Annotated in this window: 43 protein-coding genes, 2 tRNA genes and 2 rRNA genes; 46 read left to right on the forward strand and 1 reads right to left on the reverse strand. The window is 48.4% G+C overall.

What is annotated here, in order from left to right; all coding sequences use genetic code 11:
* Nucleotides 1–4: 4 nt before the first annotated feature.
* From rrf to rsmI, 10 genes are all read left to right on the forward strand, one after another.
* A 5S ribosomal RNA gene (gene rrf / locus ACZGCQ_RS16315) occupies nucleotides 5–120 on the forward strand.
* A gap of 69 nt (nucleotides 121–189) precedes the next feature.
* Nucleotides 190–1,608 carry an aminotransferase class I/II-fold pyridoxal phosphate-dependent enzyme gene (locus ACZGCQ_RS16320; protein ID WP_481266845.1) on the forward strand — a complete coding sequence of 473 codons (1,419 nt, stop codon included), beginning with the start codon at nucleotides 190–192 and terminating at the stop codon, nucleotides 1,606–1,608.
* Nucleotides 1,605–2,243: a dTMP kinase gene (tmk, locus tag ACZGCQ_RS16325; protein ID WP_481266846.1), complete on the forward strand. Its 639-nt coding sequence runs from the start codon at nucleotides 1,605–1,607 to the stop codon at nucleotides 2,241–2,243. The genes ACZGCQ_RS16320 and tmk overlap by 4 nt, the downstream gene beginning before the upstream one ends.
* Complete coding sequence (locus ACZGCQ_RS16330) at nucleotides 2,240–2,569, forward strand: cyclic-di-AMP receptor (RefSeq protein ID WP_023466519.1); 330 nt, start codon at nucleotides 2,240–2,242, stop codon at nucleotides 2,567–2,569. The genes tmk and ACZGCQ_RS16330 overlap by 4 nt, the downstream gene beginning before the upstream one ends.
* A complete protein-coding gene (locus ACZGCQ_RS16335; RefSeq protein ID WP_481266847.1) occupies nucleotides 2,569–3,561 on the forward strand; it encodes a DNA polymerase III subunit delta' in 993 nt (330 codons plus the stop codon). Before ACZGCQ_RS16330 ends, ACZGCQ_RS16335 begins: the two co-directional genes overlap by 1 nt.
* A gap of 6 nt (nucleotides 3,562–3,567) precedes the next feature.
* Nucleotides 3,568–4,398, forward strand: coding sequence for a PSP1 domain-containing protein (locus ACZGCQ_RS16340; protein WP_029343044.1), 831 nt, complete (start codon nucleotides 3,568–3,570; stop codon nucleotides 4,396–4,398).
* 8 nt (nucleotides 4,399–4,406) lie between these two features.
* Nucleotides 4,407–4,757 (forward strand): DNA replication initiation control protein YabA, encoded by a 351-nt coding sequence (gene yabA / locus ACZGCQ_RS16345; protein WP_119182633.1) that lies wholly within the window; start codon nucleotides 4,407–4,409, stop codon nucleotides 4,755–4,757.
* A 51-nt stretch (nucleotides 4,758–4,808) separates the two neighbouring features.
* On the forward strand, nucleotides 4,809–5,546 hold the full coding sequence (locus ACZGCQ_RS16350) for a tRNA1(Val) (adenine(37)-N6)-methyltransferase (protein WP_481266848.1): 738 nt from the start codon (nucleotides 4,809–4,811) through the stop codon (nucleotides 5,544–5,546).
* On the forward strand, nucleotides 5,539–5,793 hold the full coding sequence (locus tag ACZGCQ_RS16355; RefSeq protein WP_481266849.1) for a GIY-YIG nuclease family protein: 255 nt from the start codon (nucleotides 5,539–5,541) through the stop codon (nucleotides 5,791–5,793). Before ACZGCQ_RS16350 ends, ACZGCQ_RS16355 begins: the two co-directional genes overlap by 8 nt.
* Nucleotides 5,790–6,647: a 16S rRNA (cytidine(1402)-2'-O)-methyltransferase gene (gene rsmI, locus ACZGCQ_RS16360; RefSeq protein ID WP_029343048.1), complete on the forward strand. Its 858-nt coding sequence runs from the start codon at nucleotides 5,790–5,792 to the stop codon at nucleotides 6,645–6,647. Before ACZGCQ_RS16355 ends, rsmI begins: the two co-directional genes overlap by 4 nt.
* Nucleotides 6,648–6,682: 35 nt before the next feature.
* On the opposite strand, the gene ACZGCQ_RS16365 is transcribed toward rsmI, so the two are convergent.
* Nucleotides 6,683–6,979, reverse strand: coding sequence for an AbrB/MazE/SpoVT family DNA-binding domain-containing protein (locus ACZGCQ_RS16365; protein WP_023466531.1), 297 nt, complete (start codon nucleotides 6,977–6,979; stop codon nucleotides 6,683–6,685).
* Nucleotides 6,980–7,303: 324 nt separating this feature from the next.
* Between ACZGCQ_RS16365 and metG the strand changes: the two genes are divergently transcribed.
* The 36 genes from metG to ACZGCQ_RS16545 form a co-directional block, all read left to right on the forward strand.
* Nucleotides 7,304–9,283, forward strand: a complete 1,980-nt coding sequence (gene metG / locus ACZGCQ_RS16370) for a methionine--tRNA ligase (protein ID WP_481266850.1) — start codon at nucleotides 7,304–7,306, stop codon at nucleotides 9,281–9,283.
* 59 nt (nucleotides 9,284–9,342) lie between these two features.
* Nucleotides 9,343–10,110 carry a TatD family hydrolase gene (locus ACZGCQ_RS16375; protein ID WP_023466535.1) on the forward strand — a complete coding sequence of 256 codons (768 nt, stop codon included), beginning with the start codon at nucleotides 9,343–9,345 and terminating at the stop codon, nucleotides 10,108–10,110.
* Nucleotides 10,107–11,378 carry a ubiquitin-like domain-containing protein gene (locus ACZGCQ_RS16380; protein WP_481266851.1) on the forward strand — a complete coding sequence of 424 codons (1,272 nt, stop codon included), beginning with the start codon at nucleotides 10,107–10,109 and terminating at the stop codon, nucleotides 11,376–11,378. The genes ACZGCQ_RS16375 and ACZGCQ_RS16380 overlap by 4 nt, the downstream gene beginning before the upstream one ends.
* A 66-nt stretch (nucleotides 11,379–11,444) precedes the next feature.
* Nucleotides 11,445–12,002: a ribonuclease M5 gene (rnmV, locus tag ACZGCQ_RS16385; protein ID WP_481266852.1), complete on the forward strand. Its 558-nt coding sequence runs from the start codon at nucleotides 11,445–11,447 to the stop codon at nucleotides 12,000–12,002.
* A complete protein-coding gene (rsmA, locus tag ACZGCQ_RS16390) occupies nucleotides 11,999–12,877 on the forward strand; it encodes a 16S rRNA (adenine(1518)-N(6)/adenine(1519)-N(6))-dimethyltransferase RsmA (protein WP_023466540.1) in 879 nt (292 codons plus the stop codon). The genes rnmV and rsmA overlap by 4 nt, the downstream gene beginning before the upstream one ends.
* An 84-nt stretch (nucleotides 12,878–12,961) precedes the next feature.
* Nucleotides 12,962–13,201, forward strand: a complete 240-nt coding sequence (locus ACZGCQ_RS16395) for a Veg family protein (protein ID WP_012368950.1) — start codon at nucleotides 12,962–12,964, stop codon at nucleotides 13,199–13,201.
* A gap of 95 nt (nucleotides 13,202–13,296) precedes the next feature.
* Nucleotides 13,297–14,157 (forward strand): 4-(cytidine 5'-diphospho)-2-C-methyl-D-erythritol kinase, encoded by an 861-nt coding sequence (gene ispE / locus ACZGCQ_RS16400; RefSeq protein ID WP_440719066.1) that lies wholly within the window; start codon nucleotides 13,297–13,299, stop codon nucleotides 14,155–14,157.
* A 69-nt stretch (nucleotides 14,158–14,226) separates the two neighbouring features.
* Nucleotides 14,227–15,066 (forward strand): pur operon repressor, encoded by an 840-nt coding sequence (purR, locus tag ACZGCQ_RS16405; RefSeq protein WP_023466544.1) that lies wholly within the window; start codon nucleotides 14,227–14,229, stop codon nucleotides 15,064–15,066.
* Between the two features lie 158 nt (nucleotides 15,067–15,224).
* Entirely contained in the window at nucleotides 15,225–15,536 is a 312-nt protein-coding gene (spoVG, locus tag ACZGCQ_RS16410; RefSeq protein ID WP_029343053.1) for a septation regulator SpoVG, read from the forward strand.
* 167 nt (nucleotides 15,537–15,703) lie between these two features.
* A complete protein-coding gene (glmU, locus tag ACZGCQ_RS16415) occupies nucleotides 15,704–17,053 on the forward strand; it encodes a bifunctional UDP-N-acetylglucosamine diphosphorylase/glucosamine-1-phosphate N-acetyltransferase GlmU (RefSeq protein ID WP_214809544.1) in 1,350 nt (449 codons plus the stop codon).
* Between the two features lie 55 nt (nucleotides 17,054–17,108).
* Nucleotides 17,109–18,065, forward strand: a complete 957-nt coding sequence (locus ACZGCQ_RS16420; protein WP_012368955.1) for a ribose-phosphate diphosphokinase — start codon at nucleotides 17,109–17,111, stop codon at nucleotides 18,063–18,065.
* An 88-nt stretch (nucleotides 18,066–18,153) separates the two neighbouring features.
* Complete coding sequence (gene pth / locus ACZGCQ_RS16425; protein ID WP_029343055.1) at nucleotides 18,154–18,711, forward strand: aminoacyl-tRNA hydrolase; 558 nt, start codon at nucleotides 18,154–18,156, stop codon at nucleotides 18,709–18,711.
* 56 nt (nucleotides 18,712–18,767) lie between these two features.
* Nucleotides 18,768–22,283 carry a transcription-repair coupling factor gene (gene mfd, locus ACZGCQ_RS16430; protein WP_481266853.1) on the forward strand — a complete coding sequence of 1,172 codons (3,516 nt, stop codon included), beginning with the start codon at nucleotides 18,768–18,770 and terminating at the stop codon, nucleotides 22,281–22,283.
* A complete protein-coding gene (locus ACZGCQ_RS16435; protein WP_481266854.1) occupies nucleotides 22,280–23,827 on the forward strand; it encodes a putative polysaccharide biosynthesis protein in 1,548 nt (515 codons plus the stop codon). The genes mfd and ACZGCQ_RS16435 overlap by 4 nt, the downstream gene beginning before the upstream one ends.
* Nucleotides 23,824–25,254 carry a bifunctional methyltransferase/pyrophosphohydrolase YabN gene (gene yabN / locus ACZGCQ_RS16440; RefSeq protein ID WP_481266855.1) on the forward strand — a complete coding sequence of 477 codons (1,431 nt, stop codon included), beginning with the start codon at nucleotides 23,824–23,826 and terminating at the stop codon, nucleotides 25,252–25,254. Before ACZGCQ_RS16435 ends, yabN begins: the two co-directional genes overlap by 4 nt.
* Entirely contained in the window at nucleotides 25,251–25,523 is a 273-nt protein-coding gene (locus ACZGCQ_RS16445) for an RNA-binding S4 domain-containing protein (RefSeq protein ID WP_023466556.1), read from the forward strand. The genes yabN and ACZGCQ_RS16445 overlap by 4 nt, the downstream gene beginning before the upstream one ends.
* 66 nt (nucleotides 25,524–25,589) lie before the next feature.
* Complete coding sequence (locus tag ACZGCQ_RS16450; protein ID WP_023466557.1) at nucleotides 25,590–25,967, forward strand: FtsB family cell division protein; 378 nt, start codon at nucleotides 25,590–25,592, stop codon at nucleotides 25,965–25,967.
* 83 nt (nucleotides 25,968–26,050) lie between these two features.
* Nucleotides 26,051–26,566, forward strand: coding sequence for a S1 domain-containing RNA-binding protein (locus ACZGCQ_RS16455; protein ID WP_023466558.1), 516 nt, complete (start codon nucleotides 26,051–26,053; stop codon nucleotides 26,564–26,566).
* 153 nt (nucleotides 26,567–26,719) lie between these two features.
* Nucleotides 26,720–26,796, forward strand: a tRNA-Met gene (locus ACZGCQ_RS16460).
* A 9-nt stretch (nucleotides 26,797–26,805) separates the two neighbouring features.
* Nucleotides 26,806–26,877 (forward strand) — tRNA-Glu (locus ACZGCQ_RS16465).
* A 71-nt stretch (nucleotides 26,878–26,948) separates the two neighbouring features.
* Entirely contained in the window at nucleotides 26,949–28,181 is a 1,233-nt protein-coding gene (gene tilS, locus ACZGCQ_RS16470; RefSeq protein ID WP_047392680.1) for a tRNA lysidine(34) synthetase TilS, read from the forward strand.
* 33 nt (nucleotides 28,182–28,214) lie between these two features.
* The gene (hpt, locus tag ACZGCQ_RS16475; RefSeq protein ID WP_023466560.1) at nucleotides 28,215–28,760 is read left to right on the forward strand and encodes a hypoxanthine phosphoribosyltransferase; all 546 of its coding nucleotides are present in this window, start codon (nucleotides 28,215–28,217) and stop codon (nucleotides 28,758–28,760) included.
* Nucleotides 28,761–28,880: 120 nt separating this feature from the next.
* On the forward strand, nucleotides 28,881–30,884 hold the full coding sequence (gene ftsH / locus ACZGCQ_RS16480; RefSeq protein ID WP_223041102.1) for an ATP-dependent zinc metalloprotease FtsH: 2,004 nt from the start codon (nucleotides 28,881–28,883) through the stop codon (nucleotides 30,882–30,884).
* 180 nt (nucleotides 30,885–31,064) lie between these two features.
* On the forward strand, nucleotides 31,065–31,826 hold the full coding sequence (locus tag ACZGCQ_RS16485) for a type III pantothenate kinase (RefSeq protein WP_035399500.1): 762 nt from the start codon (nucleotides 31,065–31,067) through the stop codon (nucleotides 31,824–31,826).
* 10 nt (nucleotides 31,827–31,836) lie between these two features.
* Entirely contained in the window at nucleotides 31,837–32,760 is a 924-nt protein-coding gene (gene hslO / locus ACZGCQ_RS16490; protein WP_481266856.1) for an Hsp33 family molecular chaperone HslO, read from the forward strand.
* A 12-nt stretch (nucleotides 32,761–32,772) separates the two neighbouring features.
* The gene (locus ACZGCQ_RS16495; RefSeq protein ID WP_023466564.1) at nucleotides 32,773–33,084 is read left to right on the forward strand and encodes a SurA N-terminal domain-containing protein; all 312 of its coding nucleotides are present in this window, start codon (nucleotides 32,773–32,775) and stop codon (nucleotides 33,082–33,084) included.
* 80 nt (nucleotides 33,085–33,164) lie between these two features.
* A complete protein-coding gene (gene cysK, locus ACZGCQ_RS16500) occupies nucleotides 33,165–34,109 on the forward strand; it encodes a cysteine synthase A (RefSeq protein WP_481266857.1) in 945 nt (314 codons plus the stop codon).
* A gap of 87 nt (nucleotides 34,110–34,196) precedes the next feature.
* A complete protein-coding gene (locus ACZGCQ_RS16505; RefSeq protein ID WP_481266858.1) occupies nucleotides 34,197–35,582 on the forward strand; it encodes an anthranilate synthase component I family protein in 1,386 nt (461 codons plus the stop codon).
* Nucleotides 35,579–36,160: an anthranilate synthase component II gene (locus tag ACZGCQ_RS16510; RefSeq protein WP_481266859.1), complete on the forward strand. Its 582-nt coding sequence runs from the start codon at nucleotides 35,579–35,581 to the stop codon at nucleotides 36,158–36,160. Before ACZGCQ_RS16505 ends, ACZGCQ_RS16510 begins: the two co-directional genes overlap by 4 nt.
* Nucleotides 36,144–36,983, forward strand: a complete 840-nt coding sequence (locus ACZGCQ_RS16515) for an aminotransferase class IV (protein WP_214813399.1) — start codon at nucleotides 36,144–36,146, stop codon at nucleotides 36,981–36,983. The genes ACZGCQ_RS16510 and ACZGCQ_RS16515 overlap by 17 nt, the downstream gene beginning before the upstream one ends.
* Entirely contained in the window at nucleotides 36,980–37,765 is a 786-nt protein-coding gene (gene folP / locus ACZGCQ_RS16520) for a dihydropteroate synthase (RefSeq protein ID WP_214729817.1), read from the forward strand. The genes ACZGCQ_RS16515 and folP overlap by 4 nt, the downstream gene beginning before the upstream one ends.
* Nucleotides 37,766–37,767: 2 nt before the next feature.
* Nucleotides 37,768–38,139 carry a dihydroneopterin aldolase gene (folB, locus tag ACZGCQ_RS16525; RefSeq protein ID WP_481266860.1) on the forward strand — a complete coding sequence of 124 codons (372 nt, stop codon included), beginning with the start codon at nucleotides 37,768–37,770 and terminating at the stop codon, nucleotides 38,137–38,139.
* Nucleotides 38,136–38,651 (forward strand): 2-amino-4-hydroxy-6-hydroxymethyldihydropteridine diphosphokinase, encoded by a 516-nt coding sequence (gene folK, locus ACZGCQ_RS16530; protein ID WP_481266861.1) that lies wholly within the window; start codon nucleotides 38,136–38,138, stop codon nucleotides 38,649–38,651. Before folB ends, folK begins: the two co-directional genes overlap by 4 nt.
* Complete coding sequence (gene dusB, locus ACZGCQ_RS16535) at nucleotides 38,651–39,643, forward strand: tRNA dihydrouridine synthase DusB (RefSeq protein ID WP_481266862.1); 993 nt, start codon at nucleotides 38,651–38,653, stop codon at nucleotides 39,641–39,643. Before folK ends, dusB begins: the two co-directional genes overlap by 1 nt.
* A gap of 161 nt (nucleotides 39,644–39,804) precedes the next feature.
* On the forward strand, nucleotides 39,805–41,286 hold the full coding sequence (gene lysS, locus ACZGCQ_RS16540) for a lysine--tRNA ligase (protein WP_148661999.1): 1,482 nt from the start codon (nucleotides 39,805–39,807) through the stop codon (nucleotides 41,284–41,286).
* Between the two features lie 381 nt (nucleotides 41,287–41,667).
* Nucleotides 41,668–41,734, forward strand: a 16S ribosomal RNA gene (locus ACZGCQ_RS16545); the annotation flags it as partial.

Here is a 41,734-nt window from a genome sequence, read left to right on the forward strand (position 1 = left end):
GTCGTCTGGTGACGATAGCCAAGTGGTCACACCCGTTCCCATGCCGAACACGGAAGTTAAGCACTTGAACGCCGAAAGTAGTTGGGGGCTTCCCCCTGTGAGGATAGGACGTTGCCAGGCACTTGACCGATCTGCAGATTGCAGGTCGGTCTTTTTGTGTAACCATTTTAGTGGAAAAGGAGTTTTTTCATGAAACACGAACTTCCTATTGTACATGCACTTCAACGTCACTTAGATCGAACGCCCATCTCATGGCATGTTCCTGGACATAAGAATGGGACATTGACACCCCTTCCTGACTTTTTTAAATGGGACGTCACAGAATTACCTGGTCTAGATGATTTTCATCATCCGGAAGAGGCCATTGCAGACGCGATAGCTTTGTTGCGAAAAGTCTATGATGCAAAAGCGAGTCATTTCCTTGTGAATGGTTCGACTGTTGGGAATTGGGCGATGCTTGCCGCTATAGCAACAAGAGGAGAGCGTGTTTATGTACAGCGTAACTCGCATAAATCCGTGTTCAATGCGTTAGAATGGCTAGGCATCGAACCGATCTTTCTTGAACCAGATATTCATGAGGAAACGGGAATTAGTGGCCATGTTTCACGTGAAACATTAAAGGAAGCGTTTACGAAATATCCAGGAGGGGTTGGCGTGTTTATCACTTCACCGACCTATTACGGGGAAGCAGCTGATATCATGTCACTCGTTCAGCTCACAGCGTCGCATGAACTCCCTTTATTAGTGGATGAAGCACACGGTGCACACTTCGGTGAAGCATTTGGTGTGCGCTCAGCATTTGAATTAGGAGCAACCGCGGTCGTTCAATCTGCCCATAAAACGCTTCCCGCACTAACGATGGGAGCATGGATGCACGAGCGATTTTCAGAAAAGACGAGAAGGAAGTTACAGCGGGCGCTCCAAGCGTTTCAGACTTCAAGTCCTTCGTATTTATTGTTGGCTTCATTAGACTATGCCCGTTCCTATCGTGAACAATGGACAGTTAAAGATATGTCAGATATTCAGGCTAGTCATGATGCGTTCGTCGAAGCACTTCAACGGTTCGATCATATGACAGTCCTTCGCTTCGATGATTGGTCGCGAATGACATTAACGTATGAGGGATATCCAGGAGATGCGTTGTTGCATGCATTACAATCTGTTCAACTCGATGCCGAATTTGCTCTAGGAGATCACGTCGTCTGTATTTTGCCGCTCCGTCCACTAGCAAAGTCTGAGCAGAATGACTGGATCCATCGTGTCGAACGAGCCATTCAAATGATGAAATCAGAAGGAATTCCTTTGAAAAGGTATATCGAGCAACCAATTATGGGTAAAATACAGGTATCTGCTTTAGCTTGTTCTTATGAACAGTTAGAACAAGCAACAGGTACGTTCCGTCAGCTGGATGAGTGTATCGGTCATGTTTCACTCGAAACGATTATTCCGTACCCGCCAGGCATTCCGTTGATCGTCAGAGGCGAACGCATTACGGCGGAACAGGTACTACGTTTACAACATTATCAAACCGTAGCCGTTCATTTGCAAGGGGGCGAACAATTGCAACGAGGAGCGTTACGCGTCATAGAGGAAGGGTTTGAAGGATGAAAGGTACGTTCATTACTGTCGAAGGACCGGATGGTGCCGGTAAAACGACACAACTACAATTGCTTAGTGATGTGTTAAAAGAAAAGGGCTATAACGTCAAGACGACACGTGAGCCGGGTGGTACACGCGTTGGAAACGAAATTCGTTCGTTGATTTTGAATCCTGATTTTGAAGAGATGAAAGAGATGACGGAAATTCTGCTGTATGCAGCGTCTCGTGCCCAGCATGTCGAAGAATTGATTCGACCGGCATTAGAGGCAGGCACAATCGTCTTATGTGACCGATTCGTTGATGCGTCACTTGCATATCAAGGGTATGGTCTTGGACATCCGATCGATCTCGTGCGTCAAATCAATGATTCTGCAACAGGTGGATTAGCACCAGACCGAACGTATTTATTTGATTTAACGGTAACGGATTCTAAAAAACGAATGATGGACCGGGGAGCACTTGATCGAATCGAGCAACGAGACGATGCGTTTCGTGCCCGCGTCTATGAAGGTTTCCAACAGATTGCAGCATCGGATCCAGAACGGGTGCAGATCGTACAAGCTAATCGATCGATTGAAGCAATTCATCAGGACTTAGTAAAAGATGTCATTACGTATTTAGAAGAAAAGGAGAGATTCTCATGAAAATGGTCATTACGATCGTTCAAGATAAAGATAGCTTACGTTTGGCGGAAGCGCTTGTCGAGCATGATTTCCGAGCAACGAAATTGGCAACGACAGGTGGTTTTCTTAAAGAGGGAAACACGACGTTCATGATTGGTGTACAGAGTGAGCGTCTCGATGATCTATTACGATTGATCAAAAAGAATTGTTCGAGCCGTGAACAGATGGTCTCTCCCATCTCACCAATGGGTGGTCATGCCGATTCTTATATTCCGTACCCTGTTGAAGTCCAGGTAGGCGGGGCGACAGTCTTCGTCTTGCCAATCGAAGGATTCCATCAATTCTGATGCAGACGTTTCATGAACTGGAACAGACACAATCGGTCATTTCGACGATTCTTCAAAATTCGTTACGAAACGATCGAATCAATCACGCTTATATCTTCACCGGAGACTATGAGCCGCTTCTACTTGAAGCGGCTCACTTGTTCGCGAAAAGCCTTTTTTGTGAGGCACCGGTCGATGTAGAGCCGTGTGGTGTCTGTCGTAGCTGTCGGCGGATGGAAAGCGGCAACTTGGTCGATTATTATGAAATCGAACCAGATGGCGCGACCATCAAAAAAGAACAGATTCAACAATTGATGCATGATCTCTCCCTCCGAGGACTTGAAGGCGATCGTCAGATTTATGTCATTACTCAATCCCATAAGATGACTCCCCAAGCAGCAAACAGTTTGCTGAAGTTCTTTGAGGAACCAGGAGAAGGAAAAGTGGCCTTATTGTTGACGAACCAACCCCAGCTCCTCCTACCGACGATTCGATCACGGGGACAGTTATTAAGTTTTCGTCCAGCGGATCGTCAAATGATCGGAGCTGTTTTATCTGAAAAAACGGGACGGGACCACGAGTTGACGCAACTGGCAGCGCGTGTCTACCCAAAAGTCGAGGATGCGGAAGAAGCATTACTCGAAGACTGGTTTGTAAATGCGCGAGCGTCAGTGTTACAATTGATGGAGGAATTAGCGAATCGTCCGGCTGATTTACCACTGTTCGTACAAGAGAAATGGATGGGGCAATTCAAGAACCGTCAGGATGTCCGAATCGGTCTTGAACTCGTCACTTGTTTCTTCGAGGATGTCTTACGTCTGAAACTGAACCCGGCGTGGGAAGGTATGACCTATACGAATAGTAAACCCCAATTTGAACAGATGGGGTCCAAGAGCCAGACGACGATCACCCGCTGGTTACAAGCTGTGCTTGCCGCAGTCCGACGGGTCGAAGCGAATGTTAATCCCCAATTAACAGTTGAGCGTCTCATGTTTGACTTACAGAAAGGGTAGAGCGACATGCTAGAAGTAGTAGGCGTTCGCTTTAAAGAAGCGGGCAAAATTTATTATTTTGCACCTGGACAAGAGTCATTATCACGAGGACAAGCAGTCATCGTTGAGACGGTACGGGGCATTGAATATGGCGAAGTGGTCATCGCCGATAAACAAATGGACGAAGAAGATGTGGTATTGCCACTGAAATCCATTCTTCGAATTGCTGACGATAAAGATGCAATGATCGTCCGCGAAAATAAAGTCGCAGCGCTGGATGCGCATGCGGTATGTGTCGAAAAAATCCGTGAACATAAACTCGATATGAAATTGGTCGATGTCGAGTACACGTTTGACCGCAATAAGGTCATCTTCTACTTCACGGCAGAAGGACGTGTTGACTTCCGTGAGCTCGTCAAAGATTTAGCGGCTGTCTTCCGGACGCGCATCGAACTCCGTCAAATCGGTGTTCGGGATGAAGCAAAGTTACTCGGAGGCATCGGTCCATGTGGTCGTGTCTTATGTTGTTCGTCTTTCCTCGGTGAGTTCGAACCGGTCTCGATCAAGATGGCAAAAGATCAGAATCTATCGTTGAATCCGACGAAGATTTCAGGGGTATGTGGTCGTTTGATGTGCTGTCTGAAATATGAGAACGATACGTATGAAGAGATGCGCCGTGATTTGCCGGACTACGGAAAACGTTTGACGGTACCTGAAGGCGAAGGACGCGTCGTTGGATTGAACATCCTCGATCAAGTCGTTCAAATCGAACTGAAGGATCGTTCCCGCGTCTTGACGTATTCAATGGAAGAACTATTATCCGTTGGTGCCGTAAAACCAAAACGACCAAAAGAATAACGGGGTGCATACGCGTGGAGAGAGTCGATAAAAAAGAAATCATTACGCGTGTCGATGCGATTGAGCAACAGATTCATTTGCTGACTGAGCATCTGAGCGTGTTAAAGGATCAGCTGGCTTACATGATGGAAGAGAACCAACATCTGTATCTGGAGAATCATCATCTTCGGGAAAAAGTCGAACGCGATGAACAACAGCCGGTCACGGAAGCGGAAGAAGCGGAAGCGGGCGTCGGTGCGGGCTACGATAATCTCGGACGATTGTACCAGGAAGGGTTTCACATCTGTAACTTGCATTATGGACAAGTACGAAAAGACGGCGATTGTCTCTTCTGCTTATCCATGTTAACGAAACATTGAGAGGCTGACTTCTACATGAGTCAGTCTTTTTTTCGGAAAGGAAGGCACGACATGTTTGAACTATTACCAGACGAACGACTTGATTATCTCTTAGGACAAGAAGGGAAAATCATTCAAAGTCCATCCGTCTTCTCCTATTCACTCGACGCAGCACTGCTCGCACGATTTGCGTGGGTCCCGATTCAACAGGGACGGATTGCTGATCTTTGTTCAGGAAACGGTGCGATCCCACTCTTTTTATCCTACCGGACGAAAGGGCAGATCACAGGTCTTGAAATTCAACCGCGACTAGCGGAGATGGCACGACGTAGCATCAACTTGAATGAACTGAACGACCAGATTGAGATGATTGAAGGGGACGTCAAAGAGGCGGGGGCGCGTCTTGGATACGGCATCTATGATGCTGTCACCTGTAATCCGCCTTATTTTTTAGCAAACGAGACATCGAACCAAAACCAAAGTGAACATTATACGATTGCAAGACATGAAGTCCTCTGTACCCTTGAAGACTGTATTCGGGGTGCTGCGGATTTACTGAAACAAGGCGGAAAAGCAGCGTTCGTTCATCGACCGGAACGACTGCTCGATATCGTCACCTTGATGCGGACATATCGCTTGGAACCGAAACGGATGCAGCTGATTTATCCGAAAGCAGGGAAGGAAGCAAACATGCTCTTGATCGAGGGGATCAAGGATGCAAAACCTGGACTGAAGGTGCTCCCCCCATTCATCGTCTATGAGGCGGACAACTCGTATGCGGCTCAGATGAAGGAACTGTTCGATGTCTGAGCATGCAGTCTATATCGTTCGTTGCCAAGATGATACGTTTTATACGGGTTACGCGGTAGACGTCACGCAACGCATCGCGACACACAACGCAGGTAAGGGTGCGAAATATACACGCGCCCGTCTACCGGTCGTCCTCGTTCATCAGGAAGTCTTCGCAACGAAATCGGAAGCGATGAAGCGGGAGTATGCGATTAAACAATTAACACGTTCACAAAAAGAACGTTTGATTCAAGGAGGAACGTCATGAAAGCGACGAGTAGCTATCAACAGCAAGGAGCAGGACTCTATATCGTTCCGACACCGATCGGCAATTTAGAAGACATGACGTATCGGGCCGTCCGGATCTTACAGGAATCCGATATCGTCGCAGCAGAAGATACGCGCCAGACGATGAAACTGTTTCGGCACTTTTCAATTGAGACGAAGCTTGTCAGTTACCATGAACACAATAAACAAACTAGCGGCGAACGACTACTCGCCGACTTGCAGGCAGGAAAGCAAGTCGCCCTCGTCTCCGACGCCGGTATGCCTGGTATCTCGGATCCGGGAAGCGATTTGATTCGCCAAGCAATCGTTGCAGACATTCCTGTCATCGTTCTTCCGGGTGCGAATGCTGCGTTGACAGCTCTTGTCGCGTCCGGTCTGTCGACAGAACGCTTTTTGTATTATGGCTTTTTGCCACGGAAGAAAAAAGAGCGCCGCGAAGCGTTAGAGCAATTGAAGTACGAATCGGGAACCCTCGTCTTCTATGAAGCACCGCATCGTTTGAAAGAGATGTTGCAAGGGATCGAGGAAGTGCTTGGTGATCGCCAGGTGACGTTAGCGCGAGAACTAACGAAACGGTATGAAGAATACATTCGGGGTAGCGTGAGTGAATTACGCGCTTGGGCAGCAGAAGACGTTCGGGGTGAGTTCGTCGTTCTTGTCGAAGGATCAAACGAAGAACGACCGGATGCGGTCATTCAAGACAGTGATCCACTCGAGCAAATTCGTCGGTACATCGAAGAAGGCGAAAAGCCGAATGCAGCGTTGAAGCGTGTCGCAAAGGAACGGGGACTCGATCGTCAGGAACTGTACCTTGCGTTTCACGAAGCAGATTAAAAAAAGGAAGCCCCGTCAGGAGCTTCCTTTTTTGTTTATTCGTTGCTTGCGTAGTGACGATCGAGGAAATCTTTTAATTCAACGAGAACGCGTTGTGCGCCATCTGGTGAAAGAATCAATTTACCATCAGCCAATTTGAAGTTATCTTCTGATACTTCTCCTGTTACTTGGCAAGTCATGTTTGGTTTATATTTTTTAAGGATGATCTGTTCGTTGTCGACATAGATCTCGAGGGCATCCTTTTCTGCAATTTGAAGTGTACGGCGTAATTCGATTGGAATTACGACACGACCGAGCTCGTCTACTTTACGTACAATACCTGTTGATTTCATTTTGTTGTTCCTCCTTTGATGTCATGGATCTCTTTTTCTTTTGAAAAATCGTCAAAATTCGACATCGTTTCTATAGAATGTAGAATACTAGACTTTCCAAAAGTAGTCAACCAATCTGAATAGTTTGAAATCAAAATGTCATTTATTTCTCAAAAACACCATATTTGAAACGATTTATTAATACATTTTCCCTTTTTAAAGGAAATGAAACTATAAAGTGTGTTTTTTTGTAATTTGATGTCTGATGTCAAAAAATGTTTCGATTCGACAAAAAGTGAGTTTCGACATCAGTCCCGTAACAGCGTATAATAGCCTATAATGAAGATGGAAATCAGAGAACGGAGGAATAACATGGCAAAGACATTTTATATCACGACCCCAATTTATTATCCAAGTGCAAAACTACATATCGGTCACGCGTACACGACGGTGGCTGGAGATGCGATGGCACGGTACAAACGGCTTCAAGGATTCGACGTCCGGTATTTGACTGGTAGCGATGAGCACGGTCAAAAGATCCAGGAAAAAGCAGCAGAAGCAGGGATCTCGGAACAGGCATTCGTCGACGGTGTCGTCGAACAGATTAAAGTCTTATGGGATCGTCTCGACATCTCGTACGATGATTATATTCGGACGACAGAACCACGTCACAAGAAAGTCGTCGAAAAAGTGTTCGAAACACTTCTTGAATCAGGCGATATCTATTTAGGCGAATACGAAGGATGGTATTCGATTCCGGATGAGACGTACTATACGGAATCACAACTCGTCGATGGGAAGAGCCCTGACAGCGGACACCCGGTCGAACTCGTTCGCGAAGAATGTTACTTCTTCCGGATCAGTAAGTACGCGGATCGTCTGCTTGAGTACTTTGAAGCGAATCCGTCATTCATCTTGCCAGAATCACGTAAACACGAAATGATCAATAACTTCATTAAACCAGGTCTTCAAGACTTAGCGGTCTCACGGACGACATTCAACTGGGGTGTACAAGTCCCGTCGAATCCAAAACACGTCGTCTACGTCTGGATCGATGCGTTGACGAACTATATCTCGTCACTCGGTTATGGTACGGACGATCACGGTAACTTCGATAAGTACTGGCCAGCAGATGTCCATCTCGTCGGAAAAGAAATCGTTCGTTTCCACACGATCATCTGGCCGGCACTCTTGATGGCGCTTGACCTCCCATTACCGAAGAAAGTCTTCGCACATGGTTGGTTGTTGATGAAAGACGGAAAAATGTCGAAATCAAAAGGAAACGTCGTTGATCCGATTCCATTGACGGATCGTTACGGTCTCGACGCTCTTCGTTACTACCTCTTACGGGAAGTGCCATTCGGTTCGGACGGTATGTTCACACCTGAAGCATTCGTTGAGCGGATGAACTACGATTTAGCAAACGACCTCGGGAACTTACTCAATCGGACGATCGCGATGGTCACGAAATACTTTGATGGTGAGATCCCAGCCTATACAGGTAACGTGACACCGTTTGATGCGACACTGTCGGATCTTGCAAAAGAAACGGTCACGAAAGTCGAAGCATCGATGGAACACATGGAATTCTCTGTTGTGCTGTCGAACATTTGGCAATTGATCAGCCGTGCCAATAAGTACATCGATGAGACACAACCGTGGGTGCTTGCAAAAGACGAAACGAAAACAGTCGAACTCGGTTCAGTCATGGTGCATCTCGTCGGCGTCTTGCGTCACGTGGCGATCATGTTGCAACCGTTCATGACGCGTTCACCAAAAGAGATCTTTGCGCAACTCGGTCTCTCTGGACAAGCGATGGACTGGGCAGCGCTCGAGAAGTTCGCAGACATCACACCAGGAACAAAAGTCGGTACAGCGACACCGATCTTCCCACGTCTCGACGTCAAAGAAGAAGTCGAAGCAATCGTCGACATGATGCGTCAAGCTTCTGCAGCACGTGTTGAGGAAGAAGAAGTTGAAGAAGAAGACGAAGATATTCGTCCAGAAACGACGATCGATGTCTTTGACCAGATCGAATTACGTGTCGGTGAAGTCGTGACGGCTGAGAAAATCAAAAAGGCGAAAAAACTATTGAAGCTACAAGTCGATATGGGGAATGAAACACGCCAAATCGTCTCCGGTATCGCTCAGTGGTATGAGCCGGAAGATTTAGTCGGACGAAAAGTCATCGTCGTGGCGAACTTGAAACCGGTCACGTTACGTGGCGAACTCTCACAAGGAATGGTCCTTGCTGCTGAGAAAGCAGGAAAACTTGAACTGGCGACGGTCCCGTCAACGATGGCGAACGGCGCAAGCGTAAAATAAAACCGATGCCTGTGGACTTCATGTCACAGGCATTTTTTTAAAGAAGGAGTCGAATAGCTATGTTAATCGATACACATACTCACTTGAATGCAGACCAATTTGCGGATGACGTCCACGAGACGATCGAGCGGGCACGTGCAAATGGCGTTTCACCAATGATCGTCGTAGGATTTGATCATAAGACGATTGATCGCGCGATGGAGCTCGTCGAAGCGTATGACGATCTCTATGCGGTCATCGGCTGGCATCCTGTCGACTCGATTGATTTTGATGAGGAAGCTTATCAAAAGGTCGAACGGTTGATGGACCATGAAAAAGTCGTCGCGCTTGGAGAAATCGGGCTCGACTATCACTGGGACACGTCACCGAAGGACGTGCAGCAGGAAGCTTTCCGTAAACAGATCCGTCTCGCGAAGCAGAAAAAGAAGCCAATCGTCATCCATAACCGGGAAGCGACAGAAGATACGTTACGAATTCTTGAAGAAGAGGATGCAAAAGAAGTCGGGGGGATTCTGCACAGTTACAGCATGAGTGCTGAATTGCTACCACGATGCCTGGCGATGAACTTCTACATTTCACTCGGTGGTCCCGTGACGTTTAAGAATGCGAAGATGCCGAAGCGTGTCGCACAGGAAGTACCGCTCGATCGTTTACTCGTTGAAACGGATTGTCCGTATCTGACACCAACACCGCACCGCGGAAAACGCAACGAACCAGCTTACGTCCGGTTCGTCGCTGAAGAGATTGCGCAGCTCCGTGGCATGATGTATGCCGATGTGGAAGCGGCGACGACAGAAAATGCAAAACGGGTCTTCCGTCTGCCATGATGCGTTCGTTGACATTCGTTACGATCGGGTGCAGCCTGCTACTTGCGGCTGCACTCGTCTATGGGATGATGGATCATCCACAGACTGTGACTGTCTTGATTGATGGTCAAGAACAGCAAATTGAAACAACAGCTGACTCTGTCTATGGAGCACTCGAAGAAGCTGGTATTACGACGCGTGACAATGATGTGATTGAACCGGCTCTTAGTGCCGACTTGCCGGAAAAACGATTGATCGTCATTCAGCGGGCAAAAGAAATCACGCTGATCATGGGATATGGTGAATCACGTCGGGTTCGGACGCAGGCACGGCAAGTGAAGGATTTGCTTGCAGAACGCGGCATCAAGAAAGCAGACACCGATGATATCTATCCGTCCTCTGATGCTGTATTGACAAACGGCATGACGGTGCGGTACCGGGAAGCTTTTCCCGTTGATCTCGTCGTCGGTGGAAAAGCCCGACAAATCTACACGTATGAGACGTCCGTCCGCGAATTGTTAGCGCGAGAAGGAATCCGCTTGCAAAAAGAAGACCGGGTTGCTCCGGATCCTGATACGCGTGTGACGGAAGGGACGTTGATTACGGTCAACACGACACGTCGTGCGACGTTGACGCAGGAACAGCTCGTTCCGTTTGAGATCGAAGAAGTCGAGGATCCGACTTTGCCGGAAGGCGAGCAACTCGTAACGGCATCTGGTCGTCCGGGTGTCCGAACAAAAAAGTATCAGTTGACGTTAGCTGACGGTCTCAGTAAAGAGAAAAAACTGATTGGTGATCAAGTGACCCAGACACCTGTCAAACAAGTCGTCAAAGTCGGTACAAAACCAGTCGAGACACCTACCGAAACGCCCGTCTTCAACGAAGAACAGGCGACGAATCCACTAACGGAAACACCAAAAGCCGATGCAGACCTTGATTTTTCGAGTGCGAAGAGTTTAATGGTCGAAGCGACGGCGTATACGAACGACCCAGCTTCGAACGGCAGTCGTTTGTATAACGGACGTGCCTTGACAGCGACCGGGTATGACGTGACGGATACGATCACCTATCAAGGGATGCCGATTATCGCGGTTGATCCGAAAGTCATTCCGCTTGGTACGAAGGTTTACGTCGAAGGAGTGGGTCTTGCGATCGCCCTCGATACCGGTGGCGCCATCAAAGGCAATAAGATCGATGTCTTGGTCGACGGAGAACAAACAGCGAAGACGTTCGGTCGAAAACAACTGCAAGTCTGGGTCATTCCTAGTGCAACGGAAGCGGACACGTGACGCTTCCTTGTTTTTTTCGTGGAAACAGGTACAATTACGAGAGTGTTTGAAGAAGGTGGAGAGATCATGCGGAAACGCTTAAAAGAAGTCATCGTCGTCGAAGGACGGGATGATACGACACGATTACAGGAAGTTTTTGATGTCGATACAATTGAAACGAACGGCTCAGCCGTTAATGAACAAACGATGCAACGCATCGAGAAGGCCCTTGAACGACGCGGTGTCATCATCTTCACGGATCCTGATTTTCCAGGAGATCGTATCCGTGCCCGCATCAATGAACGCGTACCAGGCTGTAAACATGCTTATCTTCCGCGTGCCCAAGCAAAAGATAAACGAGGCAAAATCGGTGTGGAACATGCCTCACCTGCCGCAATCGCAGAGGCGCTCGCTGCTGTCTATGAGACGGAAGAAGCACCGGTTGCCGAAGTGACACGTGAGATGATTCTAGCAGCCGACTTAATCGGTGGACCAGCAGCCTCGATCCGTCGTCGTCGTCTCGGTCAGATTCTTGCGATCGGTGAACCAAATGCAAAACAACTCGTCAAACGCGTCGCATCGATCCGGATCACGCGTGCGGAATGGGAAGCGGCGTTGAAACAACTAGAGGAGGAAGAAGTTTGAAAGACATTGCTACATTGCACCGGACGAAAGAAATTTTAGCGAAACATGGCTTTTCGTTTAAAAAATCGTTAGGACAAAACTTTTTAATCGATTTAAATGTATTAGGAAACATCGTTGGGGCAGCTGGATTAACGCCTGAGAGCGGTGTACTCGAAATCGGACCGGGAATCGGGTCATTGACGGAACAATCGGCGAAACAGGCGAAAAAAGTCGTCGCTCTTGAAATCGATCAGCGGTTGCTACCGATTCTTGACGATACACTTTCACCGTATCCCCATACGAAGGTCATTCACGGCGATGCCCTTGAACTTGATCTTTCGACGATCGTCGCAGAAGAATTCACGCAAGAAGGCATCACTGACATTGCCGTCGTCGCGAATCTTCCGTATTATGTCACGACGCCAATCATCATGCGGATCCTTGAAGCGAAAGCACCGTTTCGAACGCTCGTCATGATGATTCAAAAGGAAGTCGCTGAACGAATCGGTGCGAAACCAGGAACAAAAGCGTACGGTTCCTTGTCGATTGCGATTCAGTATTATGCAGAAGCTGAAGTCTGTTTTACGGTTCCAAAGCAAGTCTTCATTCCGGCACCAAATGTTGATTCAGCAGTCATCCGTTTGAACATTCGAAAAGAGCCTGCGGTACAGACACAGGATGAGGCACTCTTCTTCGAAATCGTCCGAGCAAGTTTTGCACAGCGTCGGAAAACGATTCTGAATAACTTGACGACCCACTTCGGGAAGACGGAAAAGGCGGCGGTCGAAGCGGCATTGTTAGAAGCTGGAATCGAACCACGTCGACGCGGAGAAACGCTCAGCCTGCAGGAATTCGCACAGTTAGCGGATGCACTTTTGCCAATTAAAAAACGTTGACGGATACGATTAGAACAGATATAATATTTCCCCTTTCTAATATTTATTTAATATGCTATAATAAATATTAGTGAGGTGAAGCGTATGCCAAAGACGTTGAACGAAATCAGACATGTTTTCGAAACACATGTTGGTGAAAGACTGACGCTAAAAGCAAGCGGCGGTCGTAAAAAGGTCGTAACCCGAATCGGAACGCTCGTTGAGACGTATCCTTCGGTGTTTGTAGTCAAGCTAGACGCAGAGCGCCACAATGTCGAGCGAGTTTCTTATAGCTACGCCGACGTGCTAACAGACTCCGTACAAATCGAATTTGCGAATTCGTAAACTTACCTTCCGAAGCGGACAAAATGTTCGCTTCTTTTTTTGTGGAAAGGTTGATACAATTCCTACAGGAAACGAACTAGAGGAGGAACGGCACGATGACGATTATTGTAAAGGCTCCGGCCAAGATCAACCTAGTCCTGGATGCGACGGCAAAGCGCCCGGACGGCTATCACGATGTACATATGGTGATGACGACAGTCGATTTGGCAGACCGTCTAGAATTGACGGAGCTGCCGTCAGGAGAAATTCGAATGAATGCCCAGCATGCTTACGTTCCAAACGACGAACGTAATCTTGCTTATAAAGCAGCAGCGATCTTAAAAGAAAAATACGACGTCAAGACAGGGGTAGAAATCTTCTTAGAGAAGCACATCCCGGTCGCAGCGGGACTCGCTGGTGGTTCTAGTGACGCGGCAGCGACATTACGTGGTTTGAACGAGTTATGGCAACTTGGCTTGACGCTGGAAGAGTTGGCGGAAGTCGGCGCAGCGGTTGGATCCGACGTTCCGTTTTGTGTCATGGGAGGAACAGCGATTGCGACGGGTCGCGGAGAGAAGCTAGAAAAACTTGTCTCACCACCCCCATGCTGGGTCGTTCTTGCTAAACCGACGATCGGTGTCTCGACGGCTGACGTCTATGGTGCCCTCGACTTGAACACGGCAAAACGTCCGAACGTCGAAGCGATGATCGATGCGGTGAAAGGCCAAGATTTCCAAGGCATCTGCCAATCACTCGGAAATGTTCTCGAATCAGTCACGTTGCCGATGCACCCAGAAGTCGAGCAAATCAAGGAATTCATGGCGAGTTGTGGCGCAGAAGGTGTCTTAATGAGCGGAAGTGGTCCGACCGTCTTTGCTTTGACGGAGCACGAGAATCGGGCACAACGTCTCTATAATGGATTACGCGGCTTTTGTAATGAAGTCTACGTCGTTCGTCTTTTAGGCGAAAACCATTGATAATATCCGTATGAAAATGATATATTCACTATTGAATATTCGGAATTACGGAGAGGTGGAACAAAACAAATGAAAATTCGGAGAAGTGGTCGCTTGGTCGACATGACGCGATACTTGCTTGACCATCCCCATCATCTCGTCTCATTGACGATTTTTGCAGAACGCTATAAATCGGCGAAATCGTCGATCAGTGAAGATTTAGATATCGTCAGCGAGATGTTAGAACATGAGGGAACAGGTCGTCTTGTCACGGTACCAGGTGCTGCGGGTGGCGTCATGTTCATCCCAACGTGGAGCAGTAAGAAGGCTTTACCGTTCATCGACGATCTATGTGAACGTGTCGCACGTCCAGATCGACTGTTACCTGGGGGATATCTCTATTTGACGGACTTACTCGGGGATCCGAAGATGGTCAAACAAATGGGGCAAGTGTTTGCATCTGTCTTTAGCCAAAAGAAAGTCGATGTCGTCATGACGATCGCGACGAAAGGGATTCCACTTGCTTATGCGGTTGCTGAGCAACTGGGTGTGCCGTTCGTCATCGTGCGTTCGGATAGTCGCGTTACGGAAGGATCGACGGTCAGCATCAACTATGTCTCGGGGTCTTCAAAAGCGATTCGGACGATGGCACTCGCGCGTCGGAGCTTACCACGTGGGGCGAACGTCTTATTGATTGATGACTTCATGAAAGCCGGCGGAACGATTCGCGGAATGATGAGTCTCTTGAGCGAGTTCGAAGCCAAGGTCGCAGGCGTTGGTGTCTTGATTGAGGCAGAGGGTGCCGAGAAGAAGATGGTCAATGAATACGTCAGCTTGATGAAATTAGCGGACGTCGACGTCGATCTTGGTCAAATCCAAGTCAAGCGTGGAAACGTCGACCACTATTTCTCAGAAGCTGAGACTACCTGAAATTGACAGCCGCATGGATTGTAACTATACTGTAATTATCAAACTTTTGGAAATTATGCGTAAAAAGATTGGGAAAGACTAAACCTTTGTTTGTTTTAAGCCGTAAGTAGAAGTAGACAACGAAGAGTTGTGACAACGGTTAAAGGGGTGCGGACAAAATGAACGTTACGGACGTTAAAATTCGTCGCGTCGTGGCAGAGGGTCGAATGAAAGCACTTGCCTCTATTACGCTCGACCACGAATTCGTGGTACATGATTTGCGTGTGATCGAAGGGAACAGTGGTCTCTTCGTCGCCATGCCAAGCAAACGAACGCAAGAAGGTATCTTCCGGGATGTCGCTCATCCAATCAATGCATTAATGCGAAAAAAGGTCGAAGATTCAGTACTCGAAGCCTATGCGGCACGTGAGGATCAAGAAGATGGCGTCGGTTACGAAGTCTCTTCTGCCCAAACGACAGATCAAGCATAAGAAAAAGACAGGTTTTCTCTTCTTGGGAAAACCTGTCTTTTTTCTCGCTTTTTCCTCGATTCCGCTTCGTCCCATCATTGAATAACGATGCTATTTTCGTTATAGTTGGAACGAGTGTACTATTTCAGAACGAAATCAACACTAATTTATGTGGAGGAGCGACAAGGATGAATCATTTCGCGGTAATTCTAGCAGCGGGTAAAGGAACTCGGATGAAATCGAAGCTTTACAAAGTACTTCACCCAGTCGCTGGGAAACCTATGGTACAGCACGTCGTCGATCAATTAGCGACGCTCGGCGTCAAGCGACAGGTCGTCATCGTCGGTCACGGTGCGGAATCCGTCAAAGAAGTGCTTGGCACATCGGTGGAATACGCACTTCAAAGTGAGCAGCTTGGCACAGGTCATGCTGTTCAAATGGCAGAACCCGTACTCGGGAACGAACAGGGAGCAACACTCGTCGTCTGTGGCGATACACCACTCTTGACGAGTGACACACTGGCTTCATTGTTACAACATCATGCGGAGACAAACGCAAAAGTGACTGTCTTGACGGCACTCGCTGACGATCCAACAGGTTACGGACGAATCGTTCGTGGCGAAGACGGAAACGTCTCGAAAATCGTCGAGCATAAGGATGCGAATGCAGAAGAGCTCGCACTTCGGGAAATCAATACAGGTACGTATGTATTCGATAACGAGATGTTGTTCGCGACGCTGAAGCAGGTCAAGAACGATAACGCGCAAGGTGAGTATTACTTACCAGATGTGATTGAGATCGCTAAAGCAGCGGGCGAGACGATTGCAGCGTATGCGGCACCTACGTTCGAAGAGACGATCGGTGTCAATGACCGCGTCGCACTTGCGCAAGCGGAAACATCGATGCGTAAGCGGACGAACGAGTACTGGATGCGTCAAGGTGTCACGTTCGTTGACCCGTCTTCGACGTATATCGGACCGGACGTCACGATTGGTTCAGATACTGTTCTTTATCCTGGGACGCAATTACTCGGTCACACGGTCATTGGTTCAGAATGTACGATTGGTCCGAACTCGGATATCCGTAACAGTGAAGTGGCAGATGGCGCAATCGTTCGTCAATCGGTCGTCACGGATAGCAAGATTGGTCCGGCGGCACAAGTCGGTCCATTCGCGCATTTACGTCAACAAGCGGTTCTCGGAGCGAATACACGCGTCGGAAACTTTGTTGAGATCAAGAAATCAACATTTGGTGAAGGTAGCAAATCAGCGCACCTGAGCTATGTCGGAGATGCGACGATCGGAGAAAACGTCAATCTCGGTTGTGGATCAATCACGGTCAACTACGATGGAAAAAATAAATTCCAGACGATCATTGAGGACGATGCCTTCATCGGCTGTAACGTCAACTTGATTGCACCGGTCACGGTCGGCAAGAACGCCCTTGTTGCTGCCGGATCAACCGTCACGGATGATGTGCCGGAAAACGGTCTCGCGATCGCACGGGAACGTCAAACGACGAAACCTGATTATCGTTAATTCATTACTTGTCGCTCTACTCGTCTAAACCCAAACAAATGGAGGCCACCTACACATGTCTACTGTCTTAGAACATGAAATTCGTATTTTCGCACTCAACTCGAACAAACCATTGGCAGAGGAAATCGCTAAAGTCATCGGAATTCCGGTGAGCGAAAGTTCAGTCAAACACTTCAGTGATGGCGAAATTTCGATGAACATCGAAGAAAGCGTCCGAGGAGATGATATTTACATCATTCAATCGACAAGCCAACCAGTCAACGAAAACCTGATGGAACTTCTCATCATGATCGATGCACTGAAACGGGCGTCTGCACGGACAATCAACGTCGTCATTCCGTATTACGGTTATGCGCGTCAAGACCGCAAAGCACGTTCACGTGAGCCAATCACGGCGAAGCTCGTTGCGAACTTGCTTGAAGTAGCAGGGGCGACACGCGTCGTGACGATGGATCTCCATGCAGCACAAATCCAAGGGTTCTTCGATATTCCAGTAGATCAGTTGATGGGTGTACCGCTTCTCGCTTCATACTTCGAGAAAAAGAACATCGATCCAAACGAACTCGTCATCGTTTCTCCAGACCATGGCGGTGTCACACGGGCACGTAAATTAGCAGAACAATTAAAAGCACCAATCGCGATCATCGACAAACGCCGTCCGAAACCGAACGTCGCAGAAGTCATGAACATCGTTGGTCAAGTCGATGGCAAGATTGCCATCATCATCGATGACATCATCGATACAGCGGGTACGATCACACTTGCAGCGAACGCTTTGATCGAAAACGGAGCGAAACAAGTCTATGCATGTTGTACACACCCTGTTCTTTCGGGTCCAGCAATGGAACGGATCGAGAACTCAGCGATCGAAGAACTCGTCGTCTTGAACACAATCGACTTAACGCAACGCGAATGTGCAAGCAAAATCAAACAAATCTCTGTGGCACGCTTGCTTGCAGAAGCAATCATCCGTGTACACGAACAGAAATCAATCAGCCCGCTCTTCAGCTGATTGCTTGATGCATACGAACGACGTGGTCCGGTTTATTGAAATCGGACCCTTGTTCGTTTACTTTTTTAAACAGAAATGAGGAATCGATATGAAATGTATCGTCGGATTAGGGAATCCCGGAGCGAAGTATGCCAATACACGCCATAACATCGGTTTTCTTGCGATTGATGCCTTAGCGGAGAAACACGGAATCGCGCTTTCAGAATCGAAGTTTAAAGCCCTCTTCGGAACGGGAATGATAAACGGAGAGCGTGTTGTGCTCGTCAAGCCATTGACGTATATGAATTTATCAGGCGAAGCAGTACGCCCATTGCTTGATTTCTACAAGATCGCAGTCGAGGATGTGCTCGTCATCTATGATGATCTGGATTTACCGCTTGAGAAATTACGCTTGCGTTCAAAAGGAAGTGCAGGCGGTCATAATGGCGTCAAGTCGTTGATCCAGCACCTCGGGACGCAGGAGATCAAGCGCCTTAAGCTCGGCGTCGGTCGACCACCGGCACCCATCCAAGTCATCGACTGGGTGTTAATGAATTTTTCGAAGGCGGAACAAGGAAGTCTGCAACACGTACTCAATGCGTCTGTCGATGTAGCGACGGACTTCATAGACACACCGTTTCTCGCTTTGATGAATCGGTATAACTGAACGCAACGCTTTGGGGTTCCAAAGCGTTTTTGCTGTCGTGTTTTAGGAGGAAGAAGATGAAACAATTACAAGAACTGTTACTAGCGATTCCTGAAATCAAGACGGTTCGGGAACGCTTCCGGGATGGTGTCAACGCGCAGTTGATCACCGGTCTGATGAATAGCGGAAAGGCACTGTTCGTCGCCGGGATTTATCAGGAGACGAAACGTCGCTTCGTACTTGTGACACATAATATGTTCCAAGCACAAAAACTGTATGATGATTTGATTGAACTCGTACCGGAAGAAGACGTCATGCTCTATCCGGTCGATGAGACGTTAGCCGCGGAACTCTCCTACGGGGCAAGTCCGGAATTGCGGGCAACACGGATCGAGACCCGTCATCGTTTACTGACGACGGACGACGGAATCCTAATCATTCCGCTCGTCGGTTTACGTCGATATGTTCCGGATGCACAGACGTTTTTGTCGCATGTCAAACAAGTCAAACCGGGCGACATCTTATCGATTCCGGACTTCGTCCAGGATTTAGTCAATGCGGGGTACGAACGGACAGCGACCGTGACGACGCCTGGTGAGTTTGCTGTTCGCGGAAGTATTATCGATATTTATCCACTCACGGTCGAACGCCCGTACCGGCTCGATCTATTCGACGAGGAAGTCGACTCGATCTATACATTTGATGCGGAGACCCAACGTTCGCTCGGTGTCGTCGCAGAAGCATGTTTGATGCCAGCGGCGGAACACTTCGCAACGAAGGATCAGTTAAAGGATGCGGGTGAAAAAGTCCGTCGTCTTTATGAGGCGACGAAAGAGCGCGTCCAAAGTACGGAAGTCCTTGCGGCACTTGAAGAGGGAATTGCTTATGACGTCGAGTTGCTAGAAAACGGCGATCAACCGAAACAGTTCGCGAAGTATGCACCGATCCTCTACACGTCGACGTTACGTCAAGACGTGACGGGAAGCGTCTTGATCGTTGATGAAGTCGCACGGGTCGAAGAAGCAGCGGAAGTCCAGGATGCAGAGGAAGCAGAATGGATGGCGTCGCTCATTGAACGCGGACAAAGCGTCAGTGATTACGTCCTATCTGTTCCGATGGCACATGTCTTTGAAGGACAACCCTTGTTGTACCTCTCACTCCTTCCGACACGTCGGAGTGGTGTACCGGAAAGTGCGGCCATCCATTTCAGCATCAAACCAATTGCGCCGTTCCATGGTCAGATGGAACGCCTGAAGCAAGAAGTCGAGCGATATCGTCGTGCTGACATGTGGATGGTCTTCTTAGCGAGTAACCGAGAACGTGCCGAACGAATGCGTCAGACGTTATCCGATTATGGGGTGGAAGCGTCGATCGTCACAAAAGAAGGCATCACTCGGGGTCAACCAGCGATTCTGATCGGTGGAATTCATGGTGGATTCGAGATGACGAATGCGCGCCTCGTCGTCATCACAGAAGAAGAAGTCTTCAAGCAACCGGCGCGTCGCCGGAAGCAGACGACGAAGCTGACGAACGCTGAACGGATCAAGAGTTACCAAGAATTGAAAACAGGTGATTACGTCGTCCATATTCATCACGGGATCGGACGGTACCATGGCATCAAGACGATTGATGTAGCCGGTAACCATCAGGACTATCTCCATCTCGTTTACGCGGGAGAGGACTCGTTGTATGTTCCTGTCGATCAGATCGACTTGATTCAAAAGTATGTCGGCGCTGAAGGAAAAGAGCCGAAGATCTATAAACTCGGTGGAACGGAATGGAAAAAGGTTAAAGCGAAGGTCCAGAAATCGGTCGAGGATATCGCTGATGAGTTGATCAAGCTCTATGCGGCTCGTGAGGCTGCCGTCGGTTTTGCGTTCCCAGAGGATGACGATAACATGCAAGCATTCGAGGCTTCGTTCCCGTATGAGGAAACGGTCGATCAATTGCGATCGATTGCTGAGATCAAGAAAGATATGGAACGTCCGCGTCCGATGGATCGTCTATTATGTGGCGACGTTGGATACGGAAAAACAGAAGTGGCGATTCGGGCAGCGTTCAAAGCGGTCATGTCTGGAAAACAAGTTGCGTTACTCGTACCGACGACCGTCCTTGCACAACAACACTACGAAACGATGCTTGAGCGATTCAGTGAATGGCCGATTCGTGTGTCGGTCATGAGCCGGTTCCGTTCGCCAGCAGAATTAAAGGCGACGAAACAAGGATTAAAAGAGGGAACGATCGATGTCGTCGTCGGAACACACCGTGTGCTGTCGAAAGACGTCCAGTTCGCTGATATCGGATTGTTGATCATCGATGAAGAGCAACGATTCGGCGTGAAACATAAAGAGCGTCTGAAACAGTTGAAGACGAACGTTGACGTCTTAACGTTGACGGCGACACCGATTCCACGGACATTGCACATGTCGATGATCGGAATCCGTGATCTCTCGGTCCTTGAGACACCGCCGGAAAACCGTTACCCGGTCCAGACGTATGTCATGGAATACGACGGAATCGTCATGCGGGAAGCACTCGAACGGGAACTCGGTCGGGGGGGACAAGCGTTCTTCCTCTATAACCGGGTCGAGGGCATCGAGCGAAAGGCAGAAGAGATTCGTGCGCTCGTACCAGAAGCGCGGATTGTCACGGCGCACGGTCGAATGACGGAAACGGAACTCGAAAGTCAACTGATTGCGTTCTTCGAAGGGGATGCCGACGTTCTTGTCAGTACGACAATCATTGAGACAGGAATCGACATTCCGAACGTCAATACGTTGATCGTTCATGACGCGGATCAAATGGGCTTATCCCAACTGTATCAATTACGTGGTCGTGTTGGTCGATCAAGTCGCGTTGCCTATTCGTACTTTACGTACCGTCCGCAAAAACGATTAACGGAAGTAGCAGAAAGTCGTCTACAAGCGATCAAGGAATTCACGGAGCTCGGTAGCGGCTTTAAGATTGCGATGCGTGACTTATCGATTCGTGGTGCCGGGAACTTACTTGGTTCCCAACAATCCGGCTTCATTGATTCGGTCGGTTTCGATCTTTATTCACAGATGCTCGCAGAAGCAGTTGAAGAACGCAAAGAACGAATGAAAGGTAAAAAACGCGTCCAGAAATTCGTACCGGAGTTCACGTTCAGTCTCGATGCGTATATTCCATCGCACTACATGACGGACTCTGAGCTGAAAATCGAGTTTTACAAACGCTTGAAATATGTCGATACCGTCGATAGTCTCGAACAGCTCGAAACAGAGATGCTCGAACGATTTGGTGAGTTCCCAGATGAGGTTGCTCGTTTAATCCAATTGACGCGGATGCGGATTTTTGCCGAACGGGCGCGTGTCGAGCGTGTCAAACAAACCGATCCGAAAATCGAAATCGTTTTGTCGCTCGAATCCACACAGCAGCTTGACGTAGCGGACTTCGTCAAATGGACTGTTCCGCTAGGACGTGGTCTAGGCATGGGACAACAAGAACAGAAACTCGTCTTGACCCTGAACCGGAATAAACAGTCGACGCAACAGATGACGATGCAGGCAGAACAGTTGCTAGCAGAGCTTGATCGTCGGCTCGTCGCGCGATGAATAGACGAACGATTGCGCAAGGCGCAGCACTACTTGCGATCTCTAGCTATATCTCGAAACTGCTCAGCTTCTTTTACCGGATTCCATATCAGAATCTCGCCGGCGATTTCGGATTGTACGTCTATCAGACGGTCTATCCCTTATTCGCGATAGCGGCAGCGCTTGGCATTTATGCGCTGCCCGTCATCGTGGCGAAGTTGACGCTCCATCATCCAGACGAGAAACGAGAAGTCTTATGGTCGATTTTCTATGTCTTGCTTGCGATGACAGTCTTCTTCGGATTACTTGGTTGGTGGATCGCCCCGACGCTCGCAGGGTGGTTCGGGGATGAGAAACTGGTCGTTCCCTTGCGTGCGGTGACATGTACGTTTTATTTACTACCCGTGATTGCCGTTCTTAGAGGCATGTTTCAAGCAGATCTCGAGATGCGACCGACGGCTGTATCCCAAGTCTCTGAAAATGCCGTCCGTGTCGGATTATTGTTGCTCGTGACCTATATCGGTGTCTCGATGCAGGCGGACCCTTACTGGATTGGTGCCAGTGCCCATCTGACAGCGATCGGCGGTAGCATCATTTCGTTATTCGTCCTGTTACGTTTTGCGAAAGGAAAAATCGGTCGCCCTGTATTTTCAAGTATTCACGTACGTCGGGTCGGAAAGGTGCTCGTGACAAGCGGGGTGGCGGTCAGTATCGCCTCACTTGCTTTATTGCTGATGCAATTGATCGATGGATTGACGTTCGTCAATCTACTTGGCAATACGACGGAGACGAAAATTGAAAAAGGGGTGCTCGACCGTGGGTATCCGTTACTGCAATTTGCGATTCTCTTTGCAACATCGATGAGTCTTGCGAGTGTTCCGTCACTATCAACCGCATATCGAAAGCATGATCCGCAGATGATGCGTCAACAACTGGAGACATTACTTCGTTCCGGTCTATTGATTGCCGCTGCAGCGACGATCGGACTAATGGGTGTGATGCGTCCGCTCAATATTGCGTTATATCAAGATGACCAAGGAACAGCAGGACTGATTTGGCTCGCGGCGACGGCATTTGCTGCTTCGATTGCGATGATGATCGTCTCTTGTCTCCAGTCGGTCGATGCTGAAAAGTATGCGCTCGTTGGTGTTCTTGTCGGATTAGGGGCGAAGCTCGCTCTGAATCTCTATTTCATTCCCCGATATGGTATGATCGGGGCGGGTATGGCGACATTTGGCGGTTTTGCCGTCATGGCGGCGGCACAATGGATTTTATTGAACCGGAAGTTCGGTCGCGTATCGGCAGGAAACACGTTCTACCGACGACTGGTCTTACCTGTGCTCGCCATGGGTGTGTTTCTGTATCTGATCGAAACGTTCTTCCAGCTGTTTGAGCTTGAGACACGAATCGGTGCGGCACTCGAAGTCGGCGTCCTTGTTGTCGGTGGTGCCATCATTTACGGCAGTATGGCGTTACGCGTCCGTGCATTAACAGAACAAGAGTGGGCGCTATTGCCTTTAGGAGATAAGTTATATCAGATGTACCAACGTAGGAGGAGTATATGACACACCGAATCAAAATCGTCGGTCTTGGCGTCGGCGAACTCGAACAATTGCCGTTTGGCATCTATCGATTATTAAAAAACACGACACAGCCTGTCTATTTACGGACAATGGATCATCCAGTCGTTTCAGAACTCGCAGCAGAGGGAATGAAGTTTACATCATTTGACTCGGTTTATGAACGACATAGTCGGTTTGAAGACGTATACACAGAAATCGTTGAGGAATTGCTTCGTCTCTCAAAGACGACGGACATCATTTATGCCGTCCCAGGTCATCCACTGGTCGCTGAGAGTACCGTCCAGCAGTTATTAGAGCGGACGGACGCGGTCGACGTCATAGGCGGACAAAGTTTTCTTGATCCGATGTTCGCAGCGCTTGGTGTGGATCCAATTGAAGGATTCCAGTTGCTTGATGCAACAGCGTTTGCCGTCGATGAAGCTCAAATCCGTCAGCATCTATTGATTGGACAAGTTTATGATGCGCTCGTCGCGGGCGACTTAAAGGTCCAGTTGATGGAACGTTATCCGGACGAACATCTCGTCACTTTGGTCACAGCAGCGGGTACAAGCAAACAAACGGTCCAAAGTGTGCCGTTGTATGAACTCGATCACGTGACGACGCTCAGTAACTTGACGACAGTCTACGTGCCGCCCGTCACGGATGAGCAGACGTTGAATCGTGACTTCGCGACACTAAAAGAGATCATCGCGCGATTACGCGGTGAAGGCGGTTGTCCATGGGATCAAGAGCAGACGCATGAGTCCTTAAAACGTCATTTAATCGAAGAATCTTACGAATTACTGGAAGCAATCGACCTTCAGGACGATAACTTAATGATAGAAGAGCTAGGAGACGTCCTTTTACAGGTCATGCTCCACGCACAAATTGGTCTAGATGAAGGGTATTTTGATATTCGAGACGTCATCGGAAGCGTCAGTGATAAGATGATTCGTCGCCATCCGCATGTCTTTGGGGAAACAACAGTCGATTCTTCAGCAGACGTCGTTTCGAACTGGCAAGACATCAAAGCACAAGAAAAGCCGGAGCGGACTTCCTTGCTCGATGGTGTGACAAAAGGAGCACCCGCTTTGATGCGCGCAGAAGACATTCAAAAGAAAGTGGCGAAAGTCGGTTTTGAATGGAGTGACGTCGAGGGTGCACTTGAAAAAGTAATCGAAGAGTTACGTGAATTGAAGGAAGCCGCACCAGAAGAACGACTAGGTGAATTCGGAGATGTTCTGTTTTCGATGACGCTCGTCGGGAAATACCTCGGTCTCTCGGCAGAAGAGGGGCTACAACAGACGAATGATAAATTCATCCGTCGCTTTACGCGAATGGAACAACTAGCGGACCGACCGCTCGTTGAGATGACGCTTGAAGAGCAAGATTCACTCTGGCATCAAGCGAAGCAGGAGGAACAGTCATGAGACTTGATAAATTTTTAAAAGTATCGCGTCTGATCAAACGACGGACGCTTGCCAAAGAAGTCGCCGATCAAGGTCGGATCACGATTAATGGTAATGTGGCGAAAGCAAGTAGCACGGTAGCAGCAGGTGATGAGATGACGATCCGGTTCGGAAACAAGATTGTCACGGTTGCGATTTCGAGCATTAAAGAACATGCGAAAAAAGAAGAAGCGTCTGATATGTATGAGATTATCCGTGAAGAAAAGGTGAATTCCGAAGAATCGATGTAATTTACCGGAAAAAGGAAGTATACTAAAGAGTGTCAGGGATGACCACTCAGAAAGAGGAGGGATGATATGCCAACACCGCTCGAATCAGGGCGTCCAGCGCCAAAGATCAAGCCGCTCAATGACCGTAAGAAGCAATTGAGTCAGAATGCCATCGAAAACCGTCGACGCCTCAAAAATCGCTTTTTCTTGTGTCTGACCGTCTTTTTGCTCATCTTTTCCCTCATGGGGTGGTCATACATGGAAAAACGGCAATTGATCGCTGAACAAAAGCAGTCGTTTCAAGTCGCTGAACAGGAGCAGACGAAAGCGAAAAAAGAGACCGCCCGTCTGAAGGAAGAAATCAATCGCCTCAATGATAAAGAGTATGTAGCGAACTTAGCTCGGAGCGAGTTGCTCTATTCGAAAAAAGGGGAAACGATCTTCTACTTTTCACCGGAAGACTAATTGAAGGTTGCCGATTGATTGAAAAAAGAATGAATCACTCGTATAATAAGAAACGAATCAACTAAAAAGGAGCAATACAATTTATGTCGATTGAAGTAGGCAGCAAAGTGCAAGGGAAAGTAACAGGCATCACGAATTTCGGAGCGTTCGTTGAGTTACCAACAGGGAAAACTGGTCTTGTTCACATCAGTGAAGTGGCAGATTCTTACGTTAAAGACATCAATGATGTGTTGACGGTTGGTCAAGAAATCACCGTCAAAGTCTTAAGTGTTGAAAACGATGGTAAGATTGGTCTTTCCATCAAAAAAGCCGTCGATCGTCCAGAGGGCGAACGTCCTCGTCCTGCACGTCAGTTCGACCGTGGACCACGTCCAGCAGGACAAGATCGTGGACCACGTTCGTTCGATAACAAAGGACCACGTGGAGGCGGTAACCGTGGAGGCTTCAACAAAGGCGGCCGTGGTACACCACCACCGCGCAAAGAACAATCGTTCGATACGCTGATGTCTAGTTTCCTGAAAGATAGTGAAGATCGTCTTGCTACATTGAAACGTCAAACGGATTCAAAACGTGGCGGACGCGGCGCAAAACGTCAATAACTTGCTGACCTGTTCTTTATAAGAATAGAGATGGAATGACGCCGTTCATTCCATCTTTTATTTTTTTGAAATTATTTTTAGAAAAAGCGTTGACTTTCATTTGACCTGCCCGTATTATAGAAAATGTGCTTAAGACGCACGAGTTAAAAATATGGCGGTGTAGCTCAGCTGGCTAGAGCGTACGGTTCATACCCGTGAGGTCGTGGGTTCGACTCCCTCCGCCGCTACCATATTTTTTTGGCCCGTTGGTCAAGCGGTTAAGACACCGCCCTTTCACGGCGGTAACACGGGTTCGAATCCCGTACGGGTCATTCTCAAAAGCTATCTCTATTATATAGAGATAGCTTTTTTTTAGGTTTTAACGGAAAGGGGTGAAGTCGTCATGGAAGGTGTGCCGTTCGAACCGCTCCTAGTCGGAGTGTCGGGAGGATGTGACTCGATGGTACTCGTCGATCGGTTGTATCGAGAAGGTTATGACATTGCAATTGCACATGTGCATCATGGATTACGAGAGGCATCCGACGAAGAAGCGCGCTTTATTAAGGAATGGGCAACGTCCCGAAAGATAACCTTTTTCATGACGCGTTTAGAATGGACACGACGTACGAGCTCTCAAGCAGCTTGTCGTGAAGAGAGATATGCGTTTTTTGAACGAATCATGGAAGAGACCGGACGCTCACGTCTGATTCTCGCTCATCATCAAGACGATCAAATCGAGACGCTACTCATTCAGCTCATTCGTGGGGAAGCGCAAGTTGATGGTATTCCCGTCGTTCGTCCGTTTGGTAACGGTTGGCTGCATCGACCGTTACTACATGAATCGAAGCAGGCTTTGCTCGAGTATGCGTTGCAACATGAAGTTCCGTGGCGAGAAGATGCGTCAAATGCAGAAACTACTTATTTGCGCAATCAAATCCGACATATGATTGTTCCGCCACTCCGAGAAATTCGTCCGGAGTTTGAACAAGCAACAGCAGCTGCAGCACATGCGCGACAGCAAATCATGCGTGAGCAGGTGACATTCGTCGCGACGTATCTCGACCGGTGTAAGGAAGCGAACGGAATTCCGGTAGCACGTATTTTAGAATTACCGACGGATTTACAGCGGCTTGTCTTGCCGACGCTAACGGGAGAAACGTTTTCTTCAGAAACGATTCGTCACTTCATCACGTGGCTTCGGGTGGATAAGGGCTCGGACGAAGTGTATTATGGAAACTGGAGGATGCGACGTGCATATGGCTTTTTGATGCAGGATCGTGTGATACGGTCAATGAATGACGATTTACCGTTTCAAGTAGGGGAGAATTTGGGAACGTATCATTATGGTGAACAAATGGTTCGCTTCTCAATCGGAAACCAAGGTATCCCGCTGGACGCGATTGCGTTCCCGTTGACGGTGCGCCCGCCATGTCCGGGAGATCGAATCCAGCTTGCTGTGGGTTCGAAAAAAGTCAGTCGAATTCTGATTGATGCTAAGGTTCCACGTTATCTCCGGGAACAGGTTCCGGTCGTCGTCGATGCAAATGGAGTGATTTTAGCCGTCATTGGACATCGAATTGCAATATTCGGGTCATTTGAACTCCTCGCAAAATCTTATTTAATGATAGAATGGTAATGTAGTGTTTATTATGGAGGAGGAATACCTAGCATGACCTTGATGAACGATATGGAAAAAGTACTGATTTCAGAAGAAGAGATCCAAAATAAAGTGGGCGAACTCGCCGGCGAATTGACAGCGGATTATCACGATCGTTTTCCGTTGCTTGTGTGTGTCTTAAAAGGCGCAATGCCTTTCATGTCTGATCTTGTGAAAAAGATGGATATGCACCTTGAAATGGACTTCATGGACGTTTCAACGTATCACGGTGGGACAACATCAACAGGTGAAGTCAAGATTGAAAAAGATTTGAACACATCGGTAGAAGGACGCGACATCTTGATTGTCGAAGATATCATCGACAGCGGATTGACGCTTGGCTACCTCGTCGACCTCTTCAAGTACCGGAAAGCGAAGTCTGTTAAGATCGTGACGTTGCTCGACAAACCAACAGGACGGAAGAATGACTTGCACGCAGATTACAGCGGCTTCGTCATTCCACACGAATTCGTCGTCGGTTATGGTCTGGATTACGAAGAGAAATACCGTAACCTTCCGTATGTAGGTGTCTTGAAACCTGCAGTCTACGGCGGCTAATTATTTTTAATCTCGTCTGTCCCATGATAAGATGAAACCAATTACAAAGCGCGCCCTGTCGCGCCAGGATTCGTATTCATCCATTAGAAAAACGAGATGGATGCGGAGAGGAGGCATAAGATGAACCGAGCAGTGAAGAATACCCTCGTGTTTGGGGTCATTTTTCTAGCTTTGATCTTGTTTCTGCAATACTTGCAGAGTCCAGTGAACAAAAGCAAAGAAATCAATTACACACAGTTTGTCGAGTCTGTTGAAAAAGGTGAAATCAAGACGGCTACCTTCCAATATGAAGGGCAGACGTATAATGTGACAGGAGATTTGCGTGAAAAAGATTCAACGTATGAAACGGTCGTACCGGCTGTGGATACGGAACTAACGGATCTCTACACGCAACTCAGAAGCCAAGGAGTCAAATTGGACTTCAAGGCAGCAGAAACGAATGGTGGTTGGATCGCGTTACTAACGACAATCGTTCCATTCATCATCATCTTCATCCTCTTCTTCTTCTTGATTAATCAAGCGCAAGGTGGCGGTGGTGGCGGTCGCGTCATGAACTTCGGGAAATCGAAGGCACGCCTCTATGATACAGAGAAGAAAAAGATTACGTTTGATGATGTAGCCGGCGCAGACGAAGAGAAACAAGAACTTGTCGAAGTCGTCGAATTCTTGAAAGATCCGCGTAAATTTGCGAAACTCGGTGCCCGTATTCCGAAAGGGGTCCTCCTCGTAGGTCCTCCAGGTACAGGTAAGACGTTGCTCGCGCGTGCCGCAGCTGGTGAAGCCGGCGTACCATTCTTCTCGATTTCAGGTTCTGACTTCGTTGAGATGTTCGTTGGTGTCGGGGCATCACGTGTCCGTGACTTGTTCGAAAACGCGAAGAAAAATGCACCATGTATCATCTTCATCGATGAAATCGATGCTGTCGGTCGTCAACGGGGCGCAGGTCTCGGTGGTGGACACGATGAGCGTGAGCAGACATTGAACCAACTTCTCGTTGAGATGGATGGATTCAGTGAAAACGAAGGCATCATCATGATCGCAGCAACGAACCGTGCTGATATTCTTGACCCAGCATTACTCCGTCCAGGTCGTTTTGACCGTCAAATCACGGTTGACCGTCCAGATGTCGTCGGTCGTGAAGCAGTCTTGAAAGTTCATGCACGGAACAAACCGCTCGATTCAACGGTTGATTTGAAAGCCATCGCACAACGAACACCTGGATTCTCGGGTGCGGATCTTGAAAACCTTCTAAACGAAGCAGCACTTGTTGCCGCTCGGGCAGATCGTGATAAAGTCTCGATCGTTGATCTCGAAGAAGCGATTGACCGTGTCATCGCTGGACCAGCGAAGAAGAGCCGGATCATCTCGCCGAAAGAGAAAAAGATCGTCGCATGGCACGAAGCTGGACATACGATCATCGGTGTCACGCTCGACGATGCGGATGAAGTACACAAGGTAACGATTGTTCCTCGCGGAAACGCGGGCGGATATGTCGTCATGTTGCCAAAAGAAGATCGTTACTTCATGACGAAGCCGGAACTCGAAGATAAGATTACTGGATTGCTCGGTGGTCGCGTCGCAGAGGACATCGTCTTCGGAGAAGTCTCGACTGGAGCAAGCAATGACTTCCAACGTGCGACAGGTCTTGCACGGAAAATGGTCATGGAGTTCGGGATGAGTGAAAAACTCGGACCGCTTCAATTCGGATCAGGTCAAAGCGGTAACGTCTTCCTCGGTCGTGATTTCCAAAACGAACAGAATTACTCGGATGCAATTGCACACGAGATCGATACGGAAATCCAAGCGATCATCAACCGCTGTTACCAAAAAGCGAAAGATATCCTGACTGAGAAACGCGATCAGCTCGATTTGATTGCAACGACATTGCTTGAAGTCGAAACACTCGATCAAAAACAAATTCACCATCTCCTAGAGACGGGCGAATACAAAAAACATGAACCAGAAGCAACGACTCCAAAAGCAGAAGAGAAAGCACCGGAATCGACAGATGCAACTGTTGATCAACCGACAGAGTCTCCAACGCAAATGGGTTCAGTCGTTGACGAAGGGAAAAATGTAGATACGGATACACCAGATACGCCGCGTCGCGACGATCAAGTGTAAACGGATGGAACGGATTCGATTGATATCGAATCCGTTCTTTTTTGTGGCAGACCGAGCGAATACACATCGGTAGGTGTGACCATACGAGCATGGTATAATCACAACGTATATAGTTCCGATCGTGAAACAACGGAATACAATAGAAGCATGAAAATTGAGAAGAAGCGGGGAAATAAGCAAATGATTTTAGTCATCGATGTCGGAAATACGAATATCGTCTTAGGTGTCTATCAAGGACAAGAGTTGATTGAGCATTGGCGGATTGCGACAGACCGGACACGGACGACGGACGAATACGGTATGCTCGTCAAAGCGTTGTTCCGTGACGCAGAGCTAAACGTGGAAGAAATCGAGGGAATCGTGTTATCATCTGTCGTACCCCCCGTCGTGTTTCCACTAGAAAATATGTGTGTGCGTTACTTTAAACGTCGTCCGTTCTTGATTGGACCAGGAATCAAGACAGGACTCGATTTAAAAGTCGATAATCCACGGGAAGTGGGAGCCGATCGAATCGTCAATGCAGTAGCGGCGACGGCGAAATACGAGGGGCCGATGATCATCGTCGATTTCGGAACAGCGACGACGTATTGTTACATCGATGCACAAAAACGGTATTACGGTGGCATCATCTCACCCGGTGTGATGGTTGCAACCGAGGCACTCTATAATAAGGCAGCAAAATTGCCGCGAATCGAAATCGCGAAACCGCAGTCAGCGATTGGACGGAATACGATCCATGCGATGCAGTCGGGGACCTATTTCGGATATGTGGCACAGGTGGACGGACTCGTTCACCGGATGAAAGAAGAAATGGGAGAAGCGAAGGTCATTGCGACTGGTGGCTTAGCCCGATTAATCAGCGAGGAATCCACGATGATTGAGATCGTCGATCCATTCTTGACGTTAGATGGATTACGGATTATCTACGAAAGAAATAAGTGAGGGAATCAAGATGAAACGTGAAGAATTATTAGCACAATTAAAAGATGATTATTTAGTACGGGCGTTAGGTTTCAATGGAGAAGTCCGTGCGTTTGCGATCCGTTCGACAAAAACGGTCTATGAAGCGCAACTGCGTCACCAGACGACACCGGTCGTCACGGCAGCGCTCGGTCGAACACTGACAATCGGCGCAATGATGGGCACGATGCAAAAGGGCGATACACGAGTCACATTAAAAGTCGAAGGCGATGGACCGATTGGGAAAATCATCGTCGATGCCGACGCAAAAGGTGTCGTTCGTGGATATGTCAGTCGTCCCCGTGTCGAAATGGATACGTACGTTAATGCAGACGGTCTGACGAAACTAAAAGTCGGTGAAGCGGTCGGTCGCGGAAACATCTCTGTTATCAAAGATCTCGGGTTACGTGACTTCGTCGGTGGTCAATCGCCGATTCAAACAGGTGAGATTAGCGAAGACTTCACGTATTACTTCGCTGTATCGGAACAAAGCCCATCGGTCGTTGGAGCTGGCGTTCTCGTCTATCCGGAAGACGAATCAGTCATTGCAGCAGGTGGCTTGATCGTTCAATTGATGCCAGGTGCATCGGAAGAGACGATTGCAGCACTCGAAAAACGTGTTGGAGCCCTTAAACCGATCTCGATTCTCGTCGGTGAGGAAAAAACACCAGAAGAAATGTTAGAACTCGTTCTCGGTGACTACGAACATCTTGATACGATTCCGGTATCATTCGAATGTACGTGTGACCGTGAAAAATTAGCGACAGCGATCATCGCTCTTGGACCAGATGAGATTCAAGCGATGATTGATGAAGATGGTGGTGCGGAAGCGGTTTGTCACTTCTGTTCAGAGCATTATCACTATGATGTTCCAGAATTAGAGGAACTTCGCGAAAAATCACTCGAAAGAGCATAAGAGGGATCTAATATGGGGAATGTACAACCTAAGTACTTGTGGATGTTGATCTTCATCTTAATGTTGACGAATTTCATGACCGGTGCTTACGCCTTCATGGGTGAGCTCCCAAAGGTCGATTCTCCTAAAATCGTTCAAGACAGCATCGGTGGTCCGCTCGAGGATGTCGTCGCCGAAGTCGGTGATGAGAAAATCACGCGCGCGATGGTCTATCAGACGATGCGAACGGAACAGGAAAAACAGACGATTGATCGTTTGATTCAAGAAGCGGTCGAACGCCAGACGAAGGATGGAAAAAAGCCGGAAGTCAAACGCTTTGATTGACAGATTTCATCCAGTCCGCTGATAATTAGTCTATCGGATTACTTGGAATTCAAGCGGTTCACTAATGAGGAGGAATGGTCATGCGTATTGCGAATTCAGTATTAGATTTAGTCGGTCGGACCCCGATCGTCAAGTTACATCATCTAACGGGTCCTGAGGATGCAGATGTGTATCTGAAATTGGAGTACATGAACCCTGGATCAAGCGTAAAAGACCGGATTGCGTTGGCGATGATCGAGGCGGCAGAAGAAGCGGGTCAACTCAAAGAAGGAGACACGATCATCGAGCCGACGAGTGGGAACACAGGCATCGGACTAGCGATGGTCGCTTCGGCGAAAGGATACCGCGCCATTCTCGTCATGCCGGAAACGATGAGCATAGAGCGCCGGACGTTGCTTCGCGCCTATGGTGCGGAATTGATTTTGACACCGGGTCCTGAAGGAATGAAGGGTGCGATCGCTCGCGCGACAGCGGAAGCAGAAGAACATGGTTACTTCATGCCACAACAATTCAATAACGGCGCCAATCCAGTCGTCCATGAAAAAACGACAGGTCCTGAAATCGTCGAAGCGTTCGAAGGCATGCAACTCGATGCATTCATCGCGGGAATTGGAACGGGTGGAACGATCACCGGTGCTGGTAAAGTGTTACGCGATGCCTTCCAAGGGATTGAAATCATTGCTGTTGAACCAACGGATTCACCTGTCTTATCGGGTGGTAAACCGGGACCGCACAAACTGCAAGGAATCGGTGCTGGATTCGTGCCGTCGATTCTTGATACTGAGATTTATGATGGTGTTGAGCAGATCACGACGGAAGAAGCATTTGATCACGCACGGCGAGCAGCGAAGACGAACGGTGTCTTAGGCGGTATCTCGTCAGGTGCTGCGATTGCAGCAGCGCTCAAGACGGCGAAACGTCTCGGGAAAGGGAAAAACGTTCTCGCGATCATTCCTTCGAATGGGGAGCGGTACTTAAGTACACCGCTGTATCAAATCGAGGAAGAAGCAGACCAATCGAAGTAATCAACTGGACGTACACGGAAGTCATTCGGCTTCCGTGTACTTTTTTGCGTATAATGAGAGCAGAATAGTGTGAAGTGGGGGACGCGTATGCGACAGACGAAATACAAAGCAGTACCATGGACGAAAGAACAATTCTACAATCGATATGTTGAACAGACGAATGGAACAGCGGGACACGTCTGGCTCGAAAGCGGCCGAATCGGACGGTATACGATGGCGGCGACTCGTCCTGTCGGATACGTCCGAACGAAGGACGGGATGACGACGATTGAGACAGATGGAAAAGTCGAGACGTCGACGGCGAATCCGTTTGATGTACTCGAACAGCTCCGCGTCGAACGTGAATCGATCCGACCGGATGGAATGCCACCTTTCTTTGGTGGATTTGCCGGTTACGTCAGTTATGATGCCGTCCGTTATTTAGAAAAGCTACCGGAGCGAGCGATGGATGATTTGCAAACACCCGATCTGTCATTTTACTGGTACGATGAAGTCGCCGTGTTTGATGAGGAAACGAAGCAATTGTTCATTGCCGTAACGCGAGACACAGTAGAAGAAGCAGAGCGAGTTCTTGAAACAGAAGTCGCGCGTTGGTGTATCGAGACGGACGCACCTCAATTTTCAGCGACCGGTTCGTCCGGCGAGCGGGAACGGGCTTTTGGGCAGGAAGCGTTCATGACAGCGGCACACCGGATTAAATCCTATATTGAGGACGGTGACGTCTTCCAAGTCAATTTGTCCGTCCGTCAACAAGAGCCGCTTGGGACGACACCGGAACATCTATATGATGTATTACGACAAGTCAATCCTTCTCCGTACATGGGCTATTTTGCGGATGAAGATTTAACACTCGTGTCCGCCTCACCCGAGTTGCTCGTTGAAAAAATCGGTGATGCGTTAGCGACACGCCCGATTGCGGGAACACGGCCACGCGGGAAGGATGAAGCAGAGGATTTACGACTTGCGAAAACCTTACTCGATAACGAAAAAGAACGGGCAGAACATGTGATGCTTGTTGATTTAGAGCGGAATGATTTAGGACGCGTCAGTCGTTATGGTACGGTTCATGTCGATGAGTTGATGGTGATTGAGAAATACTCGCACGTGCAGCACATCGTCTCAAACGTCAGAGGGGAAGTAGCTCCGGAACACTCGGGGAGTCAGGTGCTTGCTGCGATGTTCCCAGGTGGTACGATCACTGGAGCACCAAAAATTCGGACGATGGAAATCATTGAAGAACTGGAACCGGTCCGGCGTGGCATCTATACCGGATCACTTGGCTTCATCAGTTGGGCGGATGATGTCATCTTCAACATCTTGATTCGGACACTCGTTGCAAAAGACGGGATGGCATATGTTCAAGCAGGTGCTGGAGTCGTCACAGACTCGGACGCAGCACGTGAATATGAAGAGTCACTTAGTAAAGCCAAAGCGTTATGGGTGACAAAAGAAACAGCGGAGGGAACGCAATGATTGTATTAATTGATAACTATGATTCCTTTACGTATAACTTAGTCCAGTATTTCGGTGAACTCGGGCAAGATATCCGGGTGTTTCGCAACGACGCGATCACGCTTGCGGAAATTGAAGCGTTGCAACCGGATCATCTTGTCATCTCACCGGGTCCCTGTACGCCGAATGAAGCGGGAATCAGTCTAGAAGCAATTGCTTATTTTGCTGGAAAGATGCCGATACTAGGGGTCTGCTTAGGTCATCAAGCGATTGGACAAGTGTTCGGTGGTAAAGTCGTCCGCGCGAAGGAATTGATGCACGGAAAAATCTCGCCACTGACGCATGACGGACAAGGCATCTTTGAACGGATCCCACAAGCGACGCCGGTGACACGTTACCACTCGCTCGTCGTTGAACGCGAGACATTCCCGGAAGTACTTGAAGTAACAGCGGAAGCTGGCGGAGAAATCATGGCACTCCGTCACCGGACGTTACCGATTCTCGGTGTCCAGTTCCATCCGGAAGCGATTTTGACACGAGACGGGAAACAGATGTTAAAAAATTTCTTGGAGTTGACGCATTATGTATCTCTGGCATGACGGAACCATTAAACGAGAAGAAGAGATAAGAATTTCCCCACTCGATCACGGATTCGTCTACGGGATGGGAGTATTCGAGACGTTTCGGACCTATAACGGACATCCGTTTTTGTTCGATGATCATATCGAACGCTTGCGGATGAGTTGTGTCGCACTCGGGATCCAGCTAGGATATGACCGGGAAGCCTTACGGCAAGCGATCCAAGATTTATATGACGCATATGAGGCGAACGATTTATATATTCGGTTGAATGTCTCGGCCGGTCCACGCGAGATCGGGTTATCGATCGATCCTTACGATACCCCGACCGTGTTGATCTATGCGAAACCGATCGCTCCACGAAAACGGGCGGAACGGGCACTCGAGACGATTCGTTTACCGCGTAGTACACCGGAGACGACATACCGCTTGAAGTCGCATCATTACATGAACAATCTAGTGGCGAAACGCCAATTGTTCAATCCGGAAGCAGAAGGGCTGTTTTTAACGAAGGAAGGTCATGTCTGTGAAGGGATTACGTCAAATATTTTTTGGCGTTACGGAAGTACATGGTATACGTCACCGCTTGAGACCGGTGCATTGAACGGAATTACTCGTCAGTTCCTCATGCAACATTTACCGGTCGAAGAACGCCTGGCGTATTTACCACAGCTCGAAGAAGCAGACGAGATCATCTATACGAATTCCGTTCAGGAAGCGGTCGCGATTTCGTCACTTGACGGACGTCCTTTCCCCGGAATCAACGGATCAGGATATGCACAAATCATGACGCTGTTCGATCAATCCGTCGAACATGTGACGACAAGGAGGGAACAACGATGACCTACATCATGGGTATCTTGAATGTGACACCGGACTCCTTTTCGGACGGTGGACAATATGTCGATGTCGAACAAGCGATGCGGCAAGCGCGTCAGCTCGTCGCGGACGGAGCGGATGCGATCGATGTCGGTGGAGAGTCGACACGACCGGGTGCAGCGTTCGTATCAGTCGAAGAAGAACTCGCTCGTGTTTTACCGATCATCAAGCGAATCAAACGAGAACTGAACGTCCTCGTGTCGATCGATACGTACAAACCGGTCGTCGCAGAAGCTGCTATTCAAGCAGGAGCGGACATCATCAACGATGTTTGGGGCTCGAAGTGGGGCGATCGTTCGATGGTCAACGTCGCAGCACGATACAGTGTACCCATCATTTTGATGCATAACCGGGAGACGGCGCATGGGGAAGATATGCTTGCAGAAGTTCGGGCTGACCTTGAGGAATCAATCCGATTAGCGAAACAGGCAGGTGTGGCGGAAGAGCACATTTGGCTCGACCCGGGGATTGGGTTCATGAAGACGCATGAAGAGAACTTGTACCTAATGCGTCATCTATCGATCGTAACGGATTTCGGATATCCCGTTTTACTCGGGACGTCTCGTAAATCGATGATTGGTCTCGCGCTTGGCTTACCGACGGAAGAACGACTCGAAGGAACGATTGCGACGGTTTGCTACGGCATTCAACAAGGATGTGACTGGGTGCGTGTGCATGACGTCAAAGAAGTCAAACGGGCAGCGCAGATGATGGACATCATGTTGGCTGCGACGAAGGGGGAATAACGGTGGATCGAATTCACGTAACAGGAATGCGTTTTTATGGGTATCACGGTGTATTCGCAGAAGAGACGAAACTCGGTCAACGCTTTAATGTCGACTTATCGATCGGACTTGCATTGGCAGAAGCCGGTCGGACGGATGATTTGACGAAAAGTGTCAATTACGCCGAATTGTATGAAGCGACGAAATGTGTCGTCGAAGGAGAACCGCTCCAACTCGTCGAAGCCTTGGCGGATCGTATCGCAAAAGAAGTCTTTGCGTTAGATGAGCGAATTCAAGAAGCGTCGATCAAGGTCATCAAACCGGATCCGCCGATTGCCGGTCATTATGAACATGTGGCGGTCGAGATCAATCGCCTTCGGGAGGACTATGCATGAAGGAAGCTTATATAGCACTCGGTTCGAACATCGGTGATAGAGCGGCTCACTTAAGAGCAGCGATTGCTCGTCTGAGAGCGTTACCGTCCGTTCATGACGTAAAGACCTCTTCCATTTATGAGACTGTACCTGTCGGGTATCTCGATCAGGATCTATTCTATAATATGGTCGTCGCAGTTCGAACGACGGATGAGGCAGATGTCTTACTTGGACGACTGCAGGAAATTGAACAGCTAGAAGGACGCGAGCGTCTGTTCAAAAATGGACCACGGACGCTTGACTTAGATATTTTGCTGTATGAGGAAGAACGCATTGATCTCGAAGGATTAACCGTTCCGCATCCGCGGATGCAAGAGAGGGCATTCGTTCTCGCACCATTACGTGAGCTCGCAGCAACATTCGTCGTACCTGGTCTTGGGCAAAGTGTCGAGCAGTTGTATCAGCAGTTACCGGAGACAGAACGAAACGGTGTGCGACGCTTAGGTGGTCTTTTAGAAGCGGAGGAACAATAATGGAATTTAACATTGGCGATGTCAAACTGAAGAATCAAGTCATCTTGGCGCCGATGGCAGGCGTCTGTAATCCGGCGTTTCGATTAATCGCAAAAGAATTCGGTGCAGGACTTGTCTGTGCGGAGATGGTCAGCGATAAAGGCATCTTGTATGAGAACGAACGGACGCTACAGATGCTCTATGTGGATGAGCGGGAAAAACCGCTGAGTCTTCAAATCTATGGTGGTTCAAAAGAGACGCTCGTTCAAGCAGCACGATATGTCGAAGCGAACACAAATGCCGACATCATTGATATCAATATGGGCTGTCCGGTTCCGAAAGTCACGAAAAGTGATTCTGGAGCGAAATGGTTGCTTGATCCCGATAAGGTGTATGAGATGGTCCATGCGGTAACGCAAGCGATCGATAAACCGGTGACGGTCAAGATGCGGACCGGCTGGGACAGTCATCACATCTATTGTGTCGATAATGTCAAAGCGGCAGAAGCGGGTGGTGCGAAAGCCGTTGCCATCCACGGGCGAACACGTTCTCAAAAGTACGAAGGTGTCGCAGACTGGAACATCATTGGGGAAGCCAAAAAAGCGGTCAACATTCCAATCATCGGAAATGGAGATGTTCAGACTCCGCAAGATGCAAAACGGATGATTGACGAGATCGGCGTCGACGGTGTCATGATCGGACGGGCAGCTCTCGGGAACCCATGGATGTTGTATCAGACGATCCAGTATCTCGAATCAGGAACGCTTCCGGCAGAACCGACAGCGCGCGAGAAGATTGATATTTGTCTTTTGCACGCCACGCGACTGGTCGCGCTAAAGGGAGAAGAACTCGCCGTGCGCGAAATGCGGACACACGTCGCTTGGTACTTGAAAGGAATGAAGGGGAACGGTCGCGTTCGCAATGCGTTGTTTAATATCGATACGCACGCGGGACTCGTTGAACTCTTACAGCAGTACTTGCGGACACTCGAAGAAGACGTAGCATATGCCTAACAGGTAAAGTATGGTCGGACAGAGTCGTTTTGTGGTACGCTAGTTGCATTGAAGATGAGCGTATCGGTTTTCTAAAGGGCTGTCGGTCATTCCGGCAGCTTTTTATTCGAGAGAATCGTCGTGAACCATTATTAAAAGGAGTGAAGACAGTGAGTCAGGATATGGAAATGAACGATCAAATGCAGGTGCGTCTCGGTAAGATGAACGCCATGCGTGAACAAGGTCTCGATCCATTCGGCGCACGTTTTGAACGTTCGACGGATACTGCGAGCATTCGTGCATCATTTGGTGAACATACAAAAGAAGAGTTGGCTGAACTGAAACCGGAAGTTGCCATCGCGGGTCGTGTCATGACGACACGTCGTAAAGGAAAGGTTGGCTTTACGAACGTCCAGGATGTACAAGGTCAAATTCAGTTGTATGTCCGTAAAGATGATGTCGGTGAAGATGCCTATGAGATTTATAAGACATGTGACTTAGGTGACATCGTCGGGATCCAAGGTTACGTGTTCAAGACGAATGTTGGTGAACTCTCTGTTCACGTCACAGCATTTACGTTATTAACGAAAGCGTTACGTCCACTTCCGGATAAATATCACGGATTAAAAGATATCGAACAACGTTACCGTCAGCGTTACCTCGACCTTATTACGAACCAAGAATCACGTGAGACATTCATCGCACGGAGTAAAGTCATTCGTGGAATCCGTCAATATCTCGATAACCTCGGATACTTGGAAGTCGAAACACCAATGTTGCACACGATTGCGGGTGGAGCATCGGCTCGTCCGTTCATCACGCATCATAATGCACTCGACATGACGCTTTACATGCGGATTGCGATCGAGCTCCATTTGAAACGTTTGATCGTCGGTGGACTTGAGAAAGTCTACGAAATCGGCCGTGTGTTCCGTAATGAAGGAATCTCAACACGCCATAACCCAGAATTCACGATGATCGAACTCTATGAAGCGTATGCGGATTATAAAGACATCATGAACTTAACAGAGAATCTGATCGCTCACGTCGCACAAGAAGTACTCGGTACGACACAAGTCACTTACGGAGAAGACGTCATCGATCTATCTGTCGGTTGGAAACGAGCACACATGGTAGATCTCGTTAAAGAAGCGACAGGTGTCGACTTCTTCGAACAGATTTCAAACGAACGTGCCCTTGAACTGGCACATGAACACGGTGTTGAAGTCCAGTCGCACATGACGACGGGACATATCTTGAATGAGTTCTTCGAACAAAAAGTAGAAGAAACACTCGTCCAACCAACATTCGTCTATGGTCACCCTGTTGAAGTATCACCGCTGGCGAAGAAAAATCCAGAGGATCCACGTTTTACGGATCGCTTTGAATTGTTCATCGTCCGTCGTGAGCATGCGAATGCCTTCACGGAATTGAACGATCCAATCGATCAACGTGAACGTTTCGAAGCACAACTCGTCGAAAAAGAAGCAGGAAACGACGAAGCACATGAAATGGATACAGACTTCATTGAAGCACTCGAGTACGGTATGCCGCCAACGGGTGGTCTTGGAATCGGGATCGATCGTCTCGTCATGCTATTGACGAATGCGCCATCGATTCGTGATGTGTTACTCTTCCCGACGATGCGTCATCAACAAAATTAATGAGTAGAGCTCCGTTTCTTCTATACCTTATAGAAGAAACGGAGCGTTCTTTTTGAAGTCAATGTAGGGATAAACGAGTCAAAAAACGGGTAAATAAAAGTTTTTAAATGTTTTTCTAATAAAATGCTTGTACGATTCAAAAAGCCATGGTATATTACTTCTTGTGCCGCGAATGGTCGTGACACACAAAAATAAATATCAAAAAAGTTGTTGACAATCGGGTTGATAACTTGTTAAGATATTAAAGTCGCTGAAAACGACACGACGAACTTTGAAAACTGAACGATGAGGCAAAAATCGTATTCTACGGAATACAAAAACGAATGAAGCGCAAGCTTCGTCAATCGTGACTTCGGTCACAAAAACGAGCAAGTCAAACACTTTATGGAGAGTTTGATCCTGGCTCAGGACGAACGCTGGCGGCGTGCCTAATACATGCAAGTCGAGC

The organism is Exiguobacterium sp. HSB13, from assembly GCF_056764755.1.

Coding starts and splice junctions, on each gene's coding strand:
- purR (WP_023466544.1), top strand. CDS start 14,227: ATGAAAATTCGGAGAAGTGGTCGCTTGGTCGACATGACGCGATACTTG.
- ACZGCQ_RS16510 (WP_481266859.1), top strand. CDS start 35,579: ATGATTGTATTAATTGATAACTATGATTCCTTTACGTATAACTTAGTC.
- ACZGCQ_RS16365 (WP_023466531.1), bottom strand. CDS start 6,979: ATGAAATCAACAGGTATTGTACGTAAAGTAGACGAGCTCGGTCGTGTC.
- yabN (WP_481266855.1), top strand. CDS start 23,824: ATGACACACCGAATCAAAATCGTCGGTCTTGGCGTCGGCGAACTCGAA.
- ACZGCQ_RS16335 (WP_481266847.1), top strand. CDS start 2,569: ATGCAGACGTTTCATGAACTGGAACAGACACAATCGGTCATTTCGACG.
- hslO (WP_481266856.1), top strand. CDS start 31,837: ATGAAACGTGAAGAATTATTAGCACAATTAAAAGATGATTATTTAGTA.
- folK (WP_481266861.1), top strand. CDS start 38,136: ATGAAGGAAGCTTATATAGCACTCGGTTCGAACATCGGTGATAGAGCG.
- folP (WP_214729817.1), top strand. CDS start 36,980: ATGACCTACATCATGGGTATCTTGAATGTGACACCGGACTCCTTTTCG.
- hpt (WP_023466560.1), top strand. CDS start 28,215: ATGACCTTGATGAACGATATGGAAAAAGTACTGATTTCAGAAGAAGAG.
- ispE (WP_440719066.1), top strand. CDS start 13,297: ATGACGATTATTGTAAAGGCTCCGGCCAAGATCAACCTAGTCCTGGAT.
- ftsH (WP_223041102.1), top strand. CDS start 28,881: ATGAACCGAGCAGTGAAGAATACCCTCGTGTTTGGGGTCATTTTTCTA.
- ACZGCQ_RS16455 (WP_023466558.1), top strand. CDS start 26,051: ATGTCGATTGAAGTAGGCAGCAAAGTGCAAGGGAAAGTAACAGGCATC.
- tilS (WP_047392680.1), top strand. CDS start 26,949: ATGGAAGGTGTGCCGTTCGAACCGCTCCTAGTCGGAGTGTCGGGAGGA.
- ACZGCQ_RS16505 (WP_481266858.1), top strand. CDS start 34,197: ATGCGACAGACGAAATACAAAGCAGTACCATGGACGAAAGAACAATTC.
- ACZGCQ_RS16485 (WP_035399500.1), top strand. CDS start 31,065: ATGATTTTAGTCATCGATGTCGGAAATACGAATATCGTCTTAGGTGTC.
- mfd (WP_481266853.1), top strand. CDS start 18,768: ATGAAACAATTACAAGAACTGTTACTAGCGATTCCTGAAATCAAGACG.
- ACZGCQ_RS16450 (WP_023466557.1), top strand. CDS start 25,590: ATGCCAACACCGCTCGAATCAGGGCGTCCAGCGCCAAAGATCAAGCCG.
- ACZGCQ_RS16375 (WP_023466535.1), top strand. CDS start 9,343: ATGTTAATCGATACACATACTCACTTGAATGCAGACCAATTTGCGGAT.
- tmk (WP_481266846.1), top strand. CDS start 1,605: ATGAAAGGTACGTTCATTACTGTCGAAGGACCGGATGGTGCCGGTAAA.
- ACZGCQ_RS16355 (WP_481266849.1), top strand. CDS start 5,539: ATGTCTGAGCATGCAGTCTATATCGTTCGTTGCCAAGATGATACGTTT.
- ACZGCQ_RS16380 (WP_481266851.1), top strand. CDS start 10,107: ATGATGCGTTCGTTGACATTCGTTACGATCGGGTGCAGCCTGCTACTT.
- ACZGCQ_RS16420 (WP_012368955.1), top strand. CDS start 17,109: ATGTCTACTGTCTTAGAACATGAAATTCGTATTTTCGCACTCAACTCG.
- rsmI (WP_029343048.1), top strand. CDS start 5,790: ATGAAAGCGACGAGTAGCTATCAACAGCAAGGAGCAGGACTCTATATC.
- ACZGCQ_RS16320 (WP_481266845.1), top strand. CDS start 190: ATGAAACACGAACTTCCTATTGTACATGCACTTCAACGTCACTTAGAT.
- glmU (WP_214809544.1), top strand. CDS start 15,704: ATGAATCATTTCGCGGTAATTCTAGCAGCGGGTAAAGGAACTCGGATG.
- cysK (WP_481266857.1), top strand. CDS start 33,165: ATGCGTATTGCGAATTCAGTATTAGATTTAGTCGGTCGGACCCCGATC.
- rnmV (WP_481266852.1), top strand. CDS start 11,445: ATGCGGAAACGCTTAAAAGAAGTCATCGTCGTCGAAGGACGGGATGAT.
- ACZGCQ_RS16350 (WP_481266848.1), top strand. CDS start 4,809: ATGTTTGAACTATTACCAGACGAACGACTTGATTATCTCTTAGGACAA.
- ACZGCQ_RS16435 (WP_481266854.1), top strand. CDS start 22,280: ATGAATAGACGAACGATTGCGCAAGGCGCAGCACTACTTGCGATCTCT.
- pth (WP_029343055.1), top strand. CDS start 18,154: ATGAAATGTATCGTCGGATTAGGGAATCCCGGAGCGAAGTATGCCAAT.
- metG (WP_481266850.1), top strand. CDS start 7,304: ATGGAAATCAGAGAACGGAGGAATAACATGGCAAAGACATTTTATATC.
- ACZGCQ_RS16495 (WP_023466564.1), top strand. CDS start 32,773: ATGGGGAATGTACAACCTAAGTACTTGTGGATGTTGATCTTCATCTTA.
- ACZGCQ_RS16395 (WP_012368950.1), top strand. CDS start 12,962: ATGCCAAAGACGTTGAACGAAATCAGACATGTTTTCGAAACACATGTT.
- ACZGCQ_RS16445 (WP_023466556.1), top strand. CDS start 25,251: ATGAGACTTGATAAATTTTTAAAAGTATCGCGTCTGATCAAACGACGG.
- dusB (WP_481266862.1), top strand. CDS start 38,651: ATGGAATTTAACATTGGCGATGTCAAACTGAAGAATCAAGTCATCTTG.
- ACZGCQ_RS16340 (WP_029343044.1), top strand. CDS start 3,568: ATGCTAGAAGTAGTAGGCGTTCGCTTTAAAGAAGCGGGCAAAATTTAT.
- lysS (WP_148661999.1), top strand. CDS start 39,805: ATGGAAATGAACGATCAAATGCAGGTGCGTCTCGGTAAGATGAACGCC.
- spoVG (WP_029343053.1), top strand. CDS start 15,225: ATGAACGTTACGGACGTTAAAATTCGTCGCGTCGTGGCAGAGGGTCGA.
- ACZGCQ_RS16515 (WP_214813399.1), top strand. CDS start 36,144: ATGTATCTCTGGCATGACGGAACCATTAAACGAGAAGAAGAGATAAGA.
- ACZGCQ_RS16330 (WP_023466519.1), top strand. CDS start 2,240: ATGAAAATGGTCATTACGATCGTTCAAGATAAAGATAGCTTACGTTTG.